The organism is Kitasatospora sp. NPDC036934, from assembly GCF_055608425.1.
Genome location: NZ_JBVJQR010000014.1, coordinates 222789 through 279587 on the forward strand (window position 1 = coordinate 222789; position 56799 = coordinate 279587).

General features: G+C 73.1%; 48 protein-coding genes and 3 pseudogenes (2 of these 51 running past the window's edge). 27 read left to right on the top strand and 24 right to left on the bottom strand.

Features of this window, described 5'->3' with window-relative positions; genetic code table 11:
* Nucleotides 1–502 carry the final stretch of a M1 family metallopeptidase gene (locus ACZ7BZ_RS23020; protein WP_470359920.1) on the top strand. It extends 1025 nt beyond the left edge of the window, so the window shows 502 of its 1527 coding nt (coding positions 1026–1527); its start codon lies beyond the left edge, outside the window; the stop codon is at nt 500–502.
* A gap of 90 nt (nt 503–592) precedes the next feature.
* Here the strand turns inward: ACZ7BZ_RS23020 and ACZ7BZ_RS23025 are convergent, their stop codons facing one another.
* Together ACZ7BZ_RS23025 and ACZ7BZ_RS23030 are read right to left on the bottom strand one after the other, a co-directional pair.
* Nucleotides 593–1393, bottom strand: a complete 801-nt coding sequence (locus tag ACZ7BZ_RS23025) for an AAC(3) family N-acetyltransferase (RefSeq protein WP_380461403.1) — start codon at nt 1391–1393, stop codon at nt 593–595.
* Nucleotides 1394–1673: 280 nt separating this feature from the next.
* On the bottom strand, nt 1674–3029 hold the full coding sequence (locus tag ACZ7BZ_RS23030) for a condensation domain-containing protein (protein ID WP_470359921.1): 1356 nt from the start codon (nt 3027–3029) through the stop codon (nt 1674–1676).
* A gap of 316 nt (nt 3030–3345) precedes the next feature.
* Between ACZ7BZ_RS23030 and ACZ7BZ_RS23035 the strand changes: the two are divergent.
* Nucleotides 3346–4234, top strand: a pseudogene (locus tag ACZ7BZ_RS23035) (beta-ketoacyl-[acyl-carrier-protein] synthase family protein); the annotation flags it as partial.
* A gap of 173 nt (nt 4235–4407) precedes the next feature.
* Here the strand turns inward: ACZ7BZ_RS23035 and ACZ7BZ_RS23040 are convergent.
* Together ACZ7BZ_RS23040 and ACZ7BZ_RS23045 are read right to left on the bottom strand one after the other, a co-directional pair.
* Nucleotides 4408–4842, bottom strand: coding sequence for a PPOX class F420-dependent oxidoreductase (locus tag ACZ7BZ_RS23040; RefSeq protein WP_470359922.1), 435 nt, complete (start codon nt 4840–4842; stop codon nt 4408–4410).
* Complete coding sequence (locus ACZ7BZ_RS23045) at nt 4842–5567, bottom strand: TetR family transcriptional regulator (protein ID WP_470359923.1); 726 nt, start codon at nt 5565–5567, stop codon at nt 4842–4844. Before ACZ7BZ_RS23045 ends, ACZ7BZ_RS23040 begins: the two co-directional genes overlap by 1 nt.
* Nucleotides 5568–5676: 109 nt before the next feature.
* On the opposite strand from ACZ7BZ_RS23045, the gene ACZ7BZ_RS23050 reads away from it, so the two are divergent.
* Together ACZ7BZ_RS23050 and ACZ7BZ_RS23055 are read left to right on the top strand one after the other, a co-directional pair.
* On the top strand, nt 5677–6384 hold the full coding sequence (locus tag ACZ7BZ_RS23050; RefSeq protein ID WP_470359924.1) for an MFS transporter: 708 nt from the start codon (nt 5677–5679) through the stop codon (nt 6382–6384).
* Nucleotides 6385–6478: 94 nt separating this feature from the next.
* A pseudogene (locus ACZ7BZ_RS23055) lies at nt 6479–6871 on the top strand (MFS transporter); the annotation flags it as partial.
* A gap of 150 nt (nt 6872–7021) precedes the next feature.
* On the opposite strand, the pseudogene ACZ7BZ_RS23060 reads toward ACZ7BZ_RS23055, so the two are convergent.
* The 3 genes and pseudogenes from ACZ7BZ_RS23060 to ACZ7BZ_RS23070 all read right to left on the bottom strand — a co-directional run.
* Nucleotides 7022–7831, bottom strand: a pseudogene (locus ACZ7BZ_RS23060) (acyltransferase family protein); the annotation flags it as partial.
* Nucleotides 7832–7842: 11 nt separating this feature from the next.
* Nucleotides 7843–7977, bottom strand: a complete 135-nt coding sequence (locus ACZ7BZ_RS23065; RefSeq protein ID WP_470359925.1) for a hypothetical protein — start codon at nt 7975–7977, stop codon at nt 7843–7845.
* 210 nt (nt 7978–8187) lie between these two features.
* Nucleotides 8188–8796, bottom strand: coding sequence for a response regulator transcription factor (locus ACZ7BZ_RS23070; RefSeq protein WP_470359926.1), 609 nt, complete (start codon nt 8794–8796; stop codon nt 8188–8190).
* A gap of 297 nt (nt 8797–9093) precedes the next feature.
* Here ACZ7BZ_RS23070 and ACZ7BZ_RS23075 point away from each other — a divergent pair, with 297 nt between their 5' ends.
* The 5 genes from ACZ7BZ_RS23075 to ACZ7BZ_RS23095 all read left to right on the top strand — a co-directional run bounded on the left by ACZ7BZ_RS23075 (nt 9094) and on the right by ACZ7BZ_RS23095 (nt 16766).
* Nucleotides 9094–10419, top strand: a complete 1326-nt coding sequence (locus ACZ7BZ_RS23075; RefSeq protein WP_470359927.1) for an MFS transporter — start codon at nt 9094–9096, stop codon at nt 10417–10419.
* A gap of 478 nt (nt 10420–10897) precedes the next feature.
* On the top strand, nt 10898–11881 hold the full coding sequence (locus ACZ7BZ_RS23080) for an ABC transporter permease (protein WP_470359928.1): 984 nt from the start codon (nt 10898–10900) through the stop codon (nt 11879–11881).
* A gap of 1 nt (nt 11882) precedes the next feature.
* On the top strand, nt 11883–12857 hold the full coding sequence (locus ACZ7BZ_RS23085) for an ABC transporter permease (protein ID WP_470359929.1): 975 nt from the start codon (nt 11883–11885) through the stop codon (nt 12855–12857).
* Nucleotides 12854–15007: a dipeptide ABC transporter ATP-binding protein gene (locus tag ACZ7BZ_RS23090; protein ID WP_470359930.1), complete on the top strand. Its 2154-nt coding sequence runs from the start codon at nt 12854–12856 to the stop codon at nt 15005–15007. The genes ACZ7BZ_RS23085 and ACZ7BZ_RS23090 overlap by 4 nt, the downstream gene beginning before the upstream one ends.
* Nucleotides 15008–15071: 64 nt before the next feature.
* A complete protein-coding gene (locus tag ACZ7BZ_RS23095) occupies nt 15072–16766 on the top strand; it encodes an ABC transporter family substrate-binding protein (RefSeq protein ID WP_470359931.1) in 1695 nt (564 codons plus the stop codon).
* A gap of 12 nt (nt 16767–16778) precedes the next feature.
* On the opposite strand, the gene ACZ7BZ_RS23100 is transcribed toward ACZ7BZ_RS23095, so the two are convergent.
* Nucleotides 16779–17006: a hypothetical protein gene (locus ACZ7BZ_RS23100; protein WP_470359932.1), complete on the bottom strand. Its 228-nt coding sequence runs from the start codon at nt 17004–17006 to the stop codon at nt 16779–16781.
* A 49-nt stretch (nt 17007–17055) separates the two neighbouring features.
* On the opposite strand from ACZ7BZ_RS23100, the gene ACZ7BZ_RS23105 reads away from it, so the two are divergent.
* From ACZ7BZ_RS23105 to ACZ7BZ_RS23115, 3 genes are read left to right on the top strand one after another with little or no spacing between them, the layout of a single operon-like run.
* Nucleotides 17056–17421, top strand: coding sequence for a DUF485 domain-containing protein (locus ACZ7BZ_RS23105; protein ID WP_470359933.1), 366 nt, complete (start codon nt 17056–17058; stop codon nt 17419–17421).
* A complete protein-coding gene (locus tag ACZ7BZ_RS23110) occupies nt 17418–19172 on the top strand; it encodes a solute symporter family protein (RefSeq protein ID WP_470359934.1) in 1755 nt (584 codons plus the stop codon). The genes ACZ7BZ_RS23105 and ACZ7BZ_RS23110 overlap by 4 nt, the downstream gene beginning before the upstream one ends.
* A gap of 2 nt (nt 19173–19174) precedes the next feature.
* On the top strand, nt 19175–19762 hold the full coding sequence (locus ACZ7BZ_RS23115; RefSeq protein WP_470359935.1) for a cysteine dioxygenase family protein: 588 nt from the start codon (nt 19175–19177) through the stop codon (nt 19760–19762).
* 121 nt (nt 19763–19883) lie between these two features.
* Here the strand turns inward: ACZ7BZ_RS23115 and ACZ7BZ_RS23120 are convergent, their stop codons facing one another.
* Nucleotides 19884–20696, bottom strand: a complete 813-nt coding sequence (locus ACZ7BZ_RS23120) for a class I SAM-dependent methyltransferase (protein WP_470359936.1) — start codon at nt 20694–20696, stop codon at nt 19884–19886.
* Nucleotides 20697–21001: 305 nt separating this feature from the next.
* On the opposite strand from ACZ7BZ_RS23120, the gene ACZ7BZ_RS23125 reads away from it, so the two are divergent.
* The gene (locus tag ACZ7BZ_RS23125) at nt 21002–21508 is read left to right on the top strand and encodes a DinB family protein (protein ID WP_470359937.1); all 507 of its coding nucleotides are present in this window, start codon (nt 21002–21004) and stop codon (nt 21506–21508) included.
* A gap of 24 nt (nt 21509–21532) precedes the next feature.
* Here the strand turns inward: ACZ7BZ_RS23125 and ACZ7BZ_RS23130 are convergent, their stop codons facing one another.
* Complete coding sequence (locus ACZ7BZ_RS23130; RefSeq protein ID WP_380460866.1) at nt 21533–22036, bottom strand: hypothetical protein; 504 nt, start codon at nt 22034–22036, stop codon at nt 21533–21535.
* A 209-nt stretch (nt 22037–22245) separates the two neighbouring features.
* Nucleotides 22246–23961 (bottom strand): CehA/McbA family metallohydrolase, encoded by a 1716-nt coding sequence (locus ACZ7BZ_RS23135; protein ID WP_470359938.1) that lies wholly within the window; start codon nt 23959–23961, stop codon nt 22246–22248.
* Between the two features lie 507 nt (nt 23962–24468).
* On the opposite strand from ACZ7BZ_RS23135, the gene ACZ7BZ_RS23140 reads away from it, so the two are divergent.
* Nucleotides 24469–25134, top strand: a complete 666-nt coding sequence (locus ACZ7BZ_RS23140) for a polysaccharide deacetylase family protein (RefSeq protein WP_470359939.1) — start codon at nt 24469–24471, stop codon at nt 25132–25134.
* A gap of 105 nt (nt 25135–25239) precedes the next feature.
* Here ACZ7BZ_RS23140 and ACZ7BZ_RS23145 read toward each other — a convergent pair whose 3' ends face one another.
* From ACZ7BZ_RS23145 to ACZ7BZ_RS23155, 3 genes are all read right to left on the bottom strand, one after another.
* Nucleotides 25240–25623: a barstar family protein gene (locus ACZ7BZ_RS23145; RefSeq protein ID WP_470359940.1), complete on the bottom strand. Its 384-nt coding sequence runs from the start codon at nt 25621–25623 to the stop codon at nt 25240–25242.
* A 115-nt stretch (nt 25624–25738) separates the two neighbouring features.
* Nucleotides 25739–26392, bottom strand: coding sequence for a 4'-phosphopantetheinyl transferase family protein (locus tag ACZ7BZ_RS23150; RefSeq protein ID WP_470359941.1), 654 nt, complete (start codon nt 26390–26392; stop codon nt 25739–25741).
* 111 nt (nt 26393–26503) lie between these two features.
* Nucleotides 26504–26758: a hypothetical protein gene (locus tag ACZ7BZ_RS23155; protein ID WP_470359942.1), complete on the bottom strand. Its 255-nt coding sequence runs from the start codon at nt 26756–26758 to the stop codon at nt 26504–26506.
* Nucleotides 26759–27041: 283 nt separating this feature from the next.
* On the opposite strand from ACZ7BZ_RS23155, the gene ACZ7BZ_RS23160 reads away from it, so the two are divergent.
* The 7 genes from ACZ7BZ_RS23160 (at nt 27042) to ACZ7BZ_RS23190 (ending at nt 33076) form a co-directional block, all read left to right on the top strand.
* Nucleotides 27042–27527 carry a cysteine/serine endopeptidase inhibitor gene (locus ACZ7BZ_RS23160; protein WP_380460854.1) on the top strand — a complete coding sequence of 162 codons (486 nt, stop codon included), beginning with the start codon at nt 27042–27044 and terminating at the stop codon, nt 27525–27527.
* Between the two features lie 214 nt (nt 27528–27741).
* On the top strand, nt 27742–29250 hold the full coding sequence (locus tag ACZ7BZ_RS23165) for a hypothetical protein (protein WP_470359943.1): 1509 nt from the start codon (nt 27742–27744) through the stop codon (nt 29248–29250).
* A gap of 287 nt (nt 29251–29537) precedes the next feature.
* The gene (locus tag ACZ7BZ_RS23170; protein WP_470359944.1) at nt 29538–30020 is read left to right on the top strand and encodes a flavoprotein; all 483 of its coding nucleotides are present in this window, start codon (nt 29538–29540) and stop codon (nt 30018–30020) included.
* A gap of 127 nt (nt 30021–30147) precedes the next feature.
* Entirely contained in the window at nt 30148–31101 is a 954-nt protein-coding gene (locus tag ACZ7BZ_RS23175; RefSeq protein ID WP_470359980.1) for a DUF6528 family protein, read from the top strand.
* Between the two features lie 266 nt (nt 31102–31367).
* The gene (locus tag ACZ7BZ_RS23180; RefSeq protein ID WP_470359945.1) at nt 31368–31679 is read left to right on the top strand and encodes a hypothetical protein; all 312 of its coding nucleotides are present in this window, start codon (nt 31368–31370) and stop codon (nt 31677–31679) included.
* On the top strand, nt 31676–32320 hold the full coding sequence (locus ACZ7BZ_RS23185) for an acyl-CoA thioesterase (RefSeq protein ID WP_470359946.1): 645 nt from the start codon (nt 31676–31678) through the stop codon (nt 32318–32320). The genes ACZ7BZ_RS23180 and ACZ7BZ_RS23185 overlap by 4 nt, the downstream gene beginning before the upstream one ends.
* A gap of 360 nt (nt 32321–32680) precedes the next feature.
* Complete coding sequence (locus tag ACZ7BZ_RS23190) at nt 32681–33076, top strand: DUF2267 domain-containing protein (RefSeq protein WP_380460839.1); 396 nt, start codon at nt 32681–32683, stop codon at nt 33074–33076.
* Here the strand turns inward: ACZ7BZ_RS23190 and manA are convergent.
* The 7 genes from manA to ACZ7BZ_RS23225 form a co-directional block, all read right to left on the bottom strand.
* Nucleotides 33040–34308 carry a mannose-6-phosphate isomerase, class I gene (manA, locus tag ACZ7BZ_RS23195; protein ID WP_470359947.1) on the bottom strand — a complete coding sequence of 423 codons (1269 nt, stop codon included), beginning with the start codon at nt 34306–34308 and terminating at the stop codon, nt 33040–33042. The genes ACZ7BZ_RS23190 and manA overlap by 37 nt on opposite strands.
* Nucleotides 34309–34331: 23 nt before the next feature.
* The gene (locus ACZ7BZ_RS23200) at nt 34332–35258 is read right to left on the bottom strand and encodes an ROK family protein (RefSeq protein ID WP_470359948.1); all 927 of its coding nucleotides are present in this window, start codon (nt 35256–35258) and stop codon (nt 34332–34334) included.
* A gap of 75 nt (nt 35259–35333) precedes the next feature.
* Nucleotides 35334–38435: an alpha-mannosidase gene (locus tag ACZ7BZ_RS23205; protein ID WP_470359949.1), complete on the bottom strand. Its 3102-nt coding sequence runs from the start codon at nt 38433–38435 to the stop codon at nt 35334–35336.
* 119 nt (nt 38436–38554) lie between these two features.
* On the bottom strand, nt 38555–39832 hold the full coding sequence (locus tag ACZ7BZ_RS23210) for a glycoside hydrolase 5 family protein (RefSeq protein WP_470359950.1): 1278 nt from the start codon (nt 39830–39832) through the stop codon (nt 38555–38557).
* Nucleotides 39833–39887: 55 nt separating this feature from the next.
* Nucleotides 39888–40751: a carbohydrate ABC transporter permease gene (locus tag ACZ7BZ_RS23215; RefSeq protein WP_470359951.1), complete on the bottom strand. Its 864-nt coding sequence runs from the start codon at nt 40749–40751 to the stop codon at nt 39888–39890.
* Between the two features lie 4 nt (nt 40752–40755).
* Nucleotides 40756–41628, bottom strand: a complete 873-nt coding sequence (locus tag ACZ7BZ_RS23220) for a carbohydrate ABC transporter permease (protein WP_380460827.1) — start codon at nt 41626–41628, stop codon at nt 40756–40758.
* Nucleotides 41629–41803: 175 nt separating this feature from the next.
* Nucleotides 41804–43093: an ABC transporter substrate-binding protein gene (locus ACZ7BZ_RS23225; protein ID WP_470359952.1), complete on the bottom strand. Its 1290-nt coding sequence runs from the start codon at nt 43091–43093 to the stop codon at nt 41804–41806.
* 233 nt (nt 43094–43326) lie between these two features.
* On the opposite strand from ACZ7BZ_RS23225, the gene ACZ7BZ_RS23230 reads away from it, so the two are divergent.
* The 5 genes from ACZ7BZ_RS23230 to ACZ7BZ_RS23250 all read left to right on the top strand — a co-directional run bounded on the left by ACZ7BZ_RS23230 (nt 43327) and on the right by ACZ7BZ_RS23250 (nt 53236).
* Nucleotides 43327–44376, top strand: a complete 1050-nt coding sequence (locus ACZ7BZ_RS23230; RefSeq protein WP_470359953.1) for a LacI family DNA-binding transcriptional regulator — start codon at nt 43327–43329, stop codon at nt 44374–44376.
* A gap of 220 nt (nt 44377–44596) precedes the next feature.
* Nucleotides 44597–47101 (top strand): endo-beta-N-acetylglucosaminidase, encoded by a 2505-nt coding sequence (locus ACZ7BZ_RS23235; RefSeq protein ID WP_470359954.1) that lies wholly within the window; start codon nt 44597–44599, stop codon nt 47099–47101.
* Between the two features lie 24 nt (nt 47102–47125).
* Nucleotides 47126–51358 (top strand): glycoside hydrolase family 38 N-terminal domain-containing protein, encoded by a 4233-nt coding sequence (locus ACZ7BZ_RS23240; protein ID WP_470359955.1) that lies wholly within the window; start codon nt 47126–47128, stop codon nt 51356–51358.
* Nucleotides 51355–52050, top strand: a complete 696-nt coding sequence (locus ACZ7BZ_RS23245; protein WP_470359956.1) for a DUF7158 domain-containing protein — start codon at nt 51355–51357, stop codon at nt 52048–52050. The genes ACZ7BZ_RS23240 and ACZ7BZ_RS23245 overlap by 4 nt, the downstream gene beginning before the upstream one ends.
* 202 nt (nt 52051–52252) lie before the next feature.
* Nucleotides 52253–53236, top strand: a complete 984-nt coding sequence (locus tag ACZ7BZ_RS23250) for a threonine/serine dehydratase (RefSeq protein WP_470359957.1) — start codon at nt 52253–52255, stop codon at nt 53234–53236.
* Between the two features lie 97 nt (nt 53237–53333).
* On the opposite strand, the gene ACZ7BZ_RS23255 is transcribed toward ACZ7BZ_RS23250, so the two are convergent.
* Both ACZ7BZ_RS23255 and ACZ7BZ_RS23260 read right to left on the bottom strand, forming a co-directional pair.
* A complete protein-coding gene (locus ACZ7BZ_RS23255) occupies nt 53334–54044 on the bottom strand; it encodes a LuxR C-terminal-related transcriptional regulator (protein ID WP_470359958.1) in 711 nt (236 codons plus the stop codon).
* The gene (locus ACZ7BZ_RS23260) at nt 54032–55351 is read right to left on the bottom strand and encodes a sensor histidine kinase (protein ID WP_470359959.1); all 1320 of its coding nucleotides are present in this window, start codon (nt 55349–55351) and stop codon (nt 54032–54034) included. Before ACZ7BZ_RS23260 ends, ACZ7BZ_RS23255 begins: the two co-directional genes overlap by 13 nt.
* Between ACZ7BZ_RS23260 and ACZ7BZ_RS23265 the strand changes: the two genes are divergently transcribed.
* Nucleotides 55335–56420, top strand: coding sequence for a CPBP family intramembrane glutamic endopeptidase (locus ACZ7BZ_RS23265; protein ID WP_470359960.1), 1086 nt, complete (start codon nt 55335–55337; stop codon nt 56418–56420). The genes ACZ7BZ_RS23260 and ACZ7BZ_RS23265 overlap by 17 nt on opposite strands.
* 31 nt (nt 56421–56451) lie before the next feature.
* Here the strand turns inward: ACZ7BZ_RS23265 and ACZ7BZ_RS23270 are convergent, their stop codons facing one another.
* Nucleotides 56452–56799: the end of a HEAT repeat domain-containing protein gene (locus ACZ7BZ_RS23270; protein ID WP_470359961.1), read on the bottom strand. Its footprint extends 744 nt past the window's final position; 348 of the gene's 1092 nt are visible here — the last part of the coding sequence; its start codon lies off the right edge, out of view — the gene reads right to left on this strand; its stop codon occupies nt 56452–56454.

The following is a 56799-nucleotide window of genomic DNA, read 5'->3' on the forward strand; positions in this document are numbered from 1 at the left end:
CGCCCGGTACGCCCAGCTGCTCTGGTCCGAGCACGAGAACGAGGGCACCGCGCAGGAGCTGGCCGACTACATCTACGCCTCGCACCCGGCCGACGACGCGTTCTGGACCGTCAAGCCCGGCGACCCGGGCCCGGACAACCAGTTCGCCACCGCCGTGTACGACCGGGGCGCGGTGGCCATCCAGGCGCTGCGCAACACCGTCGGGGACGAGAAGTTCTTCCGGATCCTCAAGGGCTGGCCCACCGAGCGCAAGTACGGCAACGCGACCATCTCCGAGTTCCAGGCCTACGCGGAGAAGGTGTCCGGGCAGAAACTCGGGGACCTCTTCACGACCTGGCTGTTCACCGCTGCCAAGCCGGCCGTGGGGCCGGTGGCGCCGGGCACCCCGGCGGCGGCCGCTTCGCCGGCGCCGGGGGCGCAGGACGACGCCCGGGCGGTGGTGGAGCCGAAGTCGTGGAAGAAGATCGAGGAGACCAACTCCGTCCACGACACGGGGCGTTGACGCCCGGGATCGTGGTGCGGTGACGGGCGTGGTCCGGTCGGCCGTTCGCGCTCGGACACGGGAGCGCGAACGGGGGCCGGGCCACACCGCTCAGGAGCCGTCCGCCGCCAGTAGTTCGGTCAGGCGGCGGACGGCGAAGGGTATGAGCTCGCGGACCGGGACGAGGCGGCAGGGCGCGTTGCCGACCAGCACCTCGCGGATGCCGGCCAGCTCCTCGAATTCCCGCCCCACCACCGGGAAGTGGGTGTCGTTGTCGTCGCCCACGTCGGGCGTCTCGATCCAGACCCGCTCGCCCTGGATGGCCATCGGGAAGCGGCGGAGCTTCAACCGGCGGTTGGGCGCGAAGGTCTCCGCGTAGTGCAGGAAGGTGTTGCGGTTGTGGCCGACGCCGACCAGCAGCACGTACCCGCCGAGGTCGTGCAGCGCACCGAAGGGCGACTCCCGGCCGACGGCGAAACCCAGCGAGCGGCGGGCCGTCACCTCCCGGGCGTGGGCGCCGACGGCGGCGACCGAGGCCTGCGGATGGGTGCTGCGCAGGCTCTCCGGCAGGGCGCGCAGCGTCTCGGCCACCGCGCCCATCGGGGACGGCAGCTCGGGGTGGAACAGCGGGACCCGGGAGCGGAGTTCGGCGACCTCGGGGGTGGGCAGGCCGGCGTGGTCCGGCGCCGGGTCGCAGACCGTGGAACCGGTGAAGGCGGGCACGGCCACCGTGCCGCCCGGCCCGACGGCCTCGCGCAGACTGGCCACCACGGCAGCGGCCCCGCCCTCGACCCGGCCGAGGCTGGACAGCGAGGAGTGCACGATCAGCGCCATGCCGGGGCGGACGCCGACGCGGTGCCAGCCGTCCACGAGGTCGGCGGTGGTGAGCGGGCTGGTGCCCGGAGTGGTCATGGTCCCCCCTGGTGGTGTTGGTGCTGGGCGGTTCTGGGTGCGCTGGGTCTGGCTGGGCGTGCTGATGTCGGTTCGTACCGGTGTGGTGCGATTGTTCGGGCCCGACCCTAGCGGGTGGTACTGACAATCGGTCAGGAGGGGGTGTCGTGCGTCAGTCCCCCACGAGGATCCGCACGGGCTCCAGGCTAGGGTCCGGGTCAACCCGTTTGTTCGGCGGCCGGCCGCGTACCGTCCTCGGGGCGGCCGAGGACGGTACGCGGCCGGGCAGGTGCGGTGGTGGTCACGCGGGGACGGCGGCGCCTGACGTGGCGGCCTCGGTGAGGATCAGCTGCTCGACGCCGCGCAGGAAGCGCTCCATCGCCGGGCGTGGGAGCACGGCCGGGTCGGCGGTCATGGCCAGGCTGAGGGCCTCCGGGGACTGCAGGGCGTCCAGGGCGTAGGTCAGGCCGGGGCGGGGCTCGAACTCCGTCGGCCAGTCGAGGGTGGTGCCGTCCTCGCCCGGGTCGGGGGTGGCCGGGACCAGCTCGCGGGTGTCGTTGAAGACGCAGGAGCGGTCGGCGAGCGGCACGCCCTCGGTGGTGAGCCGATCGGTCTCGGCGGCCAGGGCGAGCTTGTCGAAGTACGCGTGCCGGTAGGTGCCGATGGCGGCGGCGTGGGTGCGGCGCACGACCTCGCCGAACTCGGCGGTGGCGTCCGGGAGGTGGAACAGTCCGTCGCCCGCGACCACGCTCACCGCGTTGGTCAGCTCAGGCAGGAAGCGGTTGTTGACCACGACGTGGAGCACCGCCTCGGTGCGGCCGGACAGCCGGGCGGTCATCGCGGCGGTGGCCGCCAGCAGGACGGAGGAGGTGCTCACCCGGTGCGCGGCGGCGACCAGTTCGACCGCGCGGGGCAGCGCGGGGGAGCGCAGGACGGCGTTGGGGAAGCGGGCCGGCGGCGCCCCGGCCGTCGCGGGCTGCGGGAACAGCCGCGGCGGGCCGAGCCGGAGCTTGCGCAGGACCTGCTTGCGGGCCGCCTCGTCGCGGCGCCGGCCGCGCTCGGAAGTCTGGAACCCGGACTCCTCCAGGGGCTGTTGGGCCGGGGTGCGGAGCCCGGCGAGCTCGGTGGGGGAGGTGCCCAGGCTGAGGGCGGTCAGATCGGCGACCAGGCGGCCCATCCCCGAGCCGTCGACGGCGGTGTGCGAGAGCACCAGGCTGAGGTGCCGGGCCAGGCCGTCGGCCGTCACCACGCCGACCCGGAGCGGCCAGTGGGCGGCGGTGTCGAAGGGGCGCCCGGCCAGCTCCCGGTGCAGCCGGGCGCCGGTCTCGGCCGGGTCGGCGCCGTCCGTCACCGGCTCCACCTCGACGGTCAACACCCCGTCTGGATCGACGACTTGATCCAGTCGACCGTCGGGCGTCGGGCGTAGCCGGGTGTGCAGCGAGTCGTGCAGGTGCAGCAGTCGCTCCAGCGCGTCGAGCAGGACGGGCACCGGCAGGCCCGGGTCCAGCGGGGCGGCGGTGGCGATGTTGTAGCGCGGGGCGTCGGCCGGGGGCAGCCGGCGGACGGCGTCCCAGATGGCCCGCTGGCCCCAGGTGGCCGGTCCGGAGCCGGACCGGCCGGACGAGAACGCGATCTCCAGCAGTTGGCGAGTGGTCACCGTGTGGCTCTCCGATGTGCGGTGGGTCGATGCGTCGGTGCCGGTGCGTTGGGAGCGCGGGTGCTGCTGGGGAGAGTGTGGCGCACCGCTGCCGGGGCGTCGAGAGCGCCGACCGGTACCCGGCGGCCGTCCCGGCGGGCCCGTCGGGGTGCCGCTCGTTCGCGCTCCTATCCGCAGTCGAGTCGGGCTCGAGCCCGCCGCCCCAGCCTGCTGATGGCCTTCGGAGCGCGGTCCGGGGGTCTGACGTCCTCACCGGACTCACCGGACGCAGGCGAAAGGAACGGACCGTGACGCGACGTACGGACGGAGGCCGGCGATGACCCGGCGTGTAGTGATCACCGGAATCGGGGTGCGCGCCCCCGGCGGCCCCGGCACCAAGGGGTTCTGGAACCTGTTGACCGAGGGGCGCACCGCCACCCGGACCATCTCGTTCTTCGACGCCTCGCCGTTCCGCTCGCAGATCGCCGGAGAGGTGGACTTCGACGCCGAGGCCGAGGGGTTCAGCCTCCGGGAGATCCGGCGGATGGACCGGGCCACCCAGTTCGCCGTCGCCTGCACCCGGGACGCGCTGGCCGACAGCGGCCTGGAGACCGACGCACTGGACCCGCACCGGATCGGGGTCAGCCTGGGCAGCGCCGTCGCCTCCGCGACCAGCCTGGAGGCCGAGTACCTGGTGCTGTCCGACCGGGCCGGGACTGGCGGATGGACCCGGGCTACCTGTCCCTCCACATGGCGGACTACCTCAGCCCCGGTGTGATGCCCGCCGAGGTCGCCTGGGTGGCCGGCGCGGAGGGCCCGGTGGTAATGACCTCCGACGGCTGCACCTCGGGCCTGGACGCGGTCGGCTACGGAGCCCAGCTGATCCGCGAGGGCACCGTGGACACCGTCGTCGCGGGGGCGGCCGACACCCCGATCTCCCCGATCGTGGTCGCCAGCTTCGATGCGATCAAGGCCACCCCCCCCGCAACGACGACCCCGCGCACGCCTCCCGGCCGTTCGACGGCTCGCGCAACGGCTTCGTACTGGCCGAGGGCGCCGCGATGTTCGTGCTGGAGGAGTACGAGGCCGCCCTCAAGCGCGGCGCCCACGTCTACGCCGAGATCGGCGGCTTCGCGACCCGCTGCAACGCGTACCACATGACCGGCCTCAAGACGGACGGCCGGGAGATGGCCGAGGCCGTCCGGGCCGCCCTGGACGAGAGCCGCGGGAGGCCGGGGCCAGCCACGTCACGCTGTCCAGCCGCCGTGGCGCGGGCGGCGTCCAGGCGGAGATCGCCCGGCTGGCCCGGTTTGCGGAGCTGACCCGCGAGACCTGGTGAGGCGCTGACACCCGGCCCTGATGCCTGGCCCTGATGCCTCGGCCGGCCCCCCGGTGCGTGCTACCGGGGGGCCGGTGGCACGTCGCGGGCGTCGACCCCCGGGGCATCCGGGTCGAGGTTCCAGGCGATCACCCGGACGGGGTGGATGCGGATCAGCTCGCCGCTGAAGTACGGGTTCGGCGGCGTCTCGCCGTGACGGGCCTCGGCGCGGCCGCGGATTTCGATGCCCCGGCCGCGGAAGCGCGAGCGGGTGCTGCCCTCGGGCGCGTAGTCGTCCACGACGAAGGAGACCCGCGGATTGGCCGCCACGTTGCGGAACTTGCGGCTGGCGGCGAGCTTCGGGCCGCCGATGTCGATGGCGCCGGTGGCCGGGTCGACGGTGAAGGCGACCGGCCGGTTCTGCGGCTCGCCGGCGGGGCCGACGGTGGCCAGTCGGCCGTGGCCCTGGGAGGCCAGGTAGCGCAGTTCGGTCTCGCTGAACGGATTGCTCGTCATCACGGCGTCCGATCGTCGGTTGCGGGGGCGGCGGTTCCGGGGGCGGGGTTCGGGTCGCTCTCGGGGCGGCCGGGCCGGGCCGGGTCGCCGAGGTGGCGGATCAGTCGGCGCAGCTGCTCGCCGTAGTAGTGCTCGAACTCCGGGTCGTCCGGGGTCAGGCCGCTGGCCTCCCGGGCGGTCTGCGGGAGCATCACGGGGGCCAGGATCATGCCCATCACGGCGAGCCGGACGAACCCCGGGTCGAGGTCGGCGGCGATCTCGCCGCGGGCCTGGGCCTGGCGCAGGTTGGCGAGGTCCTGGGCGAGGGTGGTGTCGCCGTCGACCTCGTCGGCGGCCGAGCCGTCGCCGGTCAGACCGCGCCAGACCATCAGCCGGGCCGGTCGCGGGTCGGCGAGCCCTGCCCTGAGGTAGCGGGCGGCGACCTCCTCCAGCGGCAGGTCCGGGTCGGCGAAGACCGCCTCGCTCTCGCTCCAGCTGCGCTGGAGTTCGCGGTAGAGCCCCTCCTTCCCGCCGAAGTAGTAGTTGATCAGCTGCTTGTTGACGCCCGCGTTGGTCGCGATGTCCTGGACGCGGGCGCCGGCGAAGCCCTTCGTGGCGAACTCGTCGAGCGCGGCGCTCAACAGGGCCTGCCGGGAGCGGTCGGCGTCCCGCTGCCGCTCTTCGGGGGTGGGGGACCGTCGGGGATGCCGCCGCTTGCTCTCCACCTCGGTCGATGACTCGCTCATGGCGGCAGTCTATACCGGCATCACCTCTATGTATGACTGCATCAACTTAGTAGACGAGTTAGTCATCCAACTGGTTGACAGAAGCGAACCGTCGGCTGAGGCTGCTGCTGTGAAAGCATCCAAGAACGCCTCGGCCCCCGTGGTGGAGAATCCGGGACTGACGCCGGAGACCCGGCGGGTCGTCGTCGTCGTGCTGGTCGGCGCCGTCCTGGCCTTCCTCGACGCCACGATCGTCAACGTCGCCCTCAAGTCCCTCACCACCGAGCTGGACGCCACCCTCGACGCCGTGCAGTGGGTGGTCACCGCCTACCTGCTGGCCCAGGCCGCCGTCCTGCCGGTCACCGGCTGGGCCGCCCGCCGGGTCGGCGCCCGGCGCCTGTACATCGCCTCACTGCTGCTCTTCACGCTGGCCTCGATCGTCTGCGGCCTGGTCGACAACCTGGGCGCGCTGATCGCCGCCCGCGCCGTCCAGGGCATCGGCGGCGGCATGATGATCCCCGCCGGGCAGATGATCCTGGTGCGCACCGCCGGCCAGGCCGGGCTGGCCCGGGTGATGGGCGCGGTCGGCATCCCGATGGTGCTGACCCCGGTCGTCGGGCCCACCATCGGCGGCCTGCTGGTCGACCGCGCGGGCTGGCAGTGGATCTTCCTGATCAACGCGCCGCTCGGGCCGATCGGCCTCTTCCTGGCCGCCCGGCTGCTCCCGCCGGACCCGGCCGGGGGGGCGGACCGCTCGACCTGCCCGGACTCCTCCTGGTCGGCCTCGGCATGGTCGGCATCACCTACGGCCTCTCCGAAGCCGGCAGCGCGGGCCTGACCTCGGCCAAGGTGCTGGTCCCGCTGCTGGTCGGGCTGGCGCTCACCGGCGCGTTCGTGCTGCGATCGCTCCGGTGCCGCACCCGCTGCTGGACATGAGGCTCTACCGCAGCCAACTGTTCAGCTCGGCGTCCTTCGTCACCTTCGTGTTCGGCGCGGCCACTTACGGCGGCATGATCCTGATGCCGCTCTTCTACCAGGTGGTCAAGCACGAGGACGCCTCGCACACCGGGCTGCTGCTCGCCCCGCAGGGCCTCGGCGCGGCGGTCGCGATGGGCATGTCCAGCCGGCTGTTCGAGAAGATCGGCAGCGTCACCTGCGTGATCGGCGCGGCGGTCAGCGTGGTCGCCGCGCTGCCCTTCGTCCTGATCTCCGACGGCACCTCGTACTGGGTGCTCGGCGTGGCGATGGTGGTCCGCGGCCTCGGCATCGGACTGTCCGTGATGCCCGCGATGACGGCGGCCTTCCGGGCCATCGACCCGGCCAAGATCAACGACGCGACCCCGCAGCTCAACGTGGCGCAGCGGGTCGGCGGCTCGGTCGGCACCGCCGTCTTCGTGGTGGTGCTCCAGCAGCACCTCGCCGGCGGCGCCGGCCGGGATGAGCAGCGCCAGCGGCACGATCGTCAGCGCGGCCGTGCCGAACTGCCCGGGGGCGTACAGCGCCCCGGCGTACCCGGCCAGGAACAGCAGCCCGGCGGGCAGCAGGCCGATCCGCGGCCACCCGCCGGCCAGCACGATCCGGGCCAGCAGCATCCCCAGGACGAACTCGAAGGCCCGCATCACCGGGAAGAAGTAGACGAACCACAGCTGGGTGACGGAGTAGTCCATCCGCGGCGAGATGTGCGGGCCGCCCGAGAGCAGCAGCGCCGAGACGGCCGGCACGCAGAACACCGCCAGCGCCGCACCGCCCGCCCACCACCACGGCCGCCCGGCCCGGATCCGGCCGACCAGCGGCAGCAGCAGCGGGAACAGCAGGTAGAACAGCGCCTCGCAGCACAGCGACCAGCTCACCTGGTCGATCCCGGTGAGCACGTCGATGCGCGGGATCCAGGACTGCACCAGCAGCAGGTTCGGCACCAACTGCCCCGCGGTGAATGCCTCCCCGCAGACCAGCATCAGGGCCACCGCCGCCACTGCGGTCACCAGGTGGTTGGGGTAGATCTTGCACAGCCGCCGACGCCAGAAGGCCCGGGCCGGCTCACCCGGCCGGGCCGACCAGGTGAGCACGAAGCCGCTGAGGACGAAGAAGGACGACACGCCCGTCGACCCGGCGGCGCTCCACCAGAAGCCCGCGCCGGTGCCGGAGGTCCAACTGCTCGGCAGGAAGCGGAAGAAGGCGTGCGAGAAGAAGACCATCCCGGAGGCGAGGAACCGCATGCCGACGAGGGTCGGCAGGTTCGGACGTCGGGGCGCCGTCGTCGCGGCGCCGGGTGTCAGGGCGCTCATCCCGGCGCGGCCTAGCCGGCCTGCGGCGCCCAGCCGCTGCGGCGCAGGAGTTCGGCGAAGGTCAGCAGACCGGGGTGGGCGGCGCGCAGCGCGGGGATGTCCGCCTTGTAGCCGATCTCGTTGAACCACTCGAAGGTCTTCGCCATCCAGACGTCCGCCGGCGGGGCGGGCGGGTGCGGCTGACCGTGTCCAACGAGGGGTGCGGCCGAGGGCGTCCCGGGGCCGGCGCCGCGGCGGCGGACTGGACAACCTGACGCAGCGGGTGGAGCGGATCGGCGGCAGTCTGACGTCGCTCGTCGACCGGGAGGGCTGGTTCCACGTGGTGGCGGACTGCCCGGTCGAGCCGGGACGGGAGGTTACGGTATCCAGCCGTTGTCCCGAGCGATTCGAACCGCGTCCAGTCGATTTCGCGCGCTGAGCTTCACCACGGCGGTGGTGAGGTAGTTCCGTACGGTGCCGACGGACAGGTGCAGTTGCCCGGCGATGTCGACGGCCTCCTCGCCCGCCGAGGCGCGGGCCAGGACGTCGGTCTCGCGGGGTGTCAGCGGGTTCTGGCCGCGGTCCCACAGCGCGACTGCCAGCTGGGGGTCGATCACCCGGCGCCCGCCGGCCACCGTGCGGATGGCGGCGGTGAGTTCGGACGGCGGGGCGTCCTTGAGCAGGTAGCCGTATACCCCGGCGTCCATCGCCCGGCGGATCATCCCGGGCTGGTCGAGGGCGGTGAGGATCAGCGTCCGGCAGCCGGGCAGGTGGGCCTGCACCTCGCGGGCCGCGGTGATGCCGTCCAGGCCCGGCAGGTTGACGTCGATGACGGCGACGTCCGGCCGGTGCTCCAGTACCGCGGCGAGGATGTCGTTGCCGGTCGCGACCTCGGCGACCACCTCGAGGTCGTCCTCCAGGGTGAGGAGGGCGAGCAGGGCCCCGCGCAGGATGCGCATGTCCTCCGCCAACAAGATCCGAATCATTGCGCCCGACCCCCGTCTGCCGCATGCCGACCCGCCCCGCGATGTCCCGTCCCGCCACGCCGTGGTGACCTTCGGTCGATGGAAACAACGCCGTGTGTCGGGCAGGGACTTTCTCATTGCGGACCGGTTGCCGGGGCGGGGCGCGGATGGGGTTTCCCAGCGGGTTCGGTGGTGGGGAGTCGGGGGCGGGGTTCCGGAACGCGCCGACGGGGTTCCGGATCCGGGGGTTCCCTGCCTATCTCGATGTGAAGTATCTTGATATCGAGATTGATGGTGGACGTGAAACGGGGGCCCGTCATGCGGGGGAACGGACTGTGGGCACAGCTGCGGCGACCGCCGGGCGGGCGGGACGCGCGGATCATGCTGCTGGCCCAGGGCGTGGACCGGACCGGCACCGGGGTGTGGGCCGCCGCCTCGGTGCTGTACTTCAGCTACGTCTGCGGGATGGACGCCGGTCGGCTCGGACTGCTGCTCGGCGTCGGCGCGGTGGCCGGCATCATCGGCTCGCCGCTCGCCGGGCGGGCCGCCGAACGGCTGTCGGTGCGCGCGCTGTTGATCGGCTGCCACCTGCTGCGGGTGGCCACCATGGCGCTGCTGCTGGTGGTCGACGAGTTCACCGCGCTGCTGGCGGCCGTCGCCCTGACCTGCCTCGCCGAGCGCGGCGCCAAGACCCTGGAGATGCTGTTCGCCACCCGGGTCGCGGGCGGGCGCCGGGCCACCTACCAGGCGCTGTTCCGCAGCGTCGCCAACGGTGGGTACGCGGTCGGGACGGGCTTCGCGGCGATCGGCCTGGCCGTCGGGACCACCACCGCCTACCGGGCGCTGATCGTGGCCAACGCGCTCTCCTACCTGCTGGCCGCCGCGCTGATCCGGCGCACCGGGGAGCCGGCCGGCCGGGTTCTGGTGGCGGCCTCCTCGGCGGCGCCGGTGCTGGCGGGCGGCACGGCGGGCGGCACGGTCGACGGTGCGGCGCCGGCCGCCGGGGCCGCGCCGAGCCCCTGGCGGGACCGCGGCTACCTGCTGTTCGTCCTGCTGGACCTGCCGATGTGCCTGGACGACTCCGTCCTCAACGTCGGCCTTCCGCTCTGGCTGATCCACCGCACCGCCGCGCCGCACGCCGTCGTCCCGGCCTTCCTCACCCTCAACACCGTGCTGGTGGTGCTGCTCCAACTCCGGGTCTCCAACTGGGCCGAGCGCCCGGGCGGCGCGATCAGGGCGGTCGGCTGGTACGGCGTCGCCCTGCTCGCGAGCTGCCTGCTGATCGCGCTCTCCACCGGCGGCGGACCGCTGACCGCCTCGCTCGCCCTGCTGGCCGCCGCGGCGCTGGTGACCCTTGCTGAACTGATGCGCTCGGTCAGCTCCTGGGAGCTGGCGGTCAGCCTCGCCCCGCCGCGCGCCCGGGCCTCCTACCTGGGGGTCGCCGGAATGTCCCAGTCCGTGCAGAAGTCCGTCGGCCCGATGCTGCTCACCGGCGTGGTGATGGCCGCCGGCCCGGCCGGCTGGCTCACCCTCGGCGCGGCCGGCACCGGTCTCGCCGCCCTCCAGCGCCGGGCCAGCCGGCGGCGGCTGGCGTCCCTGGCGGCGCCCTCGGCGGTGCCGGTGGAGCCGGTCGCGGTCGCCTGACGGAGGTGGCCGACCGGGCTCACGGCCGGCGGAAGGCTGCCGCGCGTGGGAGCGGCTCTCCTCGGTCGGCGGGTGCGGCGGGCAGGCATCAGTCACGTGACTGTCGTCGGAGAGGCGGGTCCTGTACCCGGTCCGTCGATCGGCTGTTCCACGGTCCGTCATCGCGCTGTCATGCGGCCGGTCGGCGGCCGCGCCCGCCCGGCCTCCGGGGCCACCGCGCCCGGCGGCCCCGGAGACCGCTCCGGCCTGCGAATTCGTCGGGAATGTGACGCGAGCACAACCTGTGCTGCGGGGGTGTTTCGTCTTCGTGGCCAGATGCCTCGATCCCTGGTGCCACGGGTCCGCTCGCACACAGACTGGCTGCTGCACGGTCGTGCACCCACCCCTTGGACCGAGGAAACCCCACCCGCATGCGTACCTCCCCCAGACCCGGCGCTCCCCAGCCGCACCCGCCGCATCCGGTGGGGAGGTGCTGTCCGTGCTCCGGTACGTGACCCGCCGGGCGGTGGGCTGGTTCCTGGTGATCGCCGTGGCCACCAACGCCACGTACTTCCTGGCCAGTTGGTTCCTCGACCCGCGCTCGAACTTCAAGGAGCTGCGCCCGGTCCGTACCGAGGAGCAGCTGTCCCGGGCCCTGGCGCCCTACAACCTCGACCCGCACGAGCCGCTGCTCCACCGCTGGTGGGACTGGCTGACCGGGGTGGTCCTGCACTTCGACTGGGGCCGCTCCCCGGTCGGCGTCCAGGTGAACGGGGAGATCGGCTACCGCTCCCTGGTCAGCGCGGAACTGGTGATCGGCGCGACGGTGCTGTCCGTCGTCGTCGGTGTCGCGCTCGCGGTCCACACCGCCTCGCGCCAGTACGGCTGGCGGGACCGGGCCGCCCAGGCCCTCTCCATGGCGCTCTTCAACGTCCCGGTGTCCATCGCCGCCCTCGTCCTGGTGCTGCTGGCCATCCGGCTGAACGAGCACGCGGGCTGGCACTTCCTGTACGTCGCGGGGGAGAACTCGCCCGACGTGGAGGGGTTCTGGGCGACGGCCGGGGACCGGCTGCTGCACCTGATCCTGCCGACGCTGACCCTCACCCTGACCGGGTACGTGGGCCACCACCTCACCCAGCGCTCGCTGCTGCTGGACGTCATCCACTCCGACTTCGTCCGCACCGCCCGGGCCACCGGGCTCACCCGCGCCCAGGCGATCCGCCGGCACGCCCTGCGCACCGCGCTGATCCCCACCGCGCAGTCCGTGGCCTTCAGCATCCCGGCCGTCTTCACCGGCGCGGTCCTCACGGAGACGATCTTCGGCTGGAACGGCATGGGCCAGTACTTCATCCAGACCATCAACAAGAACGACGTGCACGGCACCGTGGCGACCGCCGCCTTCGCCGCCGCCCTGACCGCGATCGGCGCCATCCTCGCGGACATCGCCACCGTTCTGCTCGACCCGAGAGTGCGGGTGAACTGAGATGGGCACTCCGGTGGGTTCCGACGCCACCTCCGAAGGCGTCCTCGCCAGCGCCACTGCACCTGCACCCGCACCGGCAGCCGACCCGCCGCCGCACGGGCACGACGGGCGCTACCTGGGCCGGCGCCGCCTCTACCTGCGGCGCTTCCTGCGCAACCGGATCGCCGTCGCCGGTGTGGTGATCTTCCTGCTGCTGGTGCTGTTCAGCGCCCTCGGCGACCTGTTCACCCCGTACGGCTACGCGGACGCCGACTTCTCGGCCCTGACCCAGGCCCCCGGCGCCGAGCACTGGTTCGGTACCAACCAGGGCGGCAACGACGTCTACACCGCCGCCGTGCACGGCCTCCAGCGCTCGCTGGTCATCGCGGTGAGCGTGTCCCTGCTGACCGTCGCCATCGCCGCGGTGGTGGGCGCGGGCGCCGCCTACGTCGGGGGCCGGGTGGAGAAGGCCACCCTCGCCGTCATCCACTTCCTGCTGATCGTGCCCTCCTTCCTCGTCCTCGCCCTGGTCTCGCACCGGCTGGCGGGCGACTGGCGGGTCCTCATCCTGGTGCTGACGCTGTTCGGCTGGATGTCCACCGCGCGCGTGGTCTGGTCGGTGTCGACGTCCCTGCGCGAGCGCGACTACGTGCGCGCCGCTGAGTACATGGGCGTGCGCCCGCTGCGCATCGTGCTGCGCCACATCATCCCCAACCTGGGCTCCCTGCTCATAGTCAACCTCACCCTGGGCGTGGTCTCCACGGTGCTCAGCGAGACCGCCCTGTCCTTCCTCGGCTTCGGTGTGCAGCCCCCGGACGTGTCGCTGGGCACGATGCTCGCCGACGGCGCGGGCACCATCACCAGCGCCCCCTGGCTCTTCGCCTTCCCCGCCGGGCTGACCGTGCTGCTCACCGTCTCGATGACCTTCGTCGGCGACGGCCTGCGCGACGCCCTCGACCCCACGTCCACCACCGGCGCGGCAGGAGGCCGACGATGACCCTCGCACCCAGCCGCCGGACCGGACCCGACGCCGGCTCCACCGCCGGGCCGATCGCCGGATCCACAGCCGGGCCCACCGTCGGGCCGACCGAGCCCGCACCCGTCCTGTCCGTCCGCGACCTGCGGGTCTCCTTCCCCTCCGAGGCCGGGCCGGTGGAAGCCGTGCGCGGCATCGACTTCGACCTGCTGCCCGGGCGCACCCTGGGCATCGTCGGCGAGTCCGGCTCGGGCAAGTCCGCCACCGCCCTCGCCGTCATGGGCCTGCTGCCGCCCACCGCGCGCCTCGGCGGCCGGATCCTGCTGGGCGGCCGCGACCTGGCGGCGATGGACGACAAGGCGCTGTCCCGGGTGCGCGGCGAGTCCATCGGCATGGTCTTCCAGGACCCGATGTCCGCGCTCACTCCCATCTTCAGCGTCGGCCGGCTGCTCTCCCAGGCCCTGCGGGTGCACCGGGAGCTGTCGAAGAGGGACGCGTGGGAGCAGGCGGTGGAACTGCTCGACCTGGTCGGCATCCCCGACCCGCGCGAACGCGCCAAGTCGTTCCCGCACGAGTTCTCCGGCGGCATGCGTCAACGCGTCGTCATCGCCCTGGCCATCGCCAACAAGCCCTCGGTCCTCGTCGCCGACGAGCCCACCACGGCGCTCGACGTCACCGTCCAGGCGCAGATCCTGGACGTGTTGCGCCTCGCCCAGCGCGAGACCGGCGCCGGGCTCGTCCTGATCACCCACGACCTGGGCGTGGTGGCCGGCCACGCCGACGACGTCGCCGTCATGTACGCCGGACGGATCGTCGAGCACACGGGCGTCGACGAGCTGTTCCGCCGCCCGACGATGCCCTACACCGCCCGACTGCTGGCCAGCGTCCCCACCGTGGACAGCGGCGTCGAACGGCCTCTGATCCCGGTCGGCGGCGAGCCGCCGTCCCTGGCCGGCTTGCCCGGCGGCTGCCCCTTCGCACCCCGCTGCGCGGTGGCCCAGGACGTGTGCCGGACCACCGAACCGGCCCTGAGGGTACCGACGTCGACCGAGCCAAGCGGTCGGCACGGCCGGGTCGCCTGCCACCGCGCGCAGGAGATCGTGGACGGGACCCTCGACCCGGCCGAGGGCGCCACTCCCGTGCCACCGGCCGGCGACGGCCGCCGGACCGTCGGCGAGGTGGTGCTGCGGGTCGAGGACCTGGTCAAGACGTTCCCCGTCACCAAGGGGGCCCTCCTCAAGCGCCGGGTGGGCACCCTGCACGCGGTCAACCACGTCAGCTTCGAACTGCGCGCGGGCGAAACCCTGGGCCTGGTGGGGGAGTCCGGCAGCGGCAAGACCACCACGCTGCGGGAGGTGCTGGGGCTGCGCGCCCCCGAGGGCGGCCGCATCGAACTGGCCGGCACCGACGTCGCCACCCTGCGCTCGGCGGCCCGGGTGCGCGAGCTGCGGCGCGACGTCCAGATCGTCCTCCAGGATCCGACGGACGCCCTGGACCCGCGCCTGACCGTCTTCGACCTGCTGGCCGAACCGCTCCAGGCCGCAGACGCCGACCGGACGGCCGTCCGGTCCCGGGTCACCCGGCTGCTGGACCTGGTCGGCCTGGACCGCGCCATGGGCGACCGCTTCCCCGCGGCCCTCTCCGGCGGCCAGCGCCAGCGGGTCGGCATCGCCCGCGCCCTGGCCCGTGAGCCGAAGCTGCTGGCCCTGGACGAACCGCTGTCCGCCCTGGACGTGTCGGTGCAGGCCGAGATCATCAACCTGCTCGCCCGGCTGAAGCACGAACTGGGCCTGGCCTACCTGGTGGTGGCCCATGATCTGGCCGTGGTGCGCCACGTCTCCGACCGCATCGCGGTGATGTACCTCGGGCACATCGTCGAGTCCGGCGCCACCGAGGAGATCTTCGCCCGGCCCCGGCACCCGTACACGAAGGCCCTGCTGTCGGCGATCCCGGTGCCCGACCCGGAGCGAGAGCGCCGGCGTGAGCGCATCGTCCTGGTGGGCGAGCAGCCCAGCGCCGCCCGGCTGCCGGAGGGCTGCGTGTTCGCCGACCGCTGCCCGCTGTACCGGGAGGCCGACGAGAGCGTACGGACGCGCTGCCGCACCGAACGGCCGGTGACCGCCGGCGCCCCGGACGGCTCCGACCACCAGTACGCCTGCCACGCGGTCTGACCCCCGCGCCATCCCGTCCCGCCCCTTCCCCTTGTTTCCCGCCGATTCCCACCAAGGACACCCCATGCTCAGGAAGTTCGTCCCGCCCCTCGCGCTCGTCGCCGCCGTCTCGGTCGCCGCCACGGCGTGCTCCTCGTCGTCCCCGTCCTCGTCCTCATCCGGCTCCGCCGGGCCGAACGCCCAGAACGCCGCCGGCGTCGCGTCCTCGGTCACCGACTACAACCCCCAGCCGTACGAGAACATCAAGGACGGCGGCACCTACACCACCGCGGGCACCTTCGACGAACAGGGCAACCCCTTCAACGTCAACGGCACCCTGAACGCCCTGCGGATCTGGTCCTGGTACAACGCCGACGCCATCACCTACTCGCCCACCGGCGAGGTGCAGTACAACCCGGACTACTACAGCGACGTGAAGGTCTCCGTCGAGGGCGGTGACCAGAAGGTCGTCATCACCCTCAACCCCGAGGCCGTGTTCAACGACGGGACCCCCATCGACTGGCGGGCCATCGAGGCCACCTGGAAGGCCAACAACGGCTCGAACAAGGACTACGCGGCCAACTCCACCGACGGCTACGACCGCATCACCTCCGTCACCCGGGGCACGGACGACAGGCAGGCGGTCATCACCTTCAAGGGCGTCAACGCCTCCTGGTCTGCGCTGTTCACCACCTTCCTGCACCCCGAGGCCGCCACCGTCGACAACTTCAACAAGGCGTACGTGAAGACGGCCCACCCCGAGTGGGGCACCGGCCCGTACACCGTGGGCACCTGGGACGCCCATTCGGGCAACATCACCTTCGTGCGCAACCCCAACTGGTGGGGCAGGAAGGGCAAGCTCGACAAGCGCGTCTACGTCAACCTGGAGAGCGCCGCCTCGATCAACGCCTTCAAGAACGGCGAGCTGGACTACACCTCCGCCGTGGACGCGGAGAACCTCAAGCAGGTGAGGGCGGTCAAGGACGCGGAGATCCGCAGCGGCGGCAGTCCCTTCGAGTACTCGCTGTACCTCAACGCCAAGTCCCCGCTCCTCGGTGACATACAGGTCCGCAAGGCGGTGCAGGAGAGCATCGACCGCGCGCAGATAGCGAAGATCCGGTTCCAGGGCCTCGACTACACCGAGCCGCTGCCCGGCTCCGCGGTGCTCTACAGCTTCCAGCAGGGCTACCAGGACAACGTCGCGGCCGTTCTGAAGTACGACCCCCAGGAGGCTCGGAAGACCCTGGACGCGGCCGGCTGGAAGCCCGGGGCCGACGGCATCCGCGCCAAGGACGGCAAGCAGCTCGAACTCGGCTACACCCTCCTCGGCGACGACCCCATCGAGAAGGCCACCGCCGGGGCTTTCACCGCGATGCTCAAGGCCGTCGGCGTGAAGCTGGACGTCAACAAGGTCTCCGAGAACGACTTCTCCAAGGTGCTCAGCGAGCGCCGCTTCGACCTGTTCATCTCCGGCAACCGCTCGACGGACCCTTTCGGCGCGCGCTACCTGTGCGACTTCTACTGCTCGGACCGCGACTCCAACATCACCGGAGCCGGCACCCCCGCACTCGACCAGGAGATCCGCGCCACCGGCCAGATCGCCGACCTCGGCCAGCAGACCGCGGCCGTCAACAAGGTCGAGCAGCAGGCCCTCCAGCAGTACGCCTTCCTGCCGCTCTACAGCGGCCCCTCCACCTACGGCATCCGGAAGGGCCTCGCCAACGTCGGCGCCACCATCTTCTACAGCCCGCTGCCCGAGACCATCGGCTGGCAGAAGTAGCGGACACGCGCCTCAGGGCAGCCGACGAAGGAAGCAGTGCTGGTCGGTGGCCACGGCGCCGCGGAACGCCTTGGCCTGCTCGCTGCCCAGGGCGTAGTGGACGGCCCGTACCCCGCGGGCGGCGGCCTCCTCCACCAGGCGGTGGAAGAGCAGCTCGAAGCCCTTGTCGGAGCCGACGCGCTGAGATGAGTAGGGCCGGGGCGCCGGTGATCGCGCGTTGATCACTTGTCTACCGGGCACTTCTACGGTCGGGCCACCGGCAAGTTCCGCACCGTTCCGAAGGACCCACATGACTGACCCGGCCGCGTCGTCGCGCGGTGACACACCCTGGATCGGCGACGATCCGAGATTCACCGAACTACGCTCCACCTACCGCAGGTTCGTCTTCCCCGTGACGGCGGCGTTCCTGCTCTGGTTCCTGGCGTACGTCCTCTGCTCCGCCTACGCCCGTGGGTTCATGGCGACCAAGATCGCCGGGCACGTCAACGTGGCCCTGGTCTTCGGACTGCTGCAGTTCGTCTCAACCTTCGCCATCGCCATGGCCTACGGCCGGTTCGCCGCCCGGCGGCTGGACCCGCTGGCGGCGGCGCTGCGGAAGGCGGCGGCCTCCGGTCGCCGCGAGGGTGACCAGGAGCCGACGGAGATCAAGGCATGACACAGCACCTTTCCCACGCCGCCGCCGCGACGGCACAGGCGGCACAGGCGGCGTCGACGTCGACGTCGAACAAGGGCCTGACCATCGGCCTGTTCGTGGCCCTGGTGGCGGTGACCCTGGTCATCACCCTGTGGGCCCGGCGCAGCACCCGGGGCACCGGCGGCTTCTACACGGGCGGCGGCGAGTTCTCCGCGCTGCAGAACGGGATCGCGATCTCGGGCGACTACCTGTCCGCGGCCTCCTTCCTCGGCATCGCCGGGATCATCGCGCTGGCCGGGTACGACGGCTTCCTGTACTCGATCGGCTTCCTGGTGGCCTGGCTGGTCGCGCTGCTGCTGGTGGCCGAACTGCTGCGCAACACCGGGCGGTTCACCATGGCCGACGTGCTCGCCGCGCGGCTGCGAAGCGGGCCGATGCGGACCGCCGCGGGCGTGTCGACCATCGTGGTATCGATCTTCTACCTGATCGCGCAGATGGTCGGTGCGGCCACGATCGTGGGGCAGCTGCTCGACGTCAAGGGCAGCGCCGCGCAGGTGTGGACCATCGTCGGGGTCGGTGCCCTGATGATCGTCTACGTCGTGGTCGGCGGGATGAAGGGCACCACCTGGGTGCAGATCGTCAAGGCGGTGCTGCTGATCGCCGGCGCGGCCACCATGACGGTGTGGGTGCTGGCGAAGTACGGGTTCAACGTCAGCCACCTGCTCGGGGACGCCGCGGCGGCCTCCAAGAAGGGCGACGCCTTCCTCCAGCCCGGCCTGAAGTACGGGGCGACCGACGGCTGGTCGAAGCTCGACCTGGTCAGCCTGGGCACCGCGCTGGTGCTGGGCACCGCGGCGCTGCCGCACGTGCTGGTCCGCTTCTACACCGTTCCCACCGGCCGGGACGCCCGCAAGTCGGTCAACTGGTCGATCGGCATCATCGGGGTCTTCTACCTGATGACCCTGGTGCTGGGCTTCGGCGCGGCCGCGCTGGTCGGCACGGCGACGATCAAGGAGAAGGACCCGTCCGGCAACACCGCCGCGACCCTGCTGGCCGAGCACCTGGGCGGCGGCGCCGGCACCACCGGCGGCTCACTGATGCTGGCCTTCATCGCGGCGGTCGCCTTCGCCACCATCCTGGCGGTGGTCGCCGGGCTCACCCTGACCTCCTCGTCCTCGTTCGCCCATGACCTGTACGCCAGCGTGATCCGCAAGGGCCGGGCCACCGAGCGGCAGGAGCTGATCACCGCGAAGATCGCCGCCGTGGTCATCGGCGCCGTCGCGGTCGCCCTGTCGATCTTCGCCCGGGACCTCAACGTGGCGTTCCTGGTGGCGCTGGCCTTCGCCATCGCGGCCTCGGCCAACCTGCCCGCCATCCTGCTGACCCTGTTCTGGCGGCGCTTCACCACCTTCGGCGCCAAGTGCGGCATCTACGCCGGCCTGGTCAGCGCGATCGGCCTGGTGCTGCTCTCCCCGATCTGCTGGGGCGGCGCCAGCGCCACTGTCCCCGCCGTGAAGCTGACGGCCGCCCAGGCGAAGGACTGCGGTGTGCCGGCGGCCAGCAAGGAGGTCGGCAACGCCACGGCGCTGATCTCCTGCACCACCACCGCGCCGGTCCCGCTGCAGAACCCCGGGGTCATCTCGATCCCGATCGGCTTCGCCGCCGCCGTCCTCGGCTCGCTCGCCGGCGGCCGTCGCCGCCGGGACGAGGACGCGGACGGACGATCCTTCGCGCAGCTGGAGGTCCACGCGCTCACCGGGGCGGGGCGGTAGCCATGACGACGGGTTCCAACCTCGACGAGTTCCTGTCCGACCTCGATCGCTACGCCGCCGCCGACGTCCTGACCGCCCAGCTCACCGCGGACACCCTGCGCAAGTACCTGCGCGCCGGGCTGATCGTCCCCGCGGACCTGTGCGCCGGTGACACCGCCGGCTACGCCCAGCGGCTGCTGCACGCCGGGCGGACCCACTCCGTGGTGGCCCTGACCTGGCTGCCCGGGCAGGCCACCCCGATCCACGACCACCTCGCCTGGTGCGTCTCCGGCGTGCTGGAGGGCGTGGAGGTGGACGAGGCGTACCGGCTGTGGCGGATGCCCCGCTCCGGCCGCCGGGTGCTGGTGCCGTCCGGCCGGACCACCTGCTCCGCGGGCCGGGTGCAGCTGCTCGCGCCGCCGGACGAGGACATCCACCGGGTGTCCAACGGCGGCACCGGGCGGGCGGTCTCGCTGCACGTCTACGGGGCCGACATCTCGCTGAACGGCGGCACCTCGATCAACCGGGTCTTCGGGCAGGACGTCCTGGACGCCCCGCCGGACGGGGCCCGCCTGGTGAGCTGGCGGCATCCGGACGGCCTGGCACCCTGACCGACGACTCACCAGGGCCGGACCGGGCCCCCGCGACCTGACGGGCCGCCCACCTCCGGGCGGCCCGTCAGGTCGCGGCCGTCGCGCGCCGGGGCTCGGGCCTGTCCGACGGGTGGCCGGGTCAGGCGCGGGTGGCGGTGACGAGGTGGTAGTCGAGGAGGCCGTCGCGCCAGGCGGGGAGGAAGTTGCGGCTCCAGTGGGCGGGCGGGACGGTGTCGGTGAGGTAGCGGTCGAGGCCGGGCCAGACGTCGGCGCCGATGGAGCGGGCGGTGATGTCGGTGAAGCCGGCGCCGGTGAGGTCGGTGGTGAAGGCGTCGAGGGGGTGGGCGACGTCGAGGCCGTCGGCGAAGCTGGCGAGCAGGATCTTGAGGCGTTCGGCGACCTCGGGGCCGGGGGCGGCGAAGAAGGTGGTGACGGCGAGGCGGCCGCCGGGGCGCAGGACCCGGGCGGACTCGCGGGCGAAGGTGGTGAGTTCGCGGAAGTGCTGGGCGGCTTCGACGGAGTACAGGCCGTCCAGGTGGCCGTCGGCGAATGGGAGTCGGTCGGCCGAGCCGAGGGTGTAGGCGAGCCGGTCGGGGTAGGTGGCCAGGGCCCGGGCGTTGACGGCGCGGGCGCGTTCGATCTGGTCGGGGTGGATGTCGATGCCGGTGACGGAGGCGAAGCGGAACTCCCGTAGCGCGAGGGCCGCGCCGAGCCCGCGGCCGCAGCCGACCTCGGCCAGACGCAGCTGCTCGCGCGGCTCGGGGAAGGTGTTCAGCACCCGGCGGTAGAGCTGCTCCTGGCTGTGCACCCGGTCCTCGGGGGACGGGGCGGTGAGGTCGATCCCGTGCCAGTCACCGAAGTTGATGAATCCGCCGGCGAAGCTGGCAGCCTTGGCGAGGTCATCGGCGCCGTACGTCCGGCGGACCGTCGGGGGGATGTGGTTGTGGTCCATGGGTGGTCGGGTCTCCTGCTCGGTGGGCGCCCGGCGGTCGGGCGCGCCGAGGTACGTACCCAAACCGGTGGCGGTCCGAACACGGTACGTGACCGCCCGGGTTCGGGGTCGACGTGACGCGGCGGCGGGCGGTGGCAGCCGGGCGGCGGCCGGCGGTGGCGCCGGAAAACGCGGTGTCCGGCGGGCGCCGGTTCGCTAGAGTCCGCCGGGTGTCCGAACCAGCTGGGAACCCGAACCGGTCGGGCATCCGAACCAGCCGGGAACCCGAACCAGCCGGGAACCCGAACCGGAGGAGCGACCGACCGATGAGCACCGAAGACCGTCCCGTACCGTCACTGACCGGCGGCGAGCGCGACATGCTGCGTCAGTTCCTGGACTACCACAGGGCGACCCTCGCCATGAAGTGCGAGGGCCTCACCGACGAACAGCTGCGCCTGCGCTCCAGCCCGCCGTCCACGCTGAGCCTGCTCGGGCTGGTGCGCCACATGGCCGAGGTGGAGCGCACCTGGTTCCGCCGGGTGATCGACGGCGAGGACGTCCCGCTGGTCTGGTCCGAGGACGACTACCAGGTGGCCTACGACACCACCGGCGCCACCCGCGCCGAGGCCTTCGCCGCCTGGCGGGCCGAGGTCGAGCACTCCCGCCGCATCGAGCTGGCCGCCCCGTCGCTCGACGTGACCGGCTACCAGCCGCGCTGGCAGGCCGAGGTCTCGCTGCGCCTGGTGATGCTCCACCTGATCCACGAGTACGCCCGGCACAACGGCCACGCGGACTTCCTCCGCGAGGCCGTCGACGGCGTGGTGGGCGTCTGACGCCACCCGCACCCGCAGCGGCCGCTACCAGCCGAGGAGGTGGGTGCGGGTGGTGAGGGCGGCCAGGAGGGACTCGGCGGTGGTTTCGGGGGTGAGGGGGGTGGTGTCGAGCTCGTGCGGCGTGGTGGGGGGTGTGGTGGTGAGGACGACGTGGTGGAGGGCGGCGCCGGTGGCGCGGCTCTCGCGGCGGAAGGTGTCGAGGGTGGCCGGGGGCTCGGTGCACTCGACGACGACCTGGTAGCCGCCGGTGGCGTAGGCGAAGGCGGCCTGGGCGGTGGCCGCGAGGGCGGTGGCGTGCTGGCGGGCCGTCTCGGGGAGCCCGTCCGGCAGCCGGCCGTTGCGGATGACCTGGAGGAAGTCGTCCGTCCGGAGGTGGACGCTGGGGCGCAGCTCCTGGGCGAGCAGCGCCGCGACCCGGCTGCCGCCCCCTCGTTCGCCGGCGGCCCCGGTGGGGTCGACGAGGACGAGGACGCCCCCGGCCCCCCGGCCGCCCCCGAGCTCCGGCCCACCTACGGTCGTACGGTTCACAGCTGCTGATCCCTTCGCGGGCCGGGGACGGGACGGGTACGGACGGGCAGCCGGGGCGAGGCGGTGGGAGTGCGAAGGAGCCGGTCGGCCCGGATGCGGACAGCCGACCGCCTCGTCCCCACGACTGATGCGTTTCGGGGATCAACCTAGTCCAAACGGGTGCCCCGAGTCGTCCCCCTCCCGGCCCGTGGGCGGGTCGGCGGGCGTGCTCAGTGCTCGTCGGTACGCAGCACGATCGGGTTGGTGAGGGCCGCCATCGGGCCCCAGGGGAGGTCCGCGCCCATCGTGTTGCCCTTGCCGGGCGTGCCGTCGGCCCTGGGGTGGCGCACCTCGGCGCGGACGTAGCCGGCGAGCGAGGCGGTGGTGCGCCAGACGACCGTGCCGGAGCCGTCGGCGGACAGCGACTCCTGGTGCATCTGGCCCTCGTCGGTGATCAGGCGGACGGTGCCGCCGGGCACGCCGGAGACGCTGAGCCGGACGTCCACCGGGGCGTCGGCGGGGACGGTCAGCTCCTCGCCGATGCCCGCCTGGCGGCCGTGGCCGGTGGCGGTGAGGTCGAGCTGGACGGCGGCGGACTCGGCCAGCCAGCTGCGCCCGGCGCGCAGGCCGTCCAGGACGGCGTCCCGGGTGAGGTCCTCGGCGAGGACCACGTTGTGCGGCAGACCGATGACCTGCGGCGCGCTGTGGGCGTCGCTGTTGCCCATCGCGGGCCGCCAGGAGCGGCGGCCGGATCCGCCGCCTGATCCTCGGCCGGATCCACCGCCGCGGCCGCCGCCTCGCAGGGCCGCGGCGAGCTGGGAGTCCCAGGTGTCGACGGCCGATTCGTCGTCGTACGTCCAGGGCCCGTTCCACACCTCGACGGCGTCGGCCTGGTCGTAGCCGAACTTCCACTGGCAGGCCACGTACGGGCAGTACGGGTGCGCGGGTACCACCAGGCCGCCGGAGCGGTGGACCTGGCGGACGAAGCGCGGGAACTCCTCGTCGCGGGAGCGGTAGCGCCAGTCGACGAACTGGCCCGCCTCCAGGCCGAGGGCCAGCCAGTGGCCGTTGCGGGTGGTTACCTCCTCGCCGGGGACGATCAGCAGGTCGGGGCCGGCCAGCGGGCCCCAGAGGGCGTGCGAGGAGCTGGTGTTGTGGTCGGTGGAGACGATGAAGTCCAGGCCGGCCGCGCGGGCCCCGGCGGCCACCTCCTCGGGCAGGCGGCGCCCGTCGGAGTGCACGGTGTGCAGGTGGCAGTCGCCGCGGTACCAGGCCCGGCCGCGGCCGCGGGCCCGCTCCGGCGGGTAGTGCGGGGTGAACTCCGGCCCGGGCTCGCCGAACCGGAGGGTGACCTGGACGCGGTATTCCAGGCCCTGCGGCGCGACCTGGTACGGGCCCAGGACGACGTGCCAGGTGCCGGGGTTGATCGGGCCGGGGAGGTAGCCGGGGGTGGCGGAGTCGCGGGCGAGCGCGAACTCGGTGCGGAAGCCGCCGGACCAGCCGCGGAAGCCGTCCCCGCCGAGGTCGGTACCGCGCTCGTCGAAGATGCCGATGTCGCAGGAGTTGCCGGGGGTGCCGGCCGGGACCTGCGGCTTGTCGTAGCCGTAGGAGACGGCGATCTCGCGGACGCCCTCGGGGACCTCGACCGGGAGGTGGACGAAGTCGGGGGCGCCGGTGGGGAGGTGTCCGGTGAGGGTGAGGGTGCGGTCGCCGCGGTCCGGGCCCTGGCCTCGGCCCTGGCTGGGGCCTTGGCTCGGGGCGGCCGAGGCGGAGCCGGCGGTGGCGGCGCTCGCGGCCAGGCCGAGGCCGAGGGCGGTGGCGGTGGCGGCGCCGGTGGCGAGGCCGGTGCGGAGCAGGTCGCGGCGGGCGGGGTTCGGCGGCTTGCTGGGGTTCGGTGGCTCGGCGGGGCGCTCGGGCCGGACGGGCGGGGTGGGGTCGGCGGGCATCGGGGCCTCCGGGCTGGGGCGGGCGGATCCGTCGGCACGCCTACCCCGGGGGGTGAACCCCGGGTGAGGCGGGGCCCACCGGGGTGGGGCGGGCCGGTGAAAGGGGACCGGGGCACGAGCGGGGCAAGTTGCGCTGAGTGACGATCGGTCGGTTCATAGTCATGTGCCGGTTGGCATGACAGGTGGCGACGGGTCGGTCTGGAGGCTGATGTGGCACTGAGTCGGCGGGTTCTGCTGACGGCGGTGGTGGCCGGGGGCGCGCTGGCGGGGTGCCGGGCGGGACGGGAGGTGGCGGGGGGCGGGGCGGCCCCGGCGGCCGGGTCGGCCTCGCCGTCGGCCACTCCTTCGGCCACTCCTTCGGCCACTCCTTCGGCCACTCCTTCGGCCACTCCTTCGGCCACTCCTTCGGGCACTCCTTCGGACACGCCGTCGGCCGCGCCCTCCGCCGCCGGGTCCGCCGCCCCTCGGGAGCCAGGCCGGGCGGAGCTGGTCCGGCGCTACGGGGCCGTGGCGCCGACCGCGTGGGGTCTGGACCTCCCCGGGGTGGTCACCGGGCTGCCGGAGGGCGAGCAGGCCATGGCGCTCACCTTCGACGCCTGCGGGGGGCCCGGCGGGAGCCGCTACGACGCCGACCTGATCGACTTCCTGCGCGCGCACTCCGTCCCGGCCACCCTGTTCCTGAACGCCCGCTGGATCGACGCCAATCCGCAGATCTTCGAACAACTCGCCGCCGACCGGCTGTTCGAGATCGGCAACCACGGCACCGTGCACCGTCCGCTCTCGGTGACCGGCCGCTCGGCGGAGGGGATCGCCGGTACGAGCGGGGTCGGCGAGGTGTACGACGAGGTGGCGGGCAACGCCCGCAAGCTGACCGAGCTGCTCGGGCGCCCGCCGCGGTTCTTCCGCTCCGGCACCGCGTACTACGACGACGTCGCCGTCCGGGTGGTCGCCGACCTGGGCGAACGCATCGCCGGGTTCACCGTGAACGGGGACGGCGGCGCGACGATGCCGGCCGCCGAGGTGCGGCGGGAGGTGGCGTCGGCGCCGCCGGGGGCGATCGTCATCGGGCACATGAACCAGCCGGGCCGGGGCACCGCCGCCGGGTTCACCGCGGCACTGCCGGGGCTGCTCGCGGCGGGGCGGCGGTTCGTCCGGCTGTCCGACGTGCTGTAGCCCCCCCGGGAGTCCGCGGGAGTTCCCGGCGCGTCACGCCGGGCGGGGGCCACCACGCGGGGTCCACCGCATGGGGTCACACCCCGCCCGGCCGGACCACGCGGGTCAGAGCAGGCGGAGGCCGCCGGGGTGCCGCTCCTCGATGATGTCGACCAGCCAGTCGTAGACCGTCGGCCCCTTGCCCGCCTTGGCCGCGGCCAGCTCGGCGGCGACGTACGCGCGGCTCTCGGGGTGGGCGCCGGCGAGCCGGCGCTCCAGCTGGCGGACCGTCTCCGGGTAGCCGAGGCTGCGGCGGGAGGCCTCGTGGTGGCGCCACTCGATGACGTAGTCGTCGTCCTCGGGCGTGCCGAACCCGCCGCTCAGGCAGTCGGCGAAGGCGTCGAGGTTGCGGCCGAAGTAGCCGTCGACGCCGATCTCCCGCCCGACCACGTCCCAGAAGTCCTCCAGGCTGCCGATCCCGTTGCCGTCGATCACATAGGTCACCGTCACGGGGTCGAGGATATGCCCGGGCGGCGAACCGCCGGGTGACGAACGGTTGCGACGGGATGATCAACGGCTACGGTTCGACGGCTTCGGCTTCGGCTCCGCAGCTACGGCTCGACGCTCACGGCTCGACGGCGATCGCGGTGGCGAGCAGTCCGTCGCGCACCGCCCAGCGGCCGTCGAAGCCGTCCAGCCGGCGGCCGCCGACCACCGGGCCGGGGACCAGCAGCCGGGCGGTGAAGGTGCCATCGGGGGAGAGGTCGAGTTCGGCCTCGTGGAAGTCCAGCCAGAGTTCGGTCAGCGGGAACCAGGCCTTGTAGACGGACTCCTTGGCACTGAACAGGATCCGGTCCCACGGCGTGGCCGGCTGTGCGGCGGTGAGCGCGGTCAGCCGCTGCTGCTCGACGGGCAGGGCGACGGATTCGAGGACGCCCTCCGGGAGCGGCAGCGCGGGTTCGGCGTCGATGCCGAGCGAGGCCAGGGTGCCGGCCCGGGAGACGGCGGCCGCGCGGAAGCCGTCGCAGTGGGTGAGGCTGCCGACCACGCCCTCCGGCCAGCTCGGTGCGCCGCGCAGGCCAGGGACGAGCGGGCGGTACGGAACGCCGAGGCGGGTCAGGGCGGTGCGGGCGCAGTGGCGGACGGTGGTGAACTCGCGGCGGCGCTTGTCCACGGCCCGGGCGACGGCCGCCTCCTCGGCGGGCTCCAGCCGCGCCTCGGGCGGGTCGTCGTAGGCCACTTCGGTCACCACGGCGTCCGGCAGCAGGTCCCCGATCACGCGTTCCCCCCTAGGTCGGCAGCGCGGGCGGCGGGCCGCGCGGGTCGAGCCTAACCCGGGTGGGCGGTCCCGGTCGGTGGTCTTCGCCAACCGGACCGGGGCCGGGGAGGGTTACTGGCCGAGCAGGTGGGCGAAGTCCAGTCCGAGGCTGCCGAGGACGGGCAGTGCGCCGAGGTCGGTGACGCCGCCGACCGGGATGCTGTAGCCCTGGTTCACCTCACGCTGGTTCACCTCACGTCGGGTCGCCTCGCGCTGGGTCGCCTCGCGCTGGGTCGCCTCGCGCTGGGTCGCGGCGGCCGGCGCCGCAGCGGCCAGGGCCGGGGTCAGGACGGCGCCGAGGAGCAGGGCGGCGAGTGCGGTGCGCATGGGGCGGGCCTCCGGAGCGGGCGGGGGTGACAGCCTGTTCAACACCCTCCGTGGCGGGGTGGTCACGCATCTTCGCCCCTTCGGCCGCGTTGGTAAAGGTTCTTGACTTGTGTTCATGGCAACACCGGGGAGGTCTGGACCACGCCGAGGTGGAACGCATACGTTCCCTTCACCGGGTGGGCACCGGGTCGGATCGGACCGCCGAACTGCACTGCGGCTTCGGCGACTTCTGCCTGTCATGCCCATGACTGTCCCGGCACCGACGAACCGGAGGGAACGAACCATGCGCGCCATCGGCAAGAACCTCAGGATCCTCGCGGGCGCCCCGCTCGCCGCCGCCGCCCTCATCGCCCTCACGGCCGGCTCCGCCAGCGCCGCGATACCGCTCAACAAGCCGATCACCGGCAAGGCCACCTACTACAACGACGCCGGCTACGGCGCCTGCGGCACCCGGATCAACGCCGCCGACCAGCTGCTGGTCGCCGTCCCGCACTCCTGGTGGACCTCGGCCAACCCCAACAACGACCCGCTGTGCAAGGGCATTTCGGTCAAGGTGAGCTACCAGGGCAAGACCATCACCGTGCCGGTGAAGGACCAGTGTCCGTCCTGCGACTCCACCCACATCGATCTCAGCCAGCCCGCATTCGCCAAGCTCGCCCCGCTCGACAAGGGCGTGATCAACGGCCTCACCTGGCAGTTCGTCAAGACCGGGGCGAACGGCAAGACCGTCGAGCTGTCCGAGCCGGTCACCGGCTCGACCATCGGCTGACGCCCCCGACGCCTGCCCGCCCCGCCCGCCCCCGGCCTCCAGGTACGGGGCGGGCGCGGCGCGTTCGGGCCGGGGTGGGGCAGTCGATCCGGCGATTCCTCGTGCGGGGTGCGGTCGTCCCTGACTAGACTCCCGCACCGTCGTTCGGCCGTACCGTAGGTAGCGTCGCGTCGTGCGGTCGTCCCGTACCGAATTCCAGCCCCACGGAGGAGTCTTGGCCTCGATCACCCTCGACGCCGAGCGCCGCGTCCGGGCCGACGCCGGACGTGTCCGGGGCGCCGCCGTGGAGGCGCTGCGCTCGCTCGGGTTCCAGGTCACCGCGGAGCTGGCCACCGTGGTGGAGGCCCGGCGCGGCTCGGCCGTCCGCTCGGCGATGCTGCTGCCCGACGAAGTCCCGCTGGCGGCGCGGCTGCGGTTCGCCGCGGACCTCGACCACGGCACCACGGTGTCGCTGCACATGACCGACCGCGCCGTCTCGGTGGTCGCCCTGGGCGTGCAGGCCCCGTACGTGACGGCCTACCAGAGCGCGCTGCTGGCCCTGGACCAGGCGCTGACCGGCCTCGACCCCGACGCGGCGGCCGGCTTCCCCCAACCCCGTTGGTGGGCCCGGGCGCCCCAGGCGGACGCGCTGGCCCGGCACCACCAGACCGGTCAGCGGGTGGTCGGCGGCGTCACCGCTCTCGTCAACGACCGACTTTCCGGCGCGCCCCGGGCCACCGGACCGTCCCTGTGGGGCGGGGTCCAGGGCGTCGTCTTCCAGTCCCGGGAGGGCGCCGTCGCCCTGGACCGGGGTGCCCTCATGGGCCTGCTGGCGATCCCGGTGCTGATGAGTCGCCGACCGGACGGCGTGCCGGAGCAACTCGGCGCCGAGGTCGCGCAGTTGGCCGCAGCGGTCGAGGGGAGCGTCGCGGCGGTCGGCTGCGGCGTGGTGAACGTGCGGGTCGGCGGCGAACAACGCCCGGCCTTCGAGTTCCTGTACCGGCAGTTCGCGATCCGCTCCCGACTGCCCGTACGGACCCTGTGTACCTGCCGGGACTGTCGGCAGACCAAGGTCGTCAACCTGGACCTCCAGCGGATGCGGGAACGGCGACGCCGACTGAAGATGATCACCTCCGTCGTGCACGCGACGCACGGCAAGGACGGTGAGGTCAGCCCCTTCCAGCTCTTCGGGGCGTTCCTCCAACACCGCAAGGTCGAACCCGACTTCATCTGCTCGCGCTGCGAGAGCACCGAGGTCGACGAGCACCCGGTGACGTTCTGCCCGGGCTGCGGGGAGATGCGGACGGAGGGGGCCCTGATCACCTGCGGGGAGTGCGGGTACGACTTCGAGGCGCTGGTGGCGGGACTGGCGGTGTGGGGCGCGGTTCCGCCTCCGGTGCCGCCGGTGCCGTCCGCGCCGCCGGTGCCGTCCGCGCCGCCGGTGCCGTCCGCGCCGCCGGTGCCGTCCGCGCCGCCGGCTGTCCCGCCGATGCCGGCCGTTCCGCCGATGCCGACCATCGCCCCGATGCCCGCGCCACCCGCCGTACCGCCAGGTTTCGGCCCGGCACCCGAGGGCTTCACCCCGCCACCGCCGCCGACCTGCGGGATCTGTGGCGGCAGCTACCCGGTGCTGTGGTCCGTCCAGGTCCTCGACGGCCTCAACCCCCGGCCGCTGACCGTCTGCCGCACCTCCCCGCGCTGCTCACCGTCCTCCGTGGTCACCCCGGCACGGATACCGACCTGACGCCGCCCACTCCCCGGGGTTCATGGTGCCGCCGGGCCGGACAATCCAGCGCGTCGAACTCCTCCACGGCCGGGCGCGCTTGCTCCTCGCCCGCGCCTGCGGCACCGCAGGCGCGGGCGGTCCGGGGCGGGCACGGCTACTGTCGGCGGCCCGCCGCTGATTCCGGTGGGCGACGGTGGCTCGGCCGTGTGACGGGCGGGCGTTGGGGGGTCTCCGTCGGGGCGTTCGGGAAGACTGTGCACGCGGATCTGGTGGTGGGCCGCTAAGTGGAGAGGGGAGTGCGGGCGATGCCGATGCTGTACGTGGTGGTGTGTGCGGCGGGAGTGGCCGGTGGGGTGGGGGAGTTGGTGGCCGCTGCGCAGCGGCGGGGGTGGGAGGTGGGGGTGGTGGCGACTCCGCTCGCGATGGGGTTCATCGATGTGGATGCGGTCGAGGAGCAGACGGGCTTCCCGATCCGCTCCGCCTGGCGGAAGCCGGGGGATCCTCGGCCGTTGCCGGATCCGGATGCCCTCGTCGTCTCGCCCGCCACCTTCAACACGATCAACAAGTGGAGCGCCGGGATCTCGGACACGCTCGCGCTGGGGATCCTGTGCGAGACGTACGGGTGGGGGATCCCGGTCGCCGTTCAGCCGTGCCTGAGTGCGGCCCAGGCGGCGCATCCGGCGTACGAGGAGAGCCTGACCAGGCTGCGGCGGATGGGCGTGCGGATCGCGGAGTTCACACCGGGGTCGTACGACTGGATGCGGGTGCTGGACCTGTTGGAGGTCTGACCGGGCGGCTGGTCGGTTGCTCGGATCCCGGCATTGCGCGGGCACTGAGGGCCGTGCCGGGTGCGGCTCCGTTCGGCCGAGTCGTGGTGCGGGGCGGTGCGGGAGCGGCCACCGTGGGGGCGTGCCGATGCGAATGCTGTCCGCCCTGTGCCTGGCCCTGCTGTGCTGCGTGCCCGCCGGCCGGGCGGAGGCGGGGCGGCCGGGCTGGCAGGTGGTGGTCGCCGACCAGGGCTCCCGGCGGGTGTTCGTGCTGCAGAGCGCCGAGGAACTGATGGCCTACCAGGGCCCGGACCGGCTGCCGGTGGTGTGGTCCTGGAGCGCGGACCGGGCGCCGGACCTCGCCGATCTCGCCGTGGACCGCAGCTGGTCGCTGGTGGACGAGGCGAAGAGCCGGATCCGGCAGGGCCGCCGCTACCTGCTGACCACCGCCAGTGGCGGGCTCGCCGCCGTGGTGGAGACCGCCACCGGCCGGACGTACTGGGCCGCGGACCTGGGCCCCGGGGTCAACCCGCACAGCATGGAGCTGCTGCCGGACGGCGATGTCGCGGTGGTGGCCGCGGCCGGCTGGGTGCGGCTGTACGCGGCCTCGCAGGGGCCGCGTGCAACGGCGTACGCGGAGTTCGGGCTGCCCGGCGCGCACGGGGTGCTCTGGGACGGCCGGTCCGGGCTGCTCTGGGTGCTCGGTGACGAGGCGCTGGTCGGGCTGCGGGTGGGCGGTTCGCCGGCCGCGCCGACGCTGACCGAGGTCCGCACCGCCCCGCTGCCGGGCCGGGGCGGCCACGACCTCGCGCCGGTGCTGGCGGAGCCGGGCCGGTTCTGGCTGAGCACCCTGCGGGGCCTGTGGCGCTACGACCCGGCCTCCGACCGCTTCACGGCCGTACGGCTGGCCGATCCCGCCGCCGAGCGGGACGTCAAGAGCATCGGCGACGAGCCCGGGACGGGACGGCTGCTCACGGTGGCGCCCGATCACTCCGCGGCCTGCGACTGGTGCACCTCGGTGATCCGGCTGCACCGGCCGGAGGGTGCGCGGACGCTGCGCGGCACCCACCTGTACAAGGCGCGCTGGTGGGGCGGCTGGTAGCAGATTCGTGACGGACCGTAGTCGATCTTGCTCGGCGGGTCGGCGATACCACCCGTTCTGCTTACCGCGTTCGGCTGATGGGGCATATTGTGTACCCCGGCAAACTACTCCAATGGAAGTCAGTTTCCCGTCGTGGTCCGAAAACCATCTGCGGACCCGCGCCGACTGGGATAGCGTCGAAGCCGTCGGGGGGCCGACACCGATCAGGGTGTATTCGAACGTCAGTTACCGGGCCGTAATGGCTCGAATTGGTCCTGGAGAAAAGCATGCGGAATTCCCCGGAGGAAAGCCGGTCGGACGCCATCGACGATCTGCAGCTCGCGGTCGACTCGCTGGCGGCCTTTCCCGCCCGGAACGCGGCCGGTGCGGCGGACGTCACCGAACGGCTCGCCGCGGTCGCCGAACTCTGCCGGTCGGTCGACATGATGCTCGACAGCCTGGTCGTCCAGGCGGCCGCCGAGGCCGCCGAGGAGGGCTGGACGGCGGCCCGGATGGCGGCCGAACAGTCCGGCTATTACGCCAGGTTGCAGCGGGCGTTGCTCCCCACCGGCGCCGGCGCCGGGCTGACGCAGCAGTGAGCGCGCTGCACCCGGGCGTGCACGTGCTGTCCTGCCCCACCCGGTGGAGCGACGTCGACGAGAACGGGCACATCAACAACGCCCGGCTGGTCGGCTACATCCAGGAGGGGATTCACGACCTGCTCCGGCACCACGCGACCGCCGTCCGGCAATCGCTGTTTTCGTCAGGATTCATTATCGCCCGACATGAAATCGATTACCTGGAGCAGTTGCACCACCGCCCCGAGCCATTGTCGGTGCGGCTCACCGTGAAACACCTCGGACGGAGTTCCGCGCACGTCGAGGTGAATGTCTGCCGTGATCCGCTGACATTTATGCGGGCGCGGACCGTGGTGGTCGCGCGGGACCAGGAATCCGGGCGTTCGCGCAAACTCAGCCAGAACGAGCGGCGTTTTCTGTCGGCGTTTATGTCGGTCTCGGAGGCTGGTGCGGCTCCGGACACGGGGCGTGGCGACGGCCGGGCCGTCGGCAGAGCCGCTGCTGCTGCCGCTGCCGCCGCTGCCGCCGCTGCCGCCGCTGCCGGCGCTGCCGGCGCGAGGCCGACGGCACCGGGGTCGGTGCCGCGCATGCCGGCCGGGTTCGGTGGCGGGGTGGGCTCGCCGCGGGGCCCGCGCCGCCGGTGCCGCACCTCGGCGGGCTGACCCCGCCCACCCGTGGGCTCCCGTGCCGGTGACGGCGCGGGCCGGCGGCGTGATCGACAACGGCGTCGATCCGTCGGTCCGGCCTCCGGCCCCGCCCCGGCATCCCCTCCCGCGACGCCCCCGCCCCGTGGCACCTCCCTCCCGTGCCGGCCCCTCGCGTCCCGCGGCGCCCGTCGTCAAGGTTGCGTTCGGGACCGGGCCCCCGGCCGGATCGGCGGGTATCGCCAAGGCCGGATCGCAGTACCCTGAGCAGCACGGGAGCCGGTACGTCCCCCGGCGGTCACGGGCTGCGATGAGGCGGCCCCTCCGGACCCATCGCCGCCGGCCCGGCCCGGCCCCGCAGGCCGGAAGGAGGACGCGATGACCATCTCCTCGGAGGACTTCCTCGCCCGCGTCGTGGAACGCGGCGAGTACCGGGGCGCGGCGGAGGCGGACCACGCCTCCCGGGTCGTGCTCGGGCTGCTCGGTGAGCACCTGGTGGGCGCGGAGCGGATGGAGATCGCCGACGCGCTGCCCGGGACGTACGCCTCGCTGCTCCGGGCCGCCGGACCCGCCGCGGAACCGCTGACCGCCGAGCGCTTCGTGGAGGCCGTGGTGGGCTGGATCGACGGCGCTACCACGGCGACGGCGCAGTGGGACATCGGGGCGGTGCTGAGCACCGTGGCCGACCTCGTCCCGGGGGACGTGGTCGACCGGGTCGTCGAGCAGCTGCCGGAAGGTTACGACCTGCTGTTCGGCCACCCGCTGCCCGCCTGAGGACACCCGTCGTCTGAAGCTCGGACCGGGACCCAGCCGCCCGTGGTGGCGCGGAAGAACTCCGCGCCCGGGCCAGTCAGTTCGACCGGTCCGGCTCCCGGGGGCAGGTAGGCGGAGGCACCCCGGGGCAGGTCCAGGCCGGGGAAGCCGGGGGAGTGCAGTCGGGCGTGGCCCGCGACGCACAGCAGGATCTGCGGGGTGGGCAGTTCGACGCGGTACGGGGCCGCCGACGGCCGGAGCCGGGAGAGGCGGAACTCCCTTGCGGGGGAGCGGAATTCGGCCTCCACGTCGTTCAGTGGGCGGGCGGTGCGGCGGACCGGCCCGGCGGCGCGGAAGGACGTGACGGCCAGCAGTCCGTCCACGTCGACGTGCTTGTTGGTGAGCCCGCAGCGCAGCACGTTGTCCGAATTGGCCATCAACTCCACACCGGTGCCACGGAGATAGGCGTGCGGCACCCCGGCGTCCAGGTACAGCGCCTGCCCGGTGCGGAGCCGGACGTGGTTGAGCAGCAGCGCGGCGAGCAGCCCCGGGTCGCCGGGGTGCTCGTCGGCCAGCCGGGCGTAAGCGGCGCAGGTCTTGGCGTAGCGGCCGCCGGCGGCCGCCGTACGGTGCAGCGCCGCGGTGACGGCGGCGAGTCGGGAGCCGTCGGCGGCGAGCTGGGAGCCGTCGGCGGCCAGCGCCTGCCGGAGCAGGACGGGCAGCGCCTCGGCGGCGGGCCGCTCGCGCAGGGCGGCGGACCAGGGGGCCAGCACGCCGAGGGCGTCCAGCAGCCGGGCGGTGCCGGCCGCCGGGCGGAAGCCGCAGAGGGCCTCGAAGTCGCCCAGCGCGCACAGCAGTTCGGGCTTGGCGGAGCGGTCCCTGAACACCCGCTCCGGGGCGTCCACGGGAATCCCCCGGGCCTGCTCGTCGGCGTAGCCGGCCTCGGCCTGGGCGCGGCTCGGGTGGACTTGGAGGGAGAGTGCCCGGTCGGCGGCCAGCACCTTGAACAGGAACGGCAGCGCCGGGCCGAACCGCCGTACGGTGCCGGGCCCGAGCAGGCCGTCCGGGTCGGCGGCGATCAGCGCGTCGAGCGGCCGTCCGTCCACCCGGGACGGCGCGGAGGGGTGGGCGCCCATCCACAGTTCGGCCTGCGGGGTGCCGTCGGGTGCGGTGCCGGTGAGGGCGGGGACGGCGGTGCGGGAGCCCCAGTCGTAGCGGCGGACCGGGTTGTCGAGCAGGGCGTAGGGCGGCATGCCGGGGTCTCCGGGGGCAGGTGTCAGCGGCAGAGCGCGGCGGCGCCGATCAGCCCGGCGTCGGTGCCGAGTTCGGCGCGGCGCACGTCCAGGCCGCGGAGGTAGGACAGGGCGGCGTAGCGGTCCAGGTGGCGGGCGAGCGGGTCGAACAGCACCGCTCCGGCGGTGGCCACGCCGCCGCCGACGACCACCCGCTGGAGGTCGACCAGGGCGGCGGTGGCGGCGATCCCGGCGGCCAGCGCCTGGGCGGCCCGGTCGAAGGAGGCCAGGGCGACCGGGTCGCCGGCGGCGGCGGAGGCGGCCACGCCGCGGGCGGTGCGGTCGCCGCCGGGCGGGCGCCAGCCGTCGGCGAGGGCCCGGCGGGCGATCGCGGTGCCGCTGGCCAGGCCCTCCAGGCAGCCGCGGGAGCCGCACGGGCAGGGCTCGCCGTCCAGTTCGACGGTGATGTGGCCGAGGTGTCCGGCATTGCCGCTGGGGCCGGGCCGGACGGCGCCGTCCAGCACCAGCCCGGCGCCGACGCCGGTGGACACCACCAGGCAGAGGGCGTTGTCGGCGCCCCGGGCCGCGCCCTGCCAGTGCTCGGCGGCGGCCATCGCGACGCCGTCCCCCGCCAGGCGGACCGGACGGTCGGCCACCGCCGGGTGCCCGGCTACCTCGGCGACCAGCGGGAAGCCGCGCCAGCCGGGGATGTTGACCGGGCTGACGGTGCCGCCGGCGAGGTCGACCGGGCCGGCGCTGCCGATGCCGACGGCCGTCACGGCGGTCCAGTCGGGGGTGCCGGCGAGCTGCTCCAGCACCTTGTGGACGACGGCGAGCACGGCCGTGCCCGGCTCCCGCGCGGGGGTGGGCAGCTGGAGCCGGTGCCGCAGCCGCCCGGCGCCGTCGACCAGCGCCCCGGCGATCTTGGTGCCGCCGATGTCGACGGCGGCGAACAGCGGGGTGAACGGCATGGCGGGCTCCACGGGGATCGGCGGCGCCCCGGCCGGGCGGGGCCGGGGCGCTCTCACGGTACGCGGGACGGTCGGTCAGCGGGCCGCGCTGAGCCGTAGGGTGACCAGCTCGAACGGCCGCAGTGCCAGCCGGACCGAGCCGTCCGCCACCGTCACCTCGCCGCGGGTGCCGTCCCAGGGCCGCTCCAGCAGGTCGCAGGGGACGGCGCCGGCCAGCGGGAAGGAGGTGCTCAGCCGGCCGCGGACCCGGCCGCCGCCCGCCTCGTAGACCCGGACGATCAGGTCTCCGCTGCGGTCGTCGGCGAGCTTGACGGCGCTGACCACCAGGGCGTCGTCGTCCACCTCGACCAGGGGTGCCACCCGCTCGGCGCTGCCGGTGACCCGCCGCTCGGGCAGGCCGATCCGGTAGCCCTCGCGGACGGCGTCGCCGATCGCCGCGCCCGGGACGAGTGCGTGCCGGAAGCGGTGCAGGCCCTGGTCGGTCTTCGGGTCGGGGAAGCGCGGGGCGCGCAGCAGCGAGAAGCGGACGGTCGTGGTGGTGCCGCCGTCGACCGGGCGCACGGTGCGGGTGACGTCGTGGCCGTAGGTGGAGGCGGTCACCAGGGCGACGCCCCAGCCGGGCTCGTCCAGGTGGACGAAGCGGTGGTTGCAGGCCTCGAACTTGGCGGCGTCCCAGCTGGTGTTGGTGTGGGTGGGCCGGTAGAGGTGGCCGAACTGGGTCTCGGCGGCGTAGCGCTCGGTGTGGACGTCCAGCGGGAAGGCGGCCTTGAGGAACTTCTCGGTCTCGTGCCAGTCGACCTCGGTGTCGATGTCGAGCCGCTGCTCGCCCGCGCGCAGGGTGAGGGTCTGGACGACGGTGGAGGAGCCGAAGGAGCGGGCGATCCGGACCTCGGCCCGGTCCTCGTCGGCCGAGGCGGTGAGCGAGTCCACGCCGGTCAGGTCGGTGACGGTGTTGCGGTAGAACTGGTCGACGTCCCAGGCGTCCCACATGTTGGGGAAGTCGGGGTGCAGCTGCAGCAGGTTGGCCCGGCTGCCGGGGGCGACGGTCTCCCGGCCGCTCGCCGTTTCCACCACCGAGCCGATCAGGCCGTCGGCGTCGACCACCACCTCCAGCAGGCCGTTGCGCAGGGTGAAGCCGCCGCCGTCGAGCGGGGTCGCCGTGCAGGCCGGACCGGCCGTGACGGCGACGGCCGCGCCGCCCGCCGGGACGGCCGAGCGCGGGTGCGGCGCGGCGTTGAACACCAGCTCGCGCCCGCCCTCCGCCGGACCGGCCAGCGCCTGCTGGGCCGCGCCGATCAGCGCCTCCAGCTCCCGGGCCAGCGCCGCGTAGGTGGCCTCGGCCTCGCGGTGCACCCAGGCGATCGAGGAGCCGGGCAGGATGTCGTGGAACTGGTGCAGCAGCACCGTCTTCCAGATCCGGTCCAGCTGCTCGTACGGGTACTCGTACGCCTCCTCGGTGCCGGTGCCGGTGCCGGTGCCGGTGCCGCTGCCGCTGCCGCTGCCGCTGCCGCTGCGCAACGCGGCGGTGGCGCACCAGAGTTCGGCCTCGCGCAGCAGGTTCTCGCTGCGCCGGTTGCCCTGCTTGGTCCTGGCCTGGCTGGTCAGGGTGGCCCGGTGCAGCTCCAGGTAGAGCTCACCGACCCAGACCGGCGGGTTCGGGTACTCGGCCTCGGCCTTGGCGAAGAACTCGGCGGGGTTCTCCCAGCGGACGGTGGCCGAGCCCTCCAAGTCCCGCAGCCGGGCCGCCTTGGCGACCATCTCGCGGGTCGTGCCGCCGCCGCCGTCGCCCCAGCCGGTCGGGGCGATCGAGTGCCGGGCCACCCCCTTGTCCTTGAAGTTCCTTGCCGCGTGGGCGATTTCGCTGCCCTTCATGGAGCAGTTGTAGGTGTCCACGGGCGGGAAGTGGGTGAAGATGCGGGTCCCGTCGATACCCTCCCAGAGAAAGGTGTGGTGCGGGAACTTGTTGACCTGGCTCCAGGAGATCTTCTGGGTCAGCAGCCACTTGGAGCCGGCGTTGCGGATGATCTGCGGCAGGCCGCCGGTGAAGCCGAAGGTGTCCGGCAGCCAGGCCTCGTGGTTCTCGATCCCGAACTCCTCCAGGAAGAACCGCTTGCCGTGCACGAACTGCCGGGCCATCGCCTCCGAGCCGGGCATGTTGGTGTCGGACTCGACCCACATGCCGCCGGCCGGGATGAACCGGCCCTCGGCCACCGCCTTGCGCACCCGGGCGTACACCTCGGGCCGGTGCTCCTTGATCCAGGCGTACTGCTGCGCCTGGGACATGGTGTAGCGGAACTCCGGCTCGTCCTCCAGCAGCGCGGTCATGTTGGCGGTGGTGCGGGCCACCTTGCGCACCGTCTCGCGCAGCGGCCACAGCCAGGCGGAGTCGATGTGGGCGTGGCCGATCGCACTGATCCGGTGCGCGGACGGCGCGGCGGGCGCGGCCAGCACCGCCGTGAGCTCCGAACGGGCCTGCGCGGCCGTTCCGTTGACGTCTTGAAGGTCGATCGCGTCCAGGCAGCGCTCGACCGCGCGCAGCACCTCCCAGCGGCGGGAGCCGTCCACCGGCAGCTCGGCCATCAGCTCGCCGAGCACCTCCAGGTCCAGTGCCAGCTGCCAGACGATGTCGTCGAAGACCGCGAGGTCCAGCCGGGCCAGCTTGTACTGGGGCTGGTCACCGGCCGTCTCCTTGTCGCCCAACTCGGTTGGCAGGAAGGGGTGGTAGTCCAGGATGACCGGGTTGGCGGCGGCCTCGACGTGCAGCAGCACCTGCTCGCCGCCAGCCGCCGGGGCGGCGATCCGCACCCACTGGTTGCGCGGGTTGAGGCCCTTCACCGGGCTGCCGTCCGGGCGGTAGACCAGGCCCTCGCACTGGAAGCCGGGCATGTTGGCGTCGAAGCCGAGGTCGATCAGCGCCTCGACCGTCCGGCCGGCCCAGGCCTCGGGCACGGTGCCGGACACGGTCAGCCAACTCGTGCCCCAGGGCGCGCCCCAGGCGTCGCCGGCCGCGATCGGGGTGCGCGGCGCGGCCAGCCCCTCGGCCACCGGGACGGGCTCGCCGGGGGCGGTCCAGATGCCGGCCTCCAGCGGGACGGACTCGGGGTAGACGGCGGGGAGGATGCGCTCCTCCAGGACGCGCTTGAGGCGGGACTCGACGAGGGTGCGGTCATCGTGCATGTCGGCAGGCTCCGTTGCGTGCTGGGGTACTGACGGCTGGGGTACTGACGGCTGGGGTGCTGACGGCTGGGGTACTGACGGCTGGGGTGCTGACGGCTGGGGTACTGACGGCTGGGGTACTACCGGGGACGTACGTCGGAGGGGTGGACCACCTCGGTGATGCCGCGCGCGGCCAGGTGCGCCGCGTCCTCGGCGCGTTCGGCGAGCACGGTGGTCGGCCGGGCGCCGGCCTCGGCGAGGCGCATGAAGGCTTCGTACACCGGTCCGCCCGGGCCGCAGTCCGCGCGGCGGGGGGAGGTGACCTCGTCGCCGGTGGCGACCACCACGGCGGTGCCGCGCGGCTCGGGCGGCCGCCAGCTCCGGCGGGCCTCTGCGGCGGCCTCGGCGAGCCGGGCGCCGGCCGGCTTGACCCTCCGATCGGTGGTCAACAGACCGAGGCTGTACTCCAGTTCGGGGAAGTCGGCGAGCGAGCGGTCCACGTCGTGGGAGCACCACCAGGTGACGCCCCAGACGTCCGGGCAGTCCAGTACGGCCTCGACGGTGGCGCCGGTGAACCGGGCCGCGTCCGCGGCGGTGATGTGCGGGGCGGGCGCGCCGACCTCCTGCAGCCAGACCGGGCGGGCCGGGTCGTCGGCCCAGGCCTTGGACAGCTCGACCAGGTAGGCGGCGTGCTGGGCGGTGGCGGTGGAGTGGGCGCCGTAGCGCTGGGCGGTGCCGTTGAACACCCAGGAGTGCACGGCGGTGGCGGCACCGAGGCGGGCCGAGTGCCAAGGCGTGAACGGGTGTTCGTCCAGGTACCACGCGGCGTCGTAGGAGGCGTGCAGGTGCAGCCGGCCGGGCGCGCCCTGCTCGCAGGCGGTGAGCATCCGGCGCAGCCAGGCCTCCGCCTCGGCGGGGGTGCAGCGGTCCGGCTCGGGGTGCGGGGCGCCGGAGAACTGGTTGATCTCGTTGCCGAGCGTCATCCCGAGGAAGTTCGACCGCTCGCTCAGCGCCCCGGCGAGGGTGCGCAGGTAGTCCGCCTGGCCGTCCAGCACCTCGGGGTCGGTGAAGAGGTTGCGGCGGTGCCAGGTCCGGGTCCAGGACGGCAGGAAGTCGAAGCTCGACAGGTGGCCCTGGAGGCCGTCCACCGCGACGTCCAGGCCGCGTTCGCCGGCCGCGTCCACCAGGGTGGTCAGCTGCTCGACGGCGCGCGGGCGGATCAGGGTGCGATTGGGCTGGAACAGCGGCCACAGCGGGAAGACCCGGACGTGGTCCAGGCCGAGGGCGGCGACGGAGTCGAAGTCGGCGCGCACGGCGTCCAGGTCGAAGTCGAGCCAGTGGTGGAACCAGCCGGAGCTGGGGGTGTAGTTGACGCCGAAGCGCGGGGCCTGCGGGGTGGCGGTCACGGGGGTGGTCACGGGGGCTACCTCAACTGGTTCGGGGCGTACGGACGGGGTCTCGTCCTCGGGGGGCTCAGCCCTTGACGGCTCCCTCCTCGACGCCCTTGAAGAAGAAGCGCTGGCAGACGGCGAACACCACGACGATCGGCAGGAAGGCGATCATGGTGCCGGCCGCGATCAGCCGGGGGTTGGCGGAGAAGGTGCCGTTGAGGTACTGGAGCCCGACGGTCAGGGTGTACTTCTGCGGGTCGTTGAGCACGATCAGCGGCCAGAGGAAGTCGTCCCAGGCGCCGATGAAGGTGAAGATGACGATCACGCTGAGCATGCCGCGCACGTTCGGCAGACCGATGTACCACAGCCGCTGCCAGACGTTGGCGCCGTCCACCAGCGCGGCCTGGTCCAGTTCCAGCGGCACGGCGGCGAAGGCGGTGCGCATCAGCAGCACGTTGAGCATGGCGATCGCCCCGGGCAGGGCCACGCCGGCCAGGCTGTCGGCCAGGCCGAGGCCGCGCACCAGTACGTACTGGGAGACGATGGTGACCTCGCCGGGCAGCACCAGGGTGGCCAGGAAGAGGCCGAGCACCAGCCTGGCGCCGCGGAAGCGCAGCCGGGCCAGGGCGTAGCCGGCCAGGGTGCAGCCGACCACGTTGCCGGTGATGCAGACGGCGGCGACGGTCAGCGAGTTGAGGGCGTACGTCCACACCGGGATGGTGTCGGCGACCTTGCCGAAGTTGCCGAGGGTCGGCTGCTCGGGCAGGAAGGCCGGGGTGCGGGTGTAGACGTCCTCGGCGGGGCCCTTGAGGGCGGTGGACAACTGCCACAGGAAGGGGCCGATGACCAGCAGCAGGACGAGCAGGAGCAGCAGGTAGCGGGCGGCGGTCTGGGCGGGGGACGGCGTGTTGAAGCCGCGGGCCGTCTTCGGGCGGAGGGTGGTCACGGGGTCAGGCCGCCTTCCGGTTCAGCCGCATCAGGAACAGCATCGGGCCGAGGGTGATGACGAACAGCAGCAGGCTCAGCGCGGAGGCGTAGCCCAGGTGGCCGTTGAAGCCGCGGCTGTACATCTGGATCAGCATCACCACCGACATGTCGCGGCCGCCGGGGCCGCCCTGTCCGTTGGAGAGTACGTACAGCTCGGAGAAGACGCGCAGCGAACTCACCGAGATCAGCGCGGAGATCAGCACCATGGTCGGCCGCACCCCGGGCAGGGTGACGTGCCAGAAGCGGCGCAGCGAGCTCGCGCCGTCCACGGCCGCCGCCTCGTGCAGCTCGCGCGGGACGTTGGCGAGGGCGGACAGGTAGATGACCATGTAGTAGCCCAGGCCCTTCCAGACGGTCAGGGCGATCGCGCTGAACAGCAGCAGCCAGCGGTCGGTGAGGAAGGAGACCGGGGAGTCGGCCAGGCCGGTCTGCTGGAGCAGGCCGTTGACCAGACCCCGGTCGTCCAGCACCCAGCCCCAGATCAGCGCCACCACGACCGCGGAGGCGATCACCGGGGTGTAGAAGGCGGTGCGGAAGAAGGTGATGCCGGGGATCCGGCGCTGGACGAGCAGGGCGAGCAGCAGCGGCAGGACGGTCAGCAGCGGGAGGCAGACCAGCATGAAGACGATGCTGTTCAGCAGGGCGTCGGCGAGCTGGGCGTCGTCCAGCAGGCGGCCGTAGTTCTCCAGGCCGGTGAAGTGCCCGCCGCCGATGGGTTTGGCGTTGGTGAAGGACAGGATCACCGTGTTGACGGCCGGCCAGAGGTTGAAGACGGCCAGCCAGAGAATCGCGGGGCCGGCGAGCAGCCATGGGGTGAACCAACGCCGGTGGGTCATGCGGGGGCCTTCCTGGGGCTGGGCCCTGGGCCTTCCGGGGGCCGGGGCGGTACGGGTCATTCCCGGGGCGGCGGGTGTGGGGGAGGCCCGCCGCTGCGCCGGTACGGGAGTCACCGGGGGTGTGGGACGGCGTGGGGTGGGGTGGTGCGCGGTGGGGTGGTGCGGGGCGGGTGGATCAGCCCTTGAGCAGCTTGTCGCACTGCTCGACGGCAGTGTCCAGCGCCTGCTTGGAGCTGGTCTGGCCGCCGATGGCGAGGGCGAACTGCTGCTTGACGATGGTGCCCATCGCGTCGTCCACCTCGACCGGCTGGATCAGCTGGGCCTTGGCGAGCGAGTTGAAGGCGATCACCTTGGCGTCGCCCGCGTTGGTGCCGTCGCTCCTGCTGAAGAAGGGGTCGTTCGCGGAGGCCTTGGTGGACGGGAAGACGCTGGTCAGGTGGGCGAAGGCGGCCTGGTTCTCCGGGCTGGTGACCCAGCGGGCGAGCGCCACCGCGGCGGCCGGGTTCTTGGTGTTCTTGGGGATGGACAGGCCCTGGACGTACAGCGGCGGGGTGCCCATCGCGGGGGAGGGGACGACCTTCGGCGCGAGCGAGGGGTTGTCGGTGGCGAGGCTGGTGATGAAGTTTCCGCCGCCGGTGGTCCAGGCCGCGGTACCGGCGCTGAACAGCTTGGAGTTGCCGGCGTAGGTGTCGGTGAGCACCCCGTTCGGCATCAGGCCGTCCTTGAAGGCGTCCCGGTACTTGTCGAGCAGGGCGGCGGCCTCGGGGGTGTTGAAGGTGAAGGACTTGCCGTCGTCGGACATGATCTTCACGCCGATGTTGTAGAGGTCGCCTAGGCCCGGCTTGCGGCTCATCAGGTAGGTCTGGCCGCCGGACTTCTCCTTCATCACCCGGGCCTGGGCGAGGAGTTCGTCCAGGTCGGCCGGGGGCTTCTTCGGGTCCAGGCCGTTCTTTTCGAGAAGGTCCGAACTCCAGTAGTTCACATCGGTGTTGAGGTACCAGGGGTAGCCGAAGGTGCCCTGGTAGCCGTGGTAGCGGTAGGCGTTCACGCCGCCGGCCACGTACTCGTCGGCGACCTTGGGGTCGGCCTTGGCGACGTCCAGCAGGACGTCCTTCTTGGCCAGCGGGAAGGCGAAGTCCGGCGGGAGGTTGACCACGTCGGGCAGGGTGCCGGAGGCGGCCTGGCTGAGCACCTTGTCGGCGTAGCCCTCACCGGGCTGGTCCAGCCAGTCGACCTCGACGCCGGGGTACTTCTTCTTGAAGCCGTCGATCACGCCCTGCATGTAGTCGGTGAACTTCGGCTTGAGCGACCAGGTCTGGATCGAGACCTTGCCCTTGACCTCACCGGTGGCGGCCGCACTCGCCACGTTGTCGCTGCTCTTGGTGTCTCCGGAGCCGAGTCCGCAGCCGGTGAGGGCCGCCGCGGTGAGGGCCGTCGTGGTCAGTGCCGCCCAGATTCTTCGCATGAGGGTCTCCCGGTCCTGGGGGTGGGTGGGGGATCGCGGCGAGCTCGGGTGGGTGTCCGGGGCGGGTGTCCGGGGTGTTGTGTCCGGGGTGGGTGCACGTGGACGGTGAGCTCGCGGGTTTGCGCGTTCTTGGGTTGTGTCGAGTTCCAGAAACTGACTAACTAAACCGGTCTAGCTCTGGCAGGGACTATGCTCCCGCCTAAACTTGGCTGTCAAGAGAGGAGTCGGGTTCCGTGGGCAGACCGACGATCGCCGACATCGCGCGCCAGGCCGGTGTCTCCAAGGGCGCGGTCTCCTTCGCGCTCAACGGCCGCCCGGGTGTCAGCGAGGCGACCAGGGACCGGATCCTGCGGGTCGCCGAGGAGATGAACTGGCGCCCGCACAGCGCCGCCCGCGCCCTCGGCGGGGCCCGGTCCGACGCCGTCGGCCTGGTGATAGCCCGCCCCGCCCGCACCATCGGCGTCGAGCCGTTCTTCAGCCAACTGCTGTCCGGCCTGCAGGCGGTGCTCTCGGCCAGCTCGATCGCCCTGCACCTGATGGTGGTCGAGGACACCGCCGCCGAGATCGAGGTCTACCGGCGCTGGGCCTCCGAACACCGGGTGGACGGCTTCATCGTGGTGGACCTCCAGGTCAGGGACCCCCGATTGCCCGTCCTGGACGAACTCGGGCTGCCCGCCGTCGTGCTGGGCGGCCCCGGCAAGGGCGGCAACCAGCTGCGGATCTGGGCCGACGACCGGGAGGCGATGCTCTCCATCGTCGACTACCTGGCCGCCATCGGGCACCGCCGGATCGCCCACCTCGCCGGGCTGCCGCACTTCCAGCACACCCAGCGCCGGATCCGCGCGCTGCGCGACGCCTCGCGCCGGCTCGGCCTGGAGGAGGCTCTGTCGGTGCCCACCGACTTCAGCGACGCCGAGGGCGCGGCGGCCACCCGCACCCTGCTCTCCCGGCCCCGGAGGCCCACCGCGATCGTCTACGACAGCGACGTGATGGCCGTCGCCGGGCTCGGCGTGGCCGGGGAGATGGGCGTCGCGGTGCCCGGGGAGCTGTCCATCGTCTCCTTCGACGACTCGGTGCTCGCCCGGATCGTCCACCCGCCGCTGACCGCGCTCAGCCGGGACACCTTCGCGCTCGGCGAGCAGGTCGCCCGCAGCCTGCTGGAGGCGCTGGACGGGGCGGGGGCCGGGCGGGACCTGCAGATGCCGACGCCCCGGCTGACGGTGCGGGAGTCGACCTCGCCGCCGGGGGGCGTGTCGTACGCCGGTTGGCTCGGCGCGACGTAGCTCCGTGGAGTGGTTGCTGCGCGGGCCGTTGACAGTCGTTCTGAACCGGTTTAGCCTCGCTGCGCCGAGCGGGCTCCACCCTGGGTGCGTACCGGTCCCGGCCCCCGGGAGGACCGCTCGTTGCGACTCCACCGCTCAGTACCGGCACGCCCACATGCAGCCCGGCCCCGTCCGCGACGGCGGCCCGCCCCCACCTCCTCCGCTCGATCGGAGCCACCGCATGTCACGACGCCTCCCCCTGCTGCTCAGCGCCGCGCTCGCGACGGCCGCGCTGACGGCCGCTCCCTCGGCCGGGGCTGCTCCCTCGGCCGGGGCCGCACCGAGACCGGCCCCGGCACCCGCCGCCGGGACCGGGCCCGCCGCTGCTTCCGCCGCCACGACGGCGACAGCCGGTTCGGGCAGCCAGCCGTACGCCTCCTACTGGTACCCCAGCTCGATCCTCAACTGGGACCCGGCCACCGACCCGGACGCCCGGTTCAACCGCTCCCGTGTCCCGCTCCAGCCCCGCACCAGCGACCCTGCCCTGGCCGCCAACCCCAACGCCCGGGCGGGCGAGGGGAAGATCGCCTCGCTGGTCTCCTTCGGCCCCACCTCCAACAATCCCTCCCAGGGCTCCGCCGACCCCAACTACTACGCCTTCGGCTACTGGCAGTACGTCGACAAGCTGGTGTTCTGGGGCGGCTCGGCCGGCGAGGGCCTGATCCTCGCGCCGAACCCGACCGTGATCGACGCCGCCCACCGCAACGGCGTCAAGGTCTACGGCACCGTCTTCTTCCCGCCCGCCGCGTACGGCGGCCAGCTCCAGTGGGTGCGCGACTTCGTCCAGAAGTCCGGCGGCCGCTACCCCGTCGCCGACAAGCTCACCCAGGCCGCCCGGTACTACGGCTTCGACGGCTGGTTCATCAACCAGGAGACCGGCGGCGGCGATGCGGGCCTCGCCACCGACCTGCGCGACCTGATGCAGTACACCAAGGCGCAGAGCGGCACCGAGTTCATGTGGTACGACGCGATGACCACATCCGGCGCGGTGGACTGGCAGAACGCCCTCACCTCCGCCAACTCGCCGTTCCTGCAGGACGGTCCGAAGCGCACCTCGGACTCGATGTTCCTCAACTTCGGCTGGACGTCCGACGGTCTGGACTCCTCCCGCACCCTGGCCCGGCAACTCGGCCGCAGCGAGTACGAGTTGTACTCCGGCGTCGACACCGAGGCGAACGGTTACAACACCTCCGTCGACTGGAACACCCTCTTCCCGTCCGGGCAGCCGCACACCACCTCGCTCGGCCTCTACCGCCCCGAGTGGACCTGGAAGTCCGCCACCGACCGGGCCGACTTCTACGCCAAGGACGCCCGCTACTGGGTCGGCGCCAAGAACGACCCGTCGAACACCGACCTCTCCAGCAGCTGGCCCGGTCTGGCCGGCTACGTCGCCGAGTCCTCGCCGATCACCGCCAAGCCCTTCGTCACCAACTTCGACACCGGCCAGGGCGACTTCTACAACGCGGCCGGAACCCGGGTCGCCACCGGCGGCTGGAACAACCTCTCACTGCAGGACGTCCCGCCGACCTACCGCTGGGTGGTCGACTCCAGCGGCAGCAAGCTGAGCCCGTCGGTCGACTTCACCGACGCCTACCAGGGCGGCTCCTCGCTGCGGCTGACCGGCACTCTGGACGCCACCAACACCGTACGGCTGTACCAGACCAAGCTGCCCGTCGCCGCGAACACCAAGCTCGACCTGGTGGTCAAGACCCCGGCCGCGGGCCCGACCAGGCTCAAGGCCGCGGTTTCCTTCACCGACGCCCCGGGCAGCTTCACCACCGTGGACGTCGGGGACAACTCCGGGACCGGTTGGGAGCGGCACACCCTCGACCTCTCCCGGTACGCGGGCCGCACCATCTCCCAGCTCGCCCTCCAGGCCGCCGGGTCGGATCCCTCGTACGACCTGCGGGTCGGCCAAGTCGCCCTCTACGACGGCTCGGTGGAGACGCCGGCCGCGCCGGGCGGGCTGACCGTCCTCGGCGCGAGCGACGTGACGGCCGGCGCCAGCCAGTCGCTGAGGCTCTCCTGGACGGCGGCGCCCGGCGGCAACGTCCACCACTACGAGGTGTACCGGCGCAACGCGGACGGCACCCGCACCTTCCTGGGGGCCACGCCCAACGACGCGTACTTCGTCGGGAAGCTCGACCGGGCGGGTACGGAGGCCACCACCACACTGGACGTCGAGGCGGTGTCCAGCACCTACGGGCATTCCAGCGTCGCCTCCACCACCGTCGGTTGGGACGGCTCGCCGCCCTCGACCTCGACCAATCTGGCGCTGAAGCGCCCCGCCACCGCCTCCGGCCAGTGCAACGCCAACGAGGGCCCGGCCAAGGCCGTCAACGGGAGCGTCAACGGCGGCAACAGCGACAAGTGGTGCACCCTGACCGCGTCCAAGTGGCTCGAGGTGGACCTCGGTTCGGCGAAGAAGCTGTCCACGTTCGTGGTCAAGCACGCCCAGGCGGGCGGCGAGAGCGCCTCGTACAACACCCGGGACTTCTCCATCCAGACCCGCTCCAGGACCACCGACCCGTGGACGACCGTCGCCACCGTGACCGGCAACACCGCGGGCACCACCACCCACCCGGTGGACACCACTGCCCGCTACGTCCGGCTGGTCGTCACCAAGCCCACCCAGAACAGCGACCCGGCCGCGCGCATCTACGAGTTCGAGGCCTGGGGCCAGTAGGCCTCCGTACCGAAAGGACCCCCCGTGCCGGTCACCACCATCACCGCCGTCGAGAGCACCGACCTGTTCACCGGTCCCGAGGACGCCCCGCGCCAGCTGCTGCGGGTCACGGTCGAGGGACCGGCCGCCCGGATCGCCGTCAGCGGGGCGGGCGTTCGCGGCGAGGCGACCGGCACGGGGCTGGTCGAAGTCCCGCTGGAGATCACCGGGGCGGCCGTCGGCTCCCGACTTCCCGTCAAGGTGAGGGCGTCGTCCAGCGAGGCCGCCGGCGTGGTGGAGGTCGCGGAGCCCGGCTGGACGATGTTCCTGGTCTCCCACTTCCACTACGACCCGGTCTGGTGGAACACCCAGGCGGCCTACACCTCCCCGTGGGAGCTGCTCTCCGCCGACGCCACCACCCGGCCGCTGTGGGAGCGCAACGGCTTCGCCCTGGTCGACGCCCACCTGGACCTCGCCCTGCGGGACCCGGTGTACAAGTTCGTGCTCGCTGAAGTCGACTACCTGAAGCCGTACTTCGACCAGCACCCGGAGCGCCGCTCGGTGCTCCGGACCCTGCTGGAGCGCGGGCAGGTCGAACTCGTCGGCGGCACCTACAACGAGCCCAACACCAACCTCACCGGCGCCGAGACCACCATCCGCAACATCGTCTACGGCATCGGCTACCAGCGCGACATCCTCGGCGGCGACCCGCAGACCGCCTGGCAGCTCGACGTGTTCGGGCACGACCCGCAGTTCCCCGGCCACCTCGCCGCGGCCGGGCTCACCGGCAGCGCCTGGGCCCGCGGGCCGTTCCACCAGTGGGGCCCGATCCAGAAGAACTTCCGCGAGGGCAAGGACGACGCCCGGGTGATGCAGTTCCCCAGCGAGTTCGAGTGGATCGCGCCCGGCGGCGAGGGCGTGCTCACCCACTACATGCCCCACCACTACTCGGCCGGCTGGTGGATGGACTCCTCGCCCGACCTCGCCACCGCCGAGCAGGCCGTGTACGAGCTGTACCGGAAGCTCAAGCCGGTCGGGGCGACGAAGAACCTGCTGCTGCCGGTGGGGACGGACTACACCCCGCCGAACAAGTGGGTCACCGCGATCCACCGCTCCTGGGCCGAGAAGTACCTGTGGCCGCGGTTCGTCTGCGCCACCCCGCGCGACTTCCTGGACGCCGTCCGGGCCGACCTCGCCGCCGCCGGCCGCCGGCCCAGCCCGCAGACCCGCGACATGAACCCGGTGTACACCGGGAAGGACGTCTCCTACATCGACACCAAGCAGGCCCAACGGGCGGGCGAGGTCGCGGCGGTGGACGCGGAGAAGCTCGCCGCGCTGGCCGTCGTCAACGGGCTGGGCAGCTACCCGGCCGCCGCGCTCGACAAGGTGTGGCGCCAACTCGCCTACGGCGCGCACCACGACGCGATCACGGGCAGCGAGTCGGACCAGGTGTACCTGGACCTGCTCGGTGGCTGGCGGGAGGCGTACGACCTTGCCGCAGCCGTCCGGGACGCGGCGCTGGACGCGCTGACGGCCCGGATCTCCACGGTGGGGGGCTCCACGGCGGGCCCCGGTTCTGCGGTGGGCCCCGGTTCTGCGGTGGGTGCGGGTTCGGCGGTGGTGGTGACCAACACGCTGTCCTTCGACCGGACGGGCCTGGCTACGGTCGAACTGCCGCCCGGCGTAGCGTCGGTGCGCGTCCTGGACGAGACGGGCGCGCCGGTGCCGAGCGCCGTCGACCGGGGGACGCTGCGCTTCCTGGCGGCGGACGTGCCCGCGCTCGGGTGGCGTACCTGGCGGCTGGTTCCCGGGGAGCCCGAGCCGACCTGGGTCGAGGCCCCCGGTGCGGTGATCACCAACGGCCGGTACCGGGTGACGGCCGACCCGGCGCGGGGCGGTGGGCTGTCATCCGTCCACGACCTGCTGCACGAACGGGAGTTGATCCAGGAAGGCCGGATCGGCAACGAACTGCGGGTGTACCAGGAGTACCCGCAGCACCCCGACTTCGGCGAGGGCCCGTGGCACCTGGTGCCGAGCGGGCCGGTGGCCGGCTCCGGGGCCGCCGCCGGCTCCGTACGCCGCGAGGCCGGCACGCTCGGCGAGCGGCTGGTGATCGGCGGCACGGTCGACGGCCTCCGCTACGAGCAGACGGTGACGCTCTGGCGCGGCCTGGACCGGGTCGACTGCCGGACCAGGGTCCTCGACTACTCCGGCGCCGACCGGCTGCTGCGGCTGCGCTTCCCGGTGGACGTCCCCGGTGGGCTGCCGGTCAGCGAGGTCGCCGGGGCGGTCGTCGGGCGCGGCTTCGCGATGCCCGACGTCGACTCGGCGGAGGCGCCGTGGACGCTGGACAACCCGGCCAACACCTGGTTCGGCCTCGGTGCCACCGCGCGCGCCGTGCTCACCTCCGCCACCGGCGAGGTCACCGGCGCACGGGCACTCGGCGTGGCCGAGGTGGTCGTCCCCACGCTGGACGATGCCGCCGACGCCCGCCCGCTGGTGGTCGCACTCGCCCGGGTCGGCGTCACCGCCACCACCTCGGGGGCGGACTGGGCGCGGTACGGTTGGCTGGACGTCGACTCCAACCTGCCGGACTTCCGGATCGTCATCGGCGGCCCGGAAGTCAACCATGCGGCAAGGGAGTTGGTCGAGGAGGCGGGAGAGGAGTACGCGGCCGCGCTGAAGGCGCACGGCGCGGTGTGGGTGCCCGCGCTCACCCCGCTTGTCGAGGTGTGGCGGCCGGACGCCGACCTGCGCGACCTGCGCGCCCTGCCGGCCCTGGTGGTCGCCGATGTGGCGGCCCTGGTGGACGACCTCGCGGACGCCCGGATCACCGCCGTCTGCCCGGCGGTCGTGACCGATCAACTCGCCGATCACACCGTGGCGTTGCTCAGCTTCGGCCTGCCCGGCTTCGCCGTGGACACCAGCGGCGCGCTGCACCTGTCGCTGATGCGCTCCTGCACCGGTTGGCCGTCCGGCGTCTGGATCGACCCGCCCCGACGCACCCTGCCGGACGGCTCCCCCTTCCAACTCCAGCACTGGACACATGAGTTCAGCTATGCGCTGGTAGGTGGCGACGGCGACTGGCGGGCCCAGACGCTGCCCGCGCAGGGGCAGGAGTTCAACCACCCGCTGTACGCGCGGCTCGTCGCCGCCGTGCAGGACGGGCCGCTGCCCGGGACCCTCTCCTGGCTGCGGGTCGAGCCGCAGCGCGAGGTGCTGCTCGGCGCGCTCAAGCCGGTGGGGAACCCGATCGCCCACGGCTCGGCGTCCTCCGGGGGCGGCGACCTCACCGTCCGGCTGGTCGAGTCGACCGGCCTCGGCCGGACGGCACGGCTCGGCGGCGCGCTCGGCCTGACCGACCTGCGCTCCGCCGACCTGCTGGAACGCCCCCAGGGCCCGGCCGACTTGGCCCTGGCCGGGTCGCAGATCGTCACCCTGCTCGGGGTTCCCGAGGTGTCGACCCGCGCCGACGGCCCCGAGCTCGGCCCGGTGGCCGAACCCGCCCAGCCCGTCCACGCCCGCTACTGGCTGCACAACCGGGGCCCGGCACCGCTCGGCTACCTGCCGGTGTCGGTCGGTGCCGCGCCCGGACTGCTGCGGACGGCGGGGGAGGCGGTGACCTTCTCGGTGGTGCTCTCCTCGCAGCTGCGGGACGCCGCCGTCGAGGGCACGGCGGTGGTGCTGCCGCCGGAGGGCTGGGCGAGCAGCGTCGGCACCCGCCCGTACCGGCTGACGGCCGGTGGTCACCTGCGGTTCCCGGTGACCCTGACACCGCCGTCGGACGTCGAACCCGGGTTGCACTTCGCGGCCGTCCGGATCGAGCACGACGGGCAGCAGATCGAGGACGTGGTGTCGATCGCCGTCGGCGAGCTGCCCGGGCTGCTGCCCGTCGCCGGGGACGCCCCCGAGGACTGGACGGCCGCCCAGGGCACCAAGGCGATGACCGGCCGGGACACCGGACTGTCCGTGGACGTCTCCGACGAACTCCTGCGGGTCGCCCCCGGCGGGCGGGCCGTTCTCTGCCTCACCCTCACCAACCGCACGCGCGGGGAGATCCGTGGTGAGCTGCAACTCGTCTCCCCGTGGGGCACCTGGGGAGCGATCGTCGACCCGGTGCGCGGCTTCGCCGTGCCGGCCGATTCCGCCGTCACCGTCGACTTCGCGGTCGCCGCTCCCGAGTCCCTCGACCCCGGTGCGTACTGGGCCCTGGCCAAGGTGATGTGGTTCGGCCGCTGCCAGTACGCCCCGACCGTCGCCCTGGTGGTGGAGGCATGACCCTCGGCCTGCTCGACGGGCACCCGATCCCACGCACCGCCCTCGACGCGCGCCTCGCCGCCCTGCGGGCCGGCCCGCGCTCCACCGCCCTTCCGCAGCCCGGCAGTTCGGAGGACCGGCAACTGGTCCGGTGGGTCGCGCAGGTGCTGCTGACCGAGGCCCTCTGCGAGACGGTCGCCGCCGAGCGGGGGCTGCCGGTCGGGTCTTCCGGCCCCGCCCGCCTCGACCAACAGGCCGCCGTCGAACTCGGCTCCATCACGGCGGCGGCCTACGAGGGCAGCGCAGCCGTCCGTGCCGTCTACGCATCCGTGACCGCCCGCATCGAGCCCCCGCCCGAGGACATCGCCCACTACCGGGGCATGACCGCCCGCCCACCGGCCACCCGCTGGCACCTCGCCCTCCCCGACGGTGGCTTCGAAGCCGACCCCGACACCCTCCCGGCGGCCCTCGCCGAAGCCCTCCGCGAGGCCCCGCCGGGCGAGTGGGTCACCGTCGGCCCCTGGACGGCGATGCTCCTCGCCACCCTCACCATCCCGCAGAACCCCGACCCCACCCCGACTCTCCGAGAGGCCGCCCGCCGAGCCGCCTTCGTCCGCTGGCTCGACCACGAACGCGCCCAACGCCTCACCCTGGTAGCGGGATTGGAACACCCTGGCGACCCGGCCCAGCCCGACAACCACCACCGCCACTGAGCCGCCCGGCACATCGCCCGCCGCGCCCGGCGCCGGGCGCGGCGGGCAGGGGACTTCGTTAGGCTGCGGCCATGATTCGTGCAGTGGTGTCCGATGCCGGCGAGTGGTGTGCGTGGACGGGCTCGGCGGACCCTTCCCCAGCCCGGCCGACACGGGCATGATCGTCGCCTGGTCGTGATCCCCCATCGGCAGGAGCAGCGAAGTGCACCACCTCACGTACGGCGACATCGAGGCCGCCACCGAGCGGATCGCGGGGCACGTCCGGCCGGTCGCCCTGACGGCGGTCGATCCGCGCCCCGGGCAGCCCGGTGAGCTGTGGCTGGCGTTGGAGTTCATGCAGCACACCGGATCGTTCAAGGCCCGTGGTGCGCAGAACTTCCTCCATGCGCACCGCGAGGCCGGAACCCTGCCCACTGCGGGGGTGACCATCGCCTCCGGCGGGAACGCCGGGCTGGCGTGCGCCTGGGCGGCGCGGCAACAGGGCGTGCGGGCAACGGTGTTCGTGCCGGCCACGGCGCCGGCGGTGAAGGTGTCCAAGCTCCGCGGCCTCGGCGCCGACGTGCGGCTGGTGGGCTCGGAGTACGCCGAGGCGCTGGCCGCGTGCGAGGAGTTCGCGGCCGAGGGCGGGGCTCTCGCGGCGCACGCGTACGACCATCCGCTGATCGCGGCCGGGGCCGGCACGCTGCTGGAGGAGATCCACCAGCGGATCCCGGACGTGGACACCGTGGTGGTCGCGGTCGGCGGCGGCGGGTTGTTCGCGGGCGTCGCCACCGCCGCCCGGGAGCACGGCGTCCGGACGGTGGCGGTGGAGCCGGAGCACAGCCGCGCGCTGAACGCCGCCCTGGCGGCGGGCCGCCCGGTCGATGTGACGGTGGACTCGGTCGCGGGCGACTCGCTCGGCGCCCGGCGGGTCTCCGCCACGGCCCTGGATGTCGCCCAACTAGGCCATGTGCATTCGGTGTTGGTGCCGGATGCGGAGATCGTCCGCGCGCGCCGGGCCCTCTGGGACGATCACCGGGTGGTCGTCGAGCACGGCGCCGCCACCGCCCTGGCCGCGCTGAACGGCCCCTCCGGTCAGCCGGGCGGCTACCGGCCCGAGCCCGGGGAGAAGGTCTGCGTGGTGCTCTGCGGCGCCAACACCGACCCGTCCGACCTGGTCGAGGAGCCTCGCGGCCGGTCAGTCTGACGTGGAGGGAGCGAGGCCGTCCGCGCCTCGCGCCAGGAAGGCGCGGGCGGCTTCGACGATCTCACCTTTGATCTGCTCCAGCGGGATGCCCCAGCCCTCACTCCAGTCCTCGCCGTTGATGGCCCCGTGGACGAGGTTCTGGAGCCGGACCGGGCCGGTGGGGGCGGCGCTGGGGGGCTCCTAGGTGGGTGAGGACGGCGAGGACGCGGCGGTCGCCGCTGTCCTCGGGTGGGAGGTCGAGTTTCACGAAGATGTTTCCGATGTGCTTGTGCACGGCCCGCTCGGTGACCACGAGGCGGTCGGCGATCTCGGTGTTCCCGTGGCCCTGGGCCATCATCGCGAGGACCTCGCGTTCGCGTTCGGTGAGCCGTGACAGCGGGCTTCCGCGCGTCGCGAGCAACTGCCGGACCACGTCCGGGTCCAGTGCGGTGCCGCCGGCCGCGACGCGGTGGAGCGCGTCGAGGAAGTCGTCGACGCGGGCGACCCGGTCCTTGAGCAGGTAGCCGACGCCGGTGCCGTCGGCGAGGAGTTCTCGGGCGTAGGTGTCCTCGACGTACTGGGAGAGGACGAGGATCGGCAAGCCGGGGACGTGTTCCCGGGCGCGCAGTGCGGCCCTGATGCCCTCGTCGGTGAAGGACGGCGGGAGGCGGACGTCCACCACGGCCACGTCCGGCCGGTGGGTGAGGGCGGCCGTCACGAAGGATTCGGCGTCCTCGGTGGTGGCGAGCACCTGGTTGCCCAGGGCTTCCAGCAGTGCGGTGAGTCCCTGCGCGAGCAGGGCGTTGTCCTCGGCGATCACGATCCGCACGGGCACTCCACGGTGATCACGGTGGGTCCGCCCGGCGGGCTCTGGATCCGCAGTGCTCCGTCGACCGCCTCGATGCGCTGCCGCATGCCGCGCAGCCCGGTGCCGCCGCTCTCGGCCGCCCCGCCGTGGCCGTCGTCGGTGATCTCCGCGCGGAGGGTGCCGCCGGTCCTGGCCAGGGTGACCGACACGGAGCCGGCGTGGGCGTGCTTGGCCGCGTTGGTGAGTGCCTCGGTGATGGCGAAGTACACGGCGACCTCGATCCGTGCCGGTACGTCGCCGAGGTCGGCGGGGTCGGCGGGGTCGGCGGGGTCGGCGGGGTCGGCGGGGTCGGCGCGTTTGCCGGAGCCGCCAGAGCCGCCGGGCTTCCCGGGCGCGCCGAACTCCACGGTGGCCGGGACCGGGCAGCGGGCGACGACCGCCGAGACCGCGCGGGTGAGGCCCCGGTCGGCGAGGATCGGCGGGTAGACGGAGCGCAGCACGTCACGCAGTTCGGTCATCGCCTCCTCGGCGCCCTCCCGCGCCCGGGTCAGCAGTGGGCCGACCGCGGAGGGGTCGACGCTCAGGGTCCTTTCGGCGAGGCCGAGTTGCATGGCCAGGGAGACCAGCCGGGCCTGGGTGCCGTCGTGCAGGTCACGCTCGATGCGGCGCAGCTCGTTGCCGTGGGCGTCGAGCGCGCCGGTGCGGGTCCGGTCCAGCGTCGACACGCGTTCGGCGAGCACTGCGGCGGCCGAGGGGGTGAGCAGCCACCGGCTCAGGGACGCCGCCAGCCTGGCGATCAGCGGCGGGCCGAAGAGGGCGAGCAGCACGATCAGCAGGAACTGCGGCACGCCGGAGTAGACCGCGGAGGCCCAGCTGTCGATCGGGATGTTCAGGACGAGCCTGATCGGATCGCCCGTGGGGAACAGCCACCACAGGCCGACGAGCACGAGCGCGGCCACCGGGAACAGGAACAGTGCCACGCCGAGGAGCCCGAGTGTGGTGCCGGCGACCGTCGTGGCCGCCGCCCACCGCAGGTCGCGGCCGGTCGCCGGGTCGGACAGCACCGCCATCAGGCGCCTTCCGGTGTGCGGTCCGGCCGGTGCCGTCGACGCCGCCGCCCACCGTCCCAGCCGGTCGCGTTCGCCGTCGGCCATCCGGCGCAGCAGCCGGAGTTCGTGCGGCAGGAGGAGCAGGCCCGGGCCGACCAGGCAGAGTACGGCCGAGTACATGAGGACGGGCACCAGCACCACCAGGGCCAGCGCGCGGACGAGCACGGTCGCGCAGTATCCCGCGGCCCGGGCGGAGCGGACCGTGTTCGCCCGCGTCATCGACAAGTGGTTCACGGTGGCCAGTCTTCCGCCTCCTCGGCCCGCGGTGCAGTGGAGTGTGCTACACCATCGGTCGGCGAGCCTGCACGATCGTCCCGGCCACCCCGCGGTTCGTAGCGTCACCGCCATGAAACCCATGAACTGCATGAAACCCGTGAAGTGCGTGAAACCCGTGGAACGAACGGACACTTCGGGCGGCTCGCGCCCCGATCTCGTCCTCTTCCTGTCGATCGGTTTCGTCGGCGCGTGGGTCACCATGATCCCGCTCTGGGTGGACGGCATCCGCCGGACGAGCGCCGCGCAAGGGACGCCGCGGCTCGCGGCGCTGTGCATGATCCTGATGATGCTGGTGCCGGCGCTGACCGCCTTCGGTCTGACGGTGCGCCGACGGGGGACGCGCCAGGCGCTACGGGTCCTCGGACTCGCCAGGGCCACCCCGTGGCGGTATGAAGTCCGTTCCGTCGCGGTCGCGTTGACGATCCCGCTCGGCCTCACCGCCGTCGGCCTGACCCTGGCCACACTGGTCGGTTGGTACACCCCCGCGCACCTGCCCGGGCCGGCCACCGTCCTGCCGCTCGTGCTGAGCGCGCTGTTGTCCGTGCCGCTGTACTTCGGCGAGGAACTCGGCTGGCAGGGCTATCTGTTGCCCCGGCTGCTGCGGTACGGCAGGACCCGCGGCCTGCTGATCGGCGGAGCGATCTGGGGGGCGTGGCACGTCCCGATGACCGCGCTCGGCGGGAGCTACCCCGGCCATTCGGTGTTGCTCGGCATAGCCGTCGCCATGGTGACCGCCGTGCTGCTCGGAACGGTGATCGCCACCGTCCGGTTGTCCACCGGGTCGGTGTGGGCGGCCGTCGCGGCACACCTGTCGCTCAATGAGTTCGCGCTGCCGCTGACCCGCGAGGTCTCGGGGCGTCTCGTCGATCCGCTGCTCGCCGGCCCGTTGAGCATCTCCACCTGGCCGGTGACCGCGCTGGCCGTGCTGGGCGGCTGGCTCGCCTACCGAGGGCGTGCAGGGCGGGAGCAGTCCGTGCCGGTGGCGGAGGGCCGGCTGACGGCGTCGCGGTAGCGGCCCCGGGCGGTGCCGCCGGCGGGGGACCTCAGGGGGCCTCGCCGTCGCCGTCGCCGCCCTCGGGGGAGTGCTCTTCGAGGTTCTCGAAGAGGTCCTCTTCGGGGACTCCTTCGGGGACTCCTCCGAGGAGTCCGAGGAAGGCCGAGGCGACGAGGGCGACGGCGTGGTCCTCGTCCCGCGCCAGCTGGTGGAGGAGCGCGTGCGCGGCCGGTCCCGGCAGTTCGACCAGGGCCTGGGTGAGACGGATCCGGGTCACCGGATCCAGGGTGTGGGCGGCGAGTCGGTCGGCCAGCGCGGTGGTGATCCGGTCCTCGGCGTCACCGTCCCGGGCCAGGGCTCCCAGGACCTCCGCCGCCTCGACGTCGTGGGAGCCCTC

Coding starts and splice junctions, on each gene's coding strand:
- ACZ7BZ_RS23025 (WP_380461403.1), bottom strand. CDS start 1,393: ATGACCACTCCGGGCACCAGCCCGCTCACCACCGCCGACCTCGTGGAC.
- ACZ7BZ_RS23040 (WP_470359922.1), bottom strand. CDS start 4,842: ATGACGAGCAATCCGTTCAGCGAGACCGAACTGCGCTACCTGGCCTCC.
- ACZ7BZ_RS23045 (WP_470359923.1), bottom strand. CDS start 5,567: ATGAGCGAGTCATCGACCGAGGTGGAGAGCAAGCGGCGGCATCCCCGA.
- ACZ7BZ_RS23065 (WP_470359925.1), bottom strand. CDS start 7,977: ATGGCGAAGACCTTCGAGTGGTTCAACGAGATCGGCTACAAGGCGGAC.
- ACZ7BZ_RS23070 (WP_470359926.1), bottom strand. CDS start 8,796: ATGATTCGGATCTTGTTGGCGGAGGACATGCGCATCCTGCGCGGGGCC.
- ACZ7BZ_RS23075 (WP_470359927.1), top strand. CDS start 9,094: ATGCGGGGGAACGGACTGTGGGCACAGCTGCGGCGACCGCCGGGCGGG.
- ACZ7BZ_RS23085 (WP_470359929.1), top strand. CDS start 11,883: ATGGGCACTCCGGTGGGTTCCGACGCCACCTCCGAAGGCGTCCTCGCC.
- ACZ7BZ_RS23090 (WP_470359930.1), top strand. CDS start 12,854: ATGACCCTCGCACCCAGCCGCCGGACCGGACCCGACGCCGGCTCCACC.
- ACZ7BZ_RS23095 (WP_470359931.1), top strand. CDS start 15,072: ATGCTCAGGAAGTTCGTCCCGCCCCTCGCGCTCGTCGCCGCCGTCTCG.
- ACZ7BZ_RS23105 (WP_470359933.1), top strand. CDS start 17,056: ATGACTGACCCGGCCGCGTCGTCGCGCGGTGACACACCCTGGATCGGC.
- ACZ7BZ_RS23110 (WP_470359934.1), top strand. CDS start 17,418: ATGACACAGCACCTTTCCCACGCCGCCGCCGCGACGGCACAGGCGGCA.
- ACZ7BZ_RS23115 (WP_470359935.1), top strand. CDS start 19,175: ATGACGACGGGTTCCAACCTCGACGAGTTCCTGTCCGACCTCGATCGC.
- ACZ7BZ_RS23120 (WP_470359936.1), bottom strand. CDS start 20,696: ATGGACCACAACCACATCCCCCCGACGGTCCGCCGGACGTACGGCGCC.
- ACZ7BZ_RS23125 (WP_470359937.1), top strand. CDS start 21,002: ATGAGCACCGAAGACCGTCCCGTACCGTCACTGACCGGCGGCGAGCGC.
- ACZ7BZ_RS23135 (WP_470359938.1), bottom strand. CDS start 23,961: ATGCCCGCCGACCCCACCCCGCCCGTCCGGCCCGAGCGCCCCGCCGAG.
- ACZ7BZ_RS23155 (WP_470359942.1), bottom strand. CDS start 26,758: ATGCGCACCGCACTCGCCGCCCTGCTCCTCGGCGCCGTCCTGACCCCG.
- ACZ7BZ_RS23160 (WP_380460854.1), top strand. CDS start 27,042: ATGCGCGCCATCGGCAAGAACCTCAGGATCCTCGCGGGCGCCCCGCTC.
- ACZ7BZ_RS23170 (WP_470359944.1), top strand. CDS start 29,538: ATGCCGATGCTGTACGTGGTGGTGTGTGCGGCGGGAGTGGCCGGTGGG.
- ACZ7BZ_RS23175 (WP_470359980.1), top strand. CDS start 30,148: ATGCGAATGCTGTCCGCCCTGTGCCTGGCCCTGCTGTGCTGCGTGCCC.
- ACZ7BZ_RS23180 (WP_470359945.1), top strand. CDS start 31,368: ATGCGGAATTCCCCGGAGGAAAGCCGGTCGGACGCCATCGACGATCTG.
- ACZ7BZ_RS23190 (WP_380460839.1), top strand. CDS start 32,681: ATGACCATCTCCTCGGAGGACTTCCTCGCCCGCGTCGTGGAACGCGGC.
- manA (WP_470359947.1), bottom strand. CDS start 34,308: ATGCCGCCCTACGCCCTGCTCGACAACCCGGTCCGCCGCTACGACTGG.
- ACZ7BZ_RS23200 (WP_470359948.1), bottom strand. CDS start 35,258: ATGCCGTTCACCCCGCTGTTCGCCGCCGTCGACATCGGCGGCACCAAG.
- ACZ7BZ_RS23205 (WP_470359949.1), bottom strand. CDS start 38,435: ATGCACGATGACCGCACCCTCGTCGAGTCCCGCCTCAAGCGCGTCCTG.
- ACZ7BZ_RS23220 (WP_380460827.1), bottom strand. CDS start 41,628: ATGACCCACCGGCGTTGGTTCACCCCATGGCTGCTCGCCGGCCCCGCG.
- ACZ7BZ_RS23225 (WP_470359952.1), bottom strand. CDS start 43,093: ATGCGAAGAATCTGGGCGGCACTGACCACGACGGCCCTCACCGCGGCG.
- ACZ7BZ_RS23235 (WP_470359954.1), top strand. CDS start 44,597: ATGTCACGACGCCTCCCCCTGCTGCTCAGCGCCGCGCTCGCGACGGCC.
- ACZ7BZ_RS23245 (WP_470359956.1), top strand. CDS start 51,355: ATGACCCTCGGCCTGCTCGACGGGCACCCGATCCCACGCACCGCCCTC.
- ACZ7BZ_RS23260 (WP_470359959.1), bottom strand. CDS start 55,351: ATGACGCGGGCGAACACGGTCCGCTCCGCCCGGGCCGCGGGATACTGC.